58 protein-coding genes (1 of these 58 running past the window's edge) are annotated in these 55220 nt (G+C 62.8%); 34 read left to right on the plus strand and 24 right to left on the minus strand.

Features of this window, described 5'->3' with window-relative positions; all coding sequences use genetic code 11:
* The 6 genes from sctE to BI343_RS15470 form a co-directional block, all read right to left on the minus strand.
* The coding region (sctE, locus tag BI343_RS15445) for a type III secretion system translocon subunit SseC family protein (protein WP_083341008.1) at window positions 1-1315 on the minus strand (1315 nt) is incomplete at its 3' end.
* A complete protein-coding gene (locus BI343_RS15450; RefSeq protein ID WP_071110374.1) occupies window positions 1312-1779 on the minus strand; it encodes a SycD/LcrH family type III secretion system chaperone in 468 nt (155 codons plus the stop codon). The genes BI343_RS15450 and sctE, both read right to left, overlap by 4 nt.
* Window positions 1780-1798: 19 nt before the next feature.
* Window positions 1799-2596: a secretion protein EspA gene (locus tag BI343_RS15455; protein ID WP_071110375.1), complete on the minus strand. Its 798-nt coding sequence runs from the start codon at window positions 2594-2596 to the stop codon at window positions 1799-1801.
* A gap of 11 nt (window positions 2597-2607) precedes the next feature.
* Entirely contained in the window at window positions 2608-3216 is a 609-nt protein-coding gene (gene sseB / locus BI343_RS15460; protein ID WP_043628926.1) for a type III secretion system translocon protein SseB, read from the minus strand.
* A gap of 20 nt (window positions 3217-3236) precedes the next feature.
* Window positions 3237-3587, minus strand: a complete 351-nt coding sequence (locus BI343_RS15465) for a hypothetical protein (RefSeq protein ID WP_071110376.1) — start codon at window positions 3585-3587, stop codon at window positions 3237-3239.
* A 181-nt stretch (window positions 3588-3768) separates the two neighbouring features.
* Window positions 3769-4734: an IS5 family transposase gene (locus tag BI343_RS15470; RefSeq protein ID WP_083340712.1), complete on the minus strand. Its 966-nt coding sequence runs from the start codon at window positions 4732-4734 to the stop codon at window positions 3769-3771.
* A 634-nt stretch (window positions 4735-5368) separates the two neighbouring features.
* Here BI343_RS15470 and BI343_RS15475 point away from each other — a divergent pair.
* Entirely contained in the window at window positions 5369-6334 is a 966-nt protein-coding gene (locus BI343_RS15475; protein ID WP_083340712.1) for an IS5 family transposase, read from the plus strand.
* Between the two features lie 331 nt (window positions 6335-6665).
* Here the strand turns inward: BI343_RS15475 and BI343_RS15480 are convergent, their stop codons facing one another.
* From BI343_RS15480 to BI343_RS15530, 10 genes are all read right to left on the minus strand, one after another.
* The gene (locus BI343_RS15480) at window positions 6666-7577 is read right to left on the minus strand and encodes a hypothetical protein (protein WP_071110377.1); all 912 of its coding nucleotides are present in this window, start codon (window positions 7575-7577) and stop codon (window positions 6666-6668) included.
* Window positions 7567-8061 carry a hypothetical protein gene (locus BI343_RS15485; RefSeq protein WP_071110378.1) on the minus strand — a complete coding sequence of 165 codons (495 nt, stop codon included), beginning with the start codon at window positions 8059-8061 and terminating at the stop codon, window positions 7567-7569. The genes BI343_RS15480 and BI343_RS15485 overlap by 11 nt, the downstream gene beginning before the upstream one ends.
* 38 nt (window positions 8062-8099) lie before the next feature.
* Window positions 8100-8483, minus strand: coding sequence for a hypothetical protein (locus tag BI343_RS15490; RefSeq protein ID WP_043628920.1), 384 nt, complete (start codon window positions 8481-8483; stop codon window positions 8100-8102).
* The gene (locus tag BI343_RS15495) at window positions 8477-9793 is read right to left on the minus strand and encodes a FliI/YscN family ATPase (RefSeq protein WP_071110379.1); all 1317 of its coding nucleotides are present in this window, start codon (window positions 9791-9793) and stop codon (window positions 8477-8479) included. Before BI343_RS15495 ends, BI343_RS15490 begins: the two co-directional genes overlap by 7 nt.
* Entirely contained in the window at window positions 9780-11831 is a 2052-nt protein-coding gene (locus BI343_RS15500; protein WP_071110380.1) for an EscV/YscV/HrcV family type III secretion system export apparatus protein, read from the minus strand. The genes BI343_RS15495 and BI343_RS15500 overlap by 14 nt, the downstream gene beginning before the upstream one ends.
* Window positions 11815-12198, minus strand: coding sequence for a hypothetical protein (locus BI343_RS15505; protein WP_211269444.1), 384 nt, complete (start codon window positions 12196-12198; stop codon window positions 11815-11817). The genes BI343_RS15500 and BI343_RS15505 overlap by 17 nt, the downstream gene beginning before the upstream one ends.
* A 159-nt stretch (window positions 12199-12357) precedes the next feature.
* Window positions 12358-13320, minus strand: coding sequence for a hypothetical protein (locus BI343_RS15510; protein WP_071110382.1), 963 nt, complete (start codon window positions 13318-13320; stop codon window positions 12358-12360).
* Between the two features lie 196 nt (window positions 13321-13516).
* Complete coding sequence (locus BI343_RS15515) at window positions 13517-14482, minus strand: IS5 family transposase (protein ID WP_083340712.1); 966 nt, start codon at window positions 14480-14482, stop codon at window positions 13517-13519.
* 58 nt (window positions 14483-14540) lie between these two features.
* Window positions 14541-15134, minus strand: a complete 594-nt coding sequence (locus BI343_RS19820) for an Ig-like domain-containing domain (protein WP_139165762.1) — start codon at window positions 15132-15134, stop codon at window positions 14541-14543.
* 138 nt (window positions 15135-15272) lie between these two features.
* Window positions 15273-16100, minus strand: coding sequence for a hypothetical protein (locus BI343_RS15530; protein ID WP_071110385.1), 828 nt, complete (start codon window positions 16098-16100; stop codon window positions 15273-15275).
* 166 nt (window positions 16101-16266) lie between these two features.
* Here BI343_RS15530 and sctR point away from each other — a divergent pair, with 166 nt between their 5' ends.
* Genes sctR through BI343_RS15560 form a run of 6 tightly spaced genes read left to right on the plus strand, consistent with a single transcriptional unit; the run spans window position 16267 to window position 22526 of the window.
* Window positions 16267-16914 carry a type III secretion system export apparatus subunit SctR gene (gene sctR / locus BI343_RS15535; RefSeq protein WP_043627572.1) on the plus strand — a complete coding sequence of 216 codons (648 nt, stop codon included), beginning with the start codon at window positions 16267-16269 and terminating at the stop codon, window positions 16912-16914.
* Window positions 16915-16924: 10 nt separating this feature from the next.
* The gene (gene sctS, locus BI343_RS15540) at window positions 16925-17194 is read left to right on the plus strand and encodes a type III secretion system export apparatus subunit SctS (protein ID WP_043627570.1); all 270 of its coding nucleotides are present in this window, start codon (window positions 16925-16927) and stop codon (window positions 17192-17194) included.
* A 2-nt stretch (window positions 17195-17196) separates the two neighbouring features.
* Complete coding sequence (gene sctT / locus BI343_RS15545) at window positions 17197-17976, plus strand: type III secretion system export apparatus subunit SctT (RefSeq protein ID WP_071110386.1); 780 nt, start codon at window positions 17197-17199, stop codon at window positions 17974-17976.
* Window positions 17973-19025 (plus strand): EscU/YscU/HrcU family type III secretion system export apparatus switch protein, encoded by a 1053-nt coding sequence (locus tag BI343_RS15550; RefSeq protein ID WP_043627567.1) that lies wholly within the window; start codon window positions 17973-17975, stop codon window positions 19023-19025. The genes sctT and BI343_RS15550 overlap by 4 nt, the downstream gene beginning before the upstream one ends.
* Entirely contained in the window at window positions 19015-19764 is a 750-nt protein-coding gene (locus tag BI343_RS20635) for a lytic transglycosylase domain-containing protein (RefSeq protein ID WP_083341009.1), read from the plus strand. Before BI343_RS15550 ends, BI343_RS20635 begins: the two co-directional genes overlap by 11 nt.
* 11 nt (window positions 19765-19775) lie before the next feature.
* The gene (locus BI343_RS15560) at window positions 19776-22526 is read left to right on the plus strand and encodes a two component system sensor kinase (RefSeq protein WP_071110387.1); all 2751 of its coding nucleotides are present in this window, start codon (window positions 19776-19778) and stop codon (window positions 22524-22526) included.
* Between the two features lie 21 nt (window positions 22527-22547).
* On the opposite strand, the gene BI343_RS15565 is transcribed toward BI343_RS15560, so the two are convergent.
* Entirely contained in the window at window positions 22548-23201 is a 654-nt protein-coding gene (locus BI343_RS15565; protein ID WP_043627564.1) for a two component system response regulator, read from the minus strand.
* A 100-nt stretch (window positions 23202-23301) separates the two neighbouring features.
* On the opposite strand from BI343_RS15565, the gene BI343_RS15570 reads away from it, so the two are divergent.
* The 12 genes from BI343_RS15570 (at window position 23302) to BI343_RS15625 (ending at window position 31126) form a co-directional block, all read left to right on the plus strand.
* Window positions 23302-23703, plus strand: a complete 402-nt coding sequence (locus BI343_RS15570; protein WP_071110388.1) for a hypothetical protein — start codon at window positions 23302-23304, stop codon at window positions 23701-23703.
* The gene (locus BI343_RS15575) at window positions 23700-25175 is read left to right on the plus strand and encodes an EscC/YscC/HrcC family type III secretion system outer membrane ring protein (protein WP_071110389.1); all 1476 of its coding nucleotides are present in this window, start codon (window positions 23700-23702) and stop codon (window positions 25173-25175) included. Before BI343_RS15570 ends, BI343_RS15575 begins: the two co-directional genes overlap by 4 nt.
* Window positions 25176-25182: 7 nt before the next feature.
* Window positions 25183-26361 (plus strand): type III secretion system inner membrane ring subunit SctD, encoded by a 1179-nt coding sequence (sctD, locus tag BI343_RS15580; RefSeq protein WP_071110390.1) that lies wholly within the window; start codon window positions 25183-25185, stop codon window positions 26359-26361.
* Window positions 26362-26369: 8 nt separating this feature from the next.
* Window positions 26370-26591 (plus strand): EscE/YscE/SsaE family type III secretion system needle protein co-chaperone, encoded by a 222-nt coding sequence (locus BI343_RS15585; protein ID WP_071110391.1) that lies wholly within the window; start codon window positions 26370-26372, stop codon window positions 26589-26591.
* A 95-nt stretch (window positions 26592-26686) separates the two neighbouring features.
* On the plus strand, window positions 26687-27406 hold the full coding sequence (locus BI343_RS15590; RefSeq protein ID WP_071110392.1) for a helix-turn-helix domain-containing protein: 720 nt from the start codon (window positions 26687-26689) through the stop codon (window positions 27404-27406).
* 11 nt (window positions 27407-27417) lie between these two features.
* Window positions 27418-27636 carry a type III secretion system needle filament subunit SctF gene (gene sctF / locus BI343_RS15595; protein ID WP_043627551.1) on the plus strand — a complete coding sequence of 73 codons (219 nt, stop codon included), beginning with the start codon at window positions 27418-27420 and terminating at the stop codon, window positions 27634-27636.
* A gap of 28 nt (window positions 27637-27664) precedes the next feature.
* The gene (locus tag BI343_RS15600) at window positions 27665-27934 is read left to right on the plus strand and encodes an EscG/YscG/SsaH family type III secretion system needle protein co-chaperone (protein WP_071110393.1); all 270 of its coding nucleotides are present in this window, start codon (window positions 27665-27667) and stop codon (window positions 27932-27934) included.
* Window positions 27931-28182, plus strand: a complete 252-nt coding sequence (gene sctI / locus BI343_RS15605) for a type III secretion system inner rod subunit SctI (protein WP_071110394.1) — start codon at window positions 27931-27933, stop codon at window positions 28180-28182. The genes BI343_RS15600 and sctI overlap by 4 nt, the downstream gene beginning before the upstream one ends.
* Window positions 28179-28880, plus strand: coding sequence for a type III secretion system inner membrane ring lipoprotein SctJ (gene sctJ / locus BI343_RS15610; protein WP_043627545.1), 702 nt, complete (start codon window positions 28179-28181; stop codon window positions 28878-28880). Before sctI ends, sctJ begins: the two co-directional genes overlap by 4 nt.
* Entirely contained in the window at window positions 28877-29431 is a 555-nt protein-coding gene (locus BI343_RS15615) for a type III secretion system domain-containing protein (RefSeq protein WP_071110584.1), read from the plus strand. Before sctJ ends, BI343_RS15615 begins: the two co-directional genes overlap by 4 nt.
* Window positions 29428-30093, plus strand: a complete 666-nt coding sequence (locus tag BI343_RS15620; protein WP_071110395.1) for an ATP synthase subunit B family protein — start codon at window positions 29428-29430, stop codon at window positions 30091-30093. The genes BI343_RS15615 and BI343_RS15620 overlap by 4 nt, the downstream gene beginning before the upstream one ends.
* Window positions 30086-31126, plus strand: coding sequence for an HrpJ domain-containing protein (locus tag BI343_RS15625; protein ID WP_083341010.1), 1041 nt, complete (start codon window positions 30086-30088; stop codon window positions 31124-31126). Before BI343_RS15620 ends, BI343_RS15625 begins: the two co-directional genes overlap by 8 nt.
* A 200-nt stretch (window positions 31127-31326) precedes the next feature.
* Here the strand turns inward: BI343_RS15625 and BI343_RS15630 are convergent, their stop codons facing one another.
* Window positions 31327-31794, minus strand: coding sequence for a single-stranded DNA-binding protein (locus BI343_RS15630; protein WP_043628890.1), 468 nt, complete (start codon window positions 31792-31794; stop codon window positions 31327-31329).
* A gap of 142 nt (window positions 31795-31936) precedes the next feature.
* A complete protein-coding gene (locus tag BI343_RS20075; protein WP_161793044.1) occupies window positions 31937-32077 on the minus strand; it encodes a hypothetical protein in 141 nt (46 codons plus the stop codon).
* Window positions 32078-32209: 132 nt separating this feature from the next.
* Between BI343_RS20075 and BI343_RS15635 the strand changes: the two genes are divergently transcribed.
* Window positions 32210-32884, plus strand: coding sequence for a YiaD family glycine zipper/OmpA-like lipoprotein (locus BI343_RS15635; protein ID WP_071110396.1), 675 nt, complete (start codon window positions 32210-32212; stop codon window positions 32882-32884).
* 158 nt (window positions 32885-33042) lie between these two features.
* Here the strand turns inward: BI343_RS15635 and BI343_RS15640 are convergent, their stop codons facing one another.
* Both BI343_RS15640 and fliW read right to left on the minus strand, forming a co-directional pair.
* Window positions 33043-33615 (minus strand): DNA-3-methyladenine glycosylase I, encoded by a 573-nt coding sequence (locus tag BI343_RS15640; protein WP_071110397.1) that lies wholly within the window; start codon window positions 33613-33615, stop codon window positions 33043-33045.
* Entirely contained in the window at window positions 33612-34055 is a 444-nt protein-coding gene (gene fliW, locus BI343_RS15645; RefSeq protein WP_043628887.1) for a flagellar assembly protein FliW, read from the minus strand. The genes BI343_RS15640 and fliW overlap by 4 nt, the downstream gene beginning before the upstream one ends.
* A gap of 230 nt (window positions 34056-34285) precedes the next feature.
* Between fliW and BI343_RS15650 the strand changes: the two genes are divergently transcribed.
* The 7 genes from BI343_RS15650 to trhP all read left to right on the plus strand — a co-directional run bounded on the left by BI343_RS15650 (window position 34286) and on the right by trhP (window position 43205).
* Window positions 34286-35515, plus strand: a complete 1230-nt coding sequence (locus tag BI343_RS15650) for an EAL domain-containing response regulator (RefSeq protein WP_071110398.1) — start codon at window positions 34286-34288, stop codon at window positions 35513-35515.
* Window positions 35516-35524: 9 nt separating this feature from the next.
* Complete coding sequence (locus BI343_RS15655; RefSeq protein ID WP_189338964.1) at window positions 35525-36256, plus strand: response regulator; 732 nt, start codon at window positions 35525-35527, stop codon at window positions 36254-36256.
* A 2-nt stretch (window positions 36257-36258) separates the two neighbouring features.
* The gene (locus tag BI343_RS15660; RefSeq protein ID WP_071110399.1) at window positions 36259-40161 is read left to right on the plus strand and encodes an ATP-binding protein; all 3903 of its coding nucleotides are present in this window, start codon (window positions 36259-36261) and stop codon (window positions 40159-40161) included.
* A gap of 27 nt (window positions 40162-40188) precedes the next feature.
* Window positions 40189-41016: a ferritin-like domain-containing protein gene (locus tag BI343_RS15665; RefSeq protein WP_071110400.1), complete on the plus strand. Its 828-nt coding sequence runs from the start codon at window positions 40189-40191 to the stop codon at window positions 41014-41016.
* A 24-nt stretch (window positions 41017-41040) separates the two neighbouring features.
* Window positions 41041-41256, plus strand: coding sequence for a hypothetical protein (locus BI343_RS15670; RefSeq protein WP_043628883.1), 216 nt, complete (start codon window positions 41041-41043; stop codon window positions 41254-41256).
* 158 nt (window positions 41257-41414) lie between these two features.
* Entirely contained in the window at window positions 41415-41834 is a 420-nt protein-coding gene (locus BI343_RS15675) for a hypothetical protein (RefSeq protein WP_071110401.1), read from the plus strand.
* Between the two features lie 24 nt (window positions 41835-41858).
* Complete coding sequence (gene trhP / locus BI343_RS15680; protein WP_071110586.1) at window positions 41859-43205, plus strand: prephenate-dependent tRNA uridine(34) hydroxylase TrhP; 1347 nt, start codon at window positions 41859-41861, stop codon at window positions 43203-43205.
* Window positions 43206-43257: 52 nt separating this feature from the next.
* Here the strand turns inward: trhP and BI343_RS20080 are convergent, their stop codons facing one another.
* Entirely contained in the window at window positions 43258-43422 is a 165-nt protein-coding gene (locus BI343_RS20080) for a hypothetical protein (RefSeq protein WP_169829026.1), read from the minus strand.
* 612 nt (window positions 43423-44034) lie between these two features.
* On the opposite strand from BI343_RS20080, the gene BI343_RS15685 reads away from it, so the two are divergent.
* The 7 genes from BI343_RS15685 (at window position 44035) to BI343_RS15715 (ending at window position 53362) form a co-directional block, all read left to right on the plus strand.
* Window positions 44035-45135 carry a polyamine ABC transporter substrate-binding protein gene (locus BI343_RS15685; RefSeq protein WP_043628880.1) on the plus strand — a complete coding sequence of 367 codons (1101 nt, stop codon included), beginning with the start codon at window positions 44035-44037 and terminating at the stop codon, window positions 45133-45135.
* Between the two features lie 196 nt (window positions 45136-45331).
* Window positions 45332-46237 (plus strand): ABC transporter permease subunit, encoded by a 906-nt coding sequence (locus tag BI343_RS15690; RefSeq protein WP_139165763.1) that lies wholly within the window; start codon window positions 45332-45334, stop codon window positions 46235-46237.
* Window positions 46234-47073 (plus strand): ABC transporter permease subunit, encoded by an 840-nt coding sequence (locus BI343_RS15695; RefSeq protein WP_071110403.1) that lies wholly within the window; start codon window positions 46234-46236, stop codon window positions 47071-47073. The genes BI343_RS15690 and BI343_RS15695 overlap by 4 nt, the downstream gene beginning before the upstream one ends.
* 52 nt (window positions 47074-47125) lie before the next feature.
* A complete protein-coding gene (locus tag BI343_RS15700) occupies window positions 47126-48574 on the plus strand; it encodes a DUF3138 family protein (protein ID WP_071110587.1) in 1449 nt (482 codons plus the stop codon).
* Between the two features lie 104 nt (window positions 48575-48678).
* Entirely contained in the window at window positions 48679-49725 is a 1047-nt protein-coding gene (locus tag BI343_RS15705; RefSeq protein ID WP_071110404.1) for an MBL fold metallo-hydrolase, read from the plus strand.
* Between the two features lie 144 nt (window positions 49726-49869).
* Window positions 49870-51588, plus strand: coding sequence for an arginine--tRNA ligase (gene argS / locus BI343_RS15710; protein WP_071110405.1), 1719 nt, complete (start codon window positions 49870-49872; stop codon window positions 51586-51588).
* A 328-nt stretch (window positions 51589-51916) separates the two neighbouring features.
* On the plus strand, window positions 51917-53362 hold the full coding sequence (locus tag BI343_RS15715) for a PhoPQ-activated protein PqaA family protein (protein WP_169829027.1): 1446 nt from the start codon (window positions 51917-51919) through the stop codon (window positions 53360-53362).
* Between the two features lie 7 nt (window positions 53363-53369).
* Here BI343_RS15715 and BI343_RS15720 read toward each other — a convergent pair whose 3' ends face one another.
* Both BI343_RS15720 and BI343_RS15725 read right to left on the minus strand, forming a co-directional pair.
* On the minus strand, window positions 53370-54002 hold the full coding sequence (locus BI343_RS15720; protein ID WP_071110407.1) for a HugZ family pyridoxamine 5'-phosphate oxidase: 633 nt from the start codon (window positions 54000-54002) through the stop codon (window positions 53370-53372).
* Between the two features lie 100 nt (window positions 54003-54102).
* Window positions 54103-55220: the 3' portion of a S53 family peptidase gene (locus tag BI343_RS15725; RefSeq protein WP_083341012.1), read on the minus strand. 502 nt of this gene lie beyond the right edge of the window; only the last 1118 of its 1620 coding nucleotides appear in the window; its start codon lies off the right edge, out of view; its stop codon occupies window positions 54103-54105.

Below are 55220 nucleotides of genomic sequence, written 5' to 3' on the forward strand. Positions count from 1 at the left end.
GCATGAACTGCATGAAGTTGCTTTCCGCCATCAGTTGCTGCACGACTTTTTGCAGCTCGGCGCGCTCCTTGGCGATTTCGCCCTGGAAGACGCCGTTGGCGCCTTGCAGGCTGGCGCGCGTCACGGCCTTGGCGGTGTTGGCGGCGCTCATCAGGCTGGCGTGGACCGCGGCTTTCACCACTTCGCGCTGCACCTCCTTGACCACTGACTTCGTCAACTCCTTGGCCGTGGTTTCGGCGCCGGTCTTGAGGGCCTTTTCCGCCACGGTTTCCACGGCGCGGGCCACCATCTGTTCTATGGCCTGTTTGCTGAAGGCTTCCAGCAAGTGGCCCTGGCCCAGGAAGCGGGTAGTCTGCTCCGCGATGTTCTTGGCGATTTGCTCCGAGACTTCCGCCGCCACATCGGAGGCCACCTGTTTGGCGACATCCTTGATGACTTCCTGCGCCACTTCCTTGCCGGCCGCGCCGCTGGTCTGCTTGATGGTGTTTTCCAGCAGCTCGCCGGCGCCTTTCTCCATGGCGGTTTCGGTGGCTTTGGCCATGGACTTGGCGGCCATGACGCCGCGGCCCACGCTGATGATGTCCACCATCATCCCGGCGATTTCAAAGCCCAGCTGGATCTTGCCGGCGATGTCGGCCACTTCTTTCCACTTTGCTGCGGCGTCGCCGTCTGAAACCAGGGCCATGGTTTCGGCAAATGCCTTGACCAGGCCGGAGCAGCCGGCCGCCAAATCCATGGCACCGCCGGCCACGTCGCCGACGATGATCTTGGCGACGCCGCTGATCACCTCGGCCACCGAGACGATCCAGTCGACGATGGCGGAGAAGATGCCGGCTTTTTGCGCCTTGTTCTGGTCCTCTATCGCTTTGTCTATCTGTTTGCGCAGGTCCTCGTTCTGGCGCAGGCGCAGGTTTTCCGCGCCCTGGGTGCGGATTTCCAAAGCCAGCGACTTGAGGTCGGCGTTGTCGCCCAGCGATTTCACGCCCAGCAGGGCGGCGGCCAGGCTCATCGCCTCCATCGGCGTGCGTTCCAGCTGCGCCAGCGTGATGGGCTTGCCGTCCACGCGCGGGCCGAAGGCGTCCAGAATCCGGTTGAGCGCGCCTTCGGCCAGGCGCAGCGTTACCGACTCTCGCGGGCGCGGCGGCGATTGGAAAGCATGCTCCTGGCCGCGTTGTTGGTCGCGCGGGCCAGGGGCGGCGAGCGGGTCCAGCGCGCCCGCGCCTACCCGGCCGGCGTTGCCGGCTGGCGGGGCGTCTTCCGTGCGCCGGGCATCCCCCAGGCCGGCTGGGGAGAAGTTGTCGATGATGGTGTTCATGCGTGTTCCTCCTGAGGGAGAAGGGCGGCCTGGCGCAGGACCTCGGCCTTGATCGCGGCGTGTTCCGGTTTGCTGGCGCACCACTTGAGCGCGGCGGCGAAGGCTTTGCCCGCCTGCTCGGGGTGGCCGGCCAGCTGGTGGCTGAGTCCGGCCAGATAGGCCGGGCGCGGGTCATCCAGCCGCAACAGCCCGGCTTGCCCGAAACTGAACACGGCTTCCTCGTGTTCCGACAGGCGCTGGCAGGCGAGGCCCAAGGCCAGCCAGTAGTCGAATTGCCAGTGCGACAGTCGGGCCAGCATCAGGTAGAAACGCTTGGCCCCCGCATAGTCGCCTGCGTCGAACAACTGGCAGGCATAGGAATAGACGCTGTCCAGATCGGCCGGGTCCAGATTGACCAGCGCCTGCAGCGTGCCGCCTTGATTGAAGAAGTCGCGCACGGTATCGAGGTCGTCTTGCTCGGTCATGTCCTTCTCCTTGTTGGCATTAGCGGATGTTTTGCGAGATGGACTTGTTCATCTCGGCCAATAGCGACTGCATGCTGTTGATCAGGCTGACGCAGACGTTGTAGGACTGCATGGTTTTCTGGATTTGCAGCTGGGCCTGGGTGACGAAGTCGGAGCAGCGGCCGGAGTCCGTTTCCAGCGCGCCCTTGATTTCATTGAGCTGGCCCTTGTCCAAACCGCCGGAGGATTCGGCCAGCACGTCGGCGATATGCTGCATGTGCTCGCGGCTGATGTTCTGGTAGCTGCGCTGACCCACTTCCGGCAATCCCCAGATGTAGTCGGCGCATTTCTGGCCATCCACCTTGATGCCGTGCTCGTCCATATAGCTGACCACGTCTTGCCAGCTGTCCGAGCGCATGCCCTCCGGGCCGGCCTGGGCGATTTTCTCGCGCAGCTTGTCCAGAAACGGCAGCGCTGGGTTATTCGCCTTCAAGTAGTCGTCGATGGATTTGCCGCCCACCGCGATGTTGTGATCCTTCAGGTACTGGATCACTTCCGGCGGCAGCGGCGCCTTGTCGCCGGCATTGGCCAATTGGGAAAGAATGGCGTCCACCTGGTTGGCGGCTTGCTGAGAGTCGCGCGCGCGGTCGGCCTTGGCGCTCATCTGGTCGTATTTGCCTTGGGCAAGGTCGGAGAACAAGCTCATGAACTTGTACAGCACCGAAATGCCCTGCGACATGATGGAATCGCCCTGGCCGGCCTTGCGGTCGACATAGGCGCCGTAGTCGGGGTTGGCGGAAACCCCCCCGATTCCGGCGAAGCTGCTTGCTATGCTCATGGCGCGCGTCCTTAGCGGATGTTCTGGGCGATGGACTTGTTCATTTCGGCCAGCAGGGACTGCATGCTGTTGATCAGGCTGACGCAGACGTTGTAGGACTGCATGGTTTTCTGGATTTGCAGCTGGGCCTGGGTGACGAAGTCGGAGCAGCGGCCGGAGTCGGTTTCCAGCGCGCCCTTGATCACGTCCAGCTGGCCTTTGTTCAGGCCGGTGGCGTTGCCTTGGTCGTCGAATTTGCAACCTATGCTTTTGAGGTAGTCGTCGATGCTGCCGCTTGTGTTCTTGCCGTCGTTCTGCACCGTGACGCTGATGTTGTGGCTTCTCAGGTAGTCGATGACTTCCTTGGGCAGGCTGCCTGTGCTGCCCGCATCTTTCAGTTGGGCAATGATGGAGTCCACCTGGTTGGCGGCTTGTTGGGAATCGCGCGCGCGGTCGGCCTTGGCGCTCATCTGGTCATACTTGCCCTGGGCGAGGTCCGAGAACAAGGTCATGAACTTGTACAGCACCGAGATGCCCTGCGACATGATGGAGTCGCCTTGGCCGGCTTTGTTGTCGACGTAGTTGTTGTAGTCCTGGTTGACGATGGGCGAACTGCTGGCGAAGTTGGTGGCGAATGTCATGATGAATTTCTCCTGAATGGTCAGATGAAGTTGCGGCCCAGCATCGGGCCTGCCTTGCGGGCGGCGGCGGGCTTGTCTGTTCCGCCGCTTCCCGCTTGCTTGAGCGATGCCTCAAGCGATTTGAAATTGCCCTGCAGGCTCTCCACGCACTGGGACAGCCGTTGATTGAGTGGGGCCAGTTCGCCTTGCATGGCGCGCGACAGGCGCTCCAGCCGCTGGCGAGCCTGGGCATCCTGCGGCGCGCGTTGTTTGAGCGCGGCGATTTCCTGCTGCAGAAGCTGAAAAGCCTGTAATTGCTCGCCTAGTCCTTGCTGGCGTTTCTGCAGGTCTTGCATCAGGTGTTGCAGCGGCTGAATAGCGGTTTGGCTCATCGTTTATTTCTCCCTTTATTGGGTAGGTTTGCCGAATGCTAGGCCGGTCTTTAGGGAAGGTCTGAACAACCTGCCACGCAAACAGAAATGCAATTTCTCGCGGGGCTTCGGTTGCATTTCACCCACCAATTCCAGATCGCCCGCCATGAGGATGACCGGGTGCTTCCGGTCATCCGGCCTTTTAACTCGCCGCCAGCAAGGCCTTTCGCGCCAGCCAGATGTTGGCCAGCCCAAACAGCGTCATCAGTTGCGCGGTGTTCTTCTTCAAACCGCGGTAGCGTGTTTTCAGGTAGCCAAACTGCTGCTTGATGACCCGAAACGGATGCTCCACTTTGGCCCGAATCTTGGCTTTGACCATTTCGCCCAGCTGGATCTGCCGGTCGTCGGCTGAATCGGTCAGCGCTTTGCGCTGGCCGGGCCTCATCGCAATCCACCAACGCACCGCTCGCGATTGGTGTTCGGCTCGCTTGTGCACGCCAGCAAAGCCGGCGTCGCCAAACACATCGATTTCCTCGCCGTGCAACAACTGATCGACCATCGTGACATCCGCCACATTGGCGGGGGTGCCGGCCACGTGATGCACCAAGCCGGACTGGGCGTCGACGCCGATATGGGCCTTCATGCCGAAGTACCACTGATTGCCCTTCTTGGTTTGATGCATGTCCGGATCGCGCTCGCCCTGAGCGTTTTTGGTGGAGCTGGGCGCGTGGATCAGGGTGGCATCGACGATGGTGCCTTGCTTCAACATCAGCCCTTTGTCGCAGAGATGCTGGTGGATGGCGGTAAACAGAGCGTGGGTCAGCTGGTGCTTTTCCAGCAGATGGCGGAAGTTCAGCAGGGTGGTTTCGTCCGGGACGGCGTCCAGGGAGAGGCCGGCGAACTGGCGCATGGAGGCGATCTCGTACAGGCTTTCTTCCATGGCGGGATCGGACAGGCTGTACCAGTGCTGCAGGCAGTAGACGCGCAGCATGGCGGACAACGGGTAGGGGCGGCGACCGTTGCCAGGCTTGGGATACACTGGATCGATGACGGCTTCGAGCTGCGCCCAAGGCATGACCTGATCCATCTCTGTCAGAAAGATTTCGCGGCGGGTGCGCTTCTTCTTAGCGGCGAGTTCGAGATCGGTGAAGGTCATCTGCTGTCGCATGCTGGCGTCCTGGATCTGACTGAGGGGGAGTCAGTTTACGGGAAGATTGGAGACTTGTTCAGACCTTCCTTAGGGCTTAACTTTCGAAAAGCGGCGCTTTCTTTGGTGTTTTGTCGGCATGATTTTCATGCGTTTCGGTATTCATTTTTATCCGTCAAATACGGAGGCGGGATAAGGTGAATACCTGAAATGGCGACGCTGAAAAGGGAAGGGGCGCTATTTGAGGCAGGTTTTTATATTGCTTCGGCGATATGAAAAAGCCGCAAGAGGAGGTTGGGTAATTTCAACGCTTGGGAGCGCGATTGCGCTTCCATTTTCAGAAGGGAAATGTTTTTGCTTGTGTCATATATTCGACGAGGCTGGTCAAATTATGAAACATCAACATATTTTCGAAAGATGCGGCATGGCTCATGGGATAGGGAGTGGCTGTCATGCATATTTTCAATCGCCAGGCAGTCAGAGAAAATCATGCGGCAAGGCATGGATTTCAAAGCGACTTCTTCCGCAGCCCAGGCCAATGCAATTCGCGCTGGCATGAATGAATGGTCCCGAACTCTTTATCTTGGGAAGGTCTGAACAAGTCTCCAATCTTCCCGTAAACTGACTCCCCCTCAGTCAGATCCAGGACGCCAGCATGCGACAGCAGATGACCTTCACCGATCTCGAACTCGCCGCTAAGAAGAAGCGCACCCGCCGCGAAATCTTTCTGACAGAGATGGATCAGGTCATGCCTTGGGCGCAGCTCGAAGCCGTCATCGATCCAGTGTATCCCAAGCCTGGCAACGGTCGCCGCCCCTACCCGTTGTCCGCCATGCTGCGCGTCTACTGCCTGCAGCACTGGTACAGCCTGTCCGATCCCGCCATGGAAGAAAGCCTGTACGAGATCGCCTCCATGCGCCAGTTCGCCGGCCTCTCCCTGGACGCCGTCCCGGACGAAACCACCCTGCTGAACTTCCGCCATCTGCTGGAAAAGCACCAGCTGACCCACGCTCTGTTTACCGCCATCCACCAGCATCTCTGCGACAAAGGGCTGATGTTGAAGCAAGGCACCATCGTCGATGCCACCCTGATCCACGCGCCCAGCTCCACCAAAAACGCTCAGGGCGAGCGCGATCCGGACATGCATCAAACCAAGAAGGGCAATCAGTGGTACTTCGGCATGAAGGCCCATATCGGCGTCGACGCCCAGTCCGGCTTGGTGCATCACGTGGCCGGCACCCCCGCCAATGTGGCGGATGTCACGATGGTCGATCAGTTGTTGCACGGCGAGGAAATCGATGTGTTTGGCGACGCCGGCTTTGCTGGCGTGCACAAGCGAGCCGAACACCAATCGCGAGCGGTGCGTTGGTGGATTGCGATGAGGCCCGGCCAGCGCAAAGCGCTGACCGATTCAGCCGACGACCGGCAGATCCAGCTGGGCGAAATGGTCAAAGCCAAGATTCGGGCCAAAGTGGAGCATCCGTTTCGGGTCATCAAGCAGCAGTTTGGCTACCTGAAAACACGCTACCGCGGTTTGAAGAAGAACACCGCGCAACTGATGACGCTGTTTGGGCTGGCCAACATCTGGCTGGCGCGAAAGGCCTTGCTGGCGGCGAGTTAAAAGGCCGGATGACCGGAAGCACCCGGTCATCCTCATGGCGGGCGATCTGGAATTGGTGGGTGAAATGCAACCGAAGCCCCGCGAGAAATTGCATTTCTGTTTGCGTGGCAGGTTGTTCAGACCTTCCCTTGCAAAAGCGGTTTAAATCTTGAGGATGAGAAAAGCCGCATTCAGCCATTGCCGGTTGTGCCAGGCCGGCATCCGCATGATGGCGCAGCACGCTCCGGGCCTGGGCAGTTGCCGGCCCCGCTGACAGAGGGCAGGAGTCAACTGCCGCGGTCCGATCGCGGACAGTCGGTTTTTGTTGCGCGGCATGGCCGCTCGGCAAGCGTCAGCTGTTCTGTCCCAGCGCTTCACCTGCGCGCGAGGCGATGCGCACCGCCCAGCCGTCATCGAGCCGCAGCAGCTGTCCCAACGCCAAGGTTTTGCCGTGCCGAGTCAGGTGCAAGGCGGGGTAGGCCGCGGCGCGCGGGAATAGCTGCGCTTCCGGTCTCCAGGCCGCCAGGTCGAGGGCCGAGAAACGGGCGCGTCCCGCTTCCACCGCTAGACGCCATTCGCCCGCGGAGGGTTCTCCCAGCGGCAGCGCGGCGCCATCGGCGACGGCATCGCCAGACTCCCGCAATAGAATTCGCCCCGGGCAGGCCTGGGGGTGCAGCCAAAACGCATCAAGCGAGTCTCCCATGCCAATGATGGGGAGGGCGTCGCCGACCGCGACATCGGCCCAGTCAGGCTCAGTCAGCACGCACCAGCCCAGGGCCAGCGCCAGTTCATGCTCGCCTTGCGGCGATGGCTGCAGCGCCGTAAGCATTGCCTGCAGCCAGCCCGCCGGGGCTTGTTCCAGGTACAGCGGCAAGCGGCGTGATCCCATGCTCAGCGTCAATCTCCAGCCGGGTGGCGGCGCGTCGCCGTTATCGACCGCGGCGGCAACCAGGCCCGGCAGGCCCGTGGCCTGCAGCCATCCATCCAGCGGCGACAGGGTCCAAGCCGCCAGCAGAGGCAGCAGTTCCGCATCGATCGGTCCGCGGCGCGGCACGGCCAGCTGCGGCTGCAGCCAGTCGCGCCATTCCGTTTCCGGCACCCAGAAGGCCAAGTCTTCGCCATCGCTGCGGGCGGTCAGCCGCAAGCCGTCGCCGCTAGGCTGGGCGAAGTCGCTGTCGAATCGGCAACCCTCATGTTCCGCGCTGGCGCCGATGCGGCTAAGCTCAAAAAGACTGAGCGTGGCGGGCAGGCATTCATTGCTCATGATCGACCTCCAGCGTGACGTCCACGCCCAGCGCCGCCGACAGCGCCGCTTCCAGATTGCGCCTCTCCCTTTCCAGCCGCGCCGCCAGCGCGCCTGGCGGCGCGGACAGGCGCAGGCCCAGTCCGCCTCCCCGCCAGCATGCCTGCACAATCAGTCCAGCCAGCGGGCCGCTGCTGGCGCGCAAGGCGAGCGTCTGCTCGTCAAGGGATTGTGGCGGCGCATGAGGGAGGAGAGTTTCCGCCCTAGGGGGCAACTTGCCGGCCACGGGCGAGCCGGCCGGCGATTCCGTTTCGTCCAGCGCGAGGGGAGGCTGCGGCTGGGGCGGACGCTGCCAGGGCATGGCCATATCGGGATGCGCCTGAGCGTCATCCAGCAGGGCGCGGAAGCGCCTGGCGTCATCCTGATGCGGCGCATGGGCGTCATGCTCTCCTTGCCCGCGCGGCGAGGTGCGGCTATTGGCGCTATGGCTTATGGGTGCGTACATGGTGATGCCTCATCGTGTTGGCGATTGCCGTGGCGGCCTCAATGCTTGTGGTTGTGTTCGGACTCCAGCAGCAAGACGAGTTTTTCCTGTTCACGCAGGTTGCGGCGCAGCAGGCTGTCTTGTTCGGCGCGCGCTTGCGTGAGCAGCGCGCGCTCCGCGGCCAGGGTTTCCAGTTCCCGCGCCAGGGCTTGATCTTCGCCCTCGAGTTTTGCCAGCGAGGCGCGCAGCCGTTCTAGTCCATGGTGATCGAAGCAGCCGCTTTGCCTGGCCAGCGATCGCCATTCCTGATACAGCGTGTGGCGGCGCGCGTGCACCGCATCCTGGCGCGCGCACAGCGCCAGCTCTTCGTCGGCCAGCCGCGCGAGCGCGGCGCGCAGGCTGCGTTCGCGGCGGCGTTTGACGTCCAGCAACTGATTCAACATGGCAGCCCCACGGTTTCGGCAAGTTCGGCCAGCATGGCGTCCAGGCGGACTTGCTCATCCACGCGTTGTCGCAGCAACTGATTGATCCGCGGGCGCCGCGCCATGGCATCGTCGGCATCGGCATCCTGTCCCGGGCGGTACTCGCCCACCCGCACCAACAGCTCTATCTCCTGCCATGCCGACAGCAGCTGGCGCAGGCGGGCGGCGGCTTCGCGGTGTGCGGGCGCCGCCACTTGATGCATGACCCGGCTGACGCTGGCGAGCAGGTCTATCGCCGGGTAGTGATTGGCCTCGGCCAGTTTGCGGGACAGCACGATATGGCCGTCCAGCAGCGATCGGACCTCCTCCGCCAGCGCGTCCGCCTTGTCGTCCATCAGCACGGTGTAGAAGGCGGTGATGCTGCCGCGCGCGGCCGGGCCGGCGCGCTCCAGCAGGCGCGGCAGGCGCGCGTACAGGCTGGGGGGATAGCCGCCGGCGACGATGGGTTCGCCGGCCGCCAGCGCGATTTCGCGCACGGCGCGGGCGTAGCGGGTGAGGGAGTCCACCAGCAACAGCACGTTTTTGCCCTGATCGCGGAAGTGCTCGGCGATGGCGGTGGCGGTGGCGGCCGCCTTCAGCCGTTCCAGCGCCGGCCGGTCCGAGGTGGCGACCACCACCACGCTGCGTTGGCGCGCTTCGGCGCTGAGCACATGTTCGAGAAACTCCCGCACTTCGCGTCCCCGTTCACCGATCAAGGCCAGCACCACCACGTCGGCGTCGCTGCCGGCGGCCAGCATGCCCAGCAAGGTGCTTTTGCCGCAGCCGGCCGGAGCGAAGATGCCCAGGCGCTGCCCCACGCCCACGGTGAGCGCGGCGTCGATGGCGCGCACGCCCATGGGCAGCGCGGTATCGATCACGCTGCGCTGCATCGGGTCGGGCGGATCGCTGTCGATTTCCCTGCGGCAGCTGGCCGGCGGGGCCGGCAGGCCGTCTATCGGGCGGCCTAGCGCGTCGACGACCCGACCCAGCATGGCATCGCCGACGCCGATGTCGGCGCGGCGTCCGCTGGGCCGCACCAGCATGCCGCTGCACAAACCGACGGGCTCGCGATATGGCGACAGCAAGGCTTCCTCGCCGATGACGGCGACCACCTCCGCCGGCTCTCCGTCGGGCAGGGCGCATAATTCTCCCAGGCCCGCGCCGGGCAGGTGGGCGCGCAGCAGCGTGGCGCCGACTTCGGACAGCCTGCCCTCCAGCCGGCCTGCGCGGCCCGTCTCCAGTTGCGGCGGCTCGATGGCGTCCAGCACGGCGAAGTAATCAGGCAGTCGCATGGGCGTCTCCTATCAGTTCCACATGGCCCAGCACCTTGAGTTCCGCCTCGTCCCCCAATTCCTGGAATGACAGGACCGGCACCGAGAACAGGTCGCGCTCGATCAGCTTGCGCACGAAGCGGCGCACATCGATCGCGGTGACCAAGGCCATGCCCGCGATGCCGCTTTTTTCCAGCGAGGACCGTATCTCGCCGATGATGGCCTGGTTTTCCTCCGTGCTGAGCGCGGAGTAGGAGCCGGCGGAGGTCTGGCGGATGGATTCGCGTATGGTCTGCTCGATATGGCCGCCGATGACCCAGGCGCTGATCCAGGGCTGGCCGCGGCGCTGGCGGCCGACGATATGGCGGCGCAGCGCCAGCCTGGCGTACTCGGTCAGCATCACCGGGTCTTTTTCGCGCGGCGCCCATTCCACCAATGCCTCGAACACGGCGCGCAGATCGCGGATGGACACCCCTTCGGCAACCAAGCGCTGCAAGACATCGGCCACGCGGCCCACCGGTAGCTGCCGCTGCAGCTCCTTCACCAGCTCGCCGTAGCGCTGCTCCATCTGGTCCATCAGATAGCGGGCTTCCTGCACGCCTATCAGCTCGGCGGCGTAACGGTCCAGCGCCAGCGACACCAGATGCACCACGCGCTCGGCGTCGCGATACAGCGTGTGCCCCAGCGCGGCCAGGCTGGCTGCCTGATCCGGGGCTATCCATTGCAGCGTGATGCCGCCGAATGGCAGCGCGTCGCGCGCGGCGGCCTGCGGCAGCGCGGGGCTGGCGGCATCCAGCAGCAGCATGGGGCGCAGTTCCAGTTGCAGCACCGGCTCCTGATACAGCAGGAAAACCATCTGGCGCGGCGGCAGGCTGGCGTCGGCCTGCAGCAGGATTTCCGGCAAGGGCAGGCCAAGCTGCTCCAGCTTTTGTCCCCGCAATTCGCTCAAGCTGCCTGCCAGCGCGCCGCCCTGGGCCAGTTCCGGGTGGACGCGCAGCAGCAGCGGAATGGCGCCGATGGCCGGCGCGGCGTCTGCCGCATCGACGCCGTCCGCGCTGTCGCTTGCATGGCCGGATGAGGCGTCGCGCCCATCCCGCCGCGATACCCACCAGGCGGTGCCGGCCACGGCGGCGGCCAGCGCCAGGAACACCGCGACGGGAAAGCCGGGCAGGCAGGCGAACAGCGCCAGCACCGCCGCCACGATCCACAAGGCCTGGCGCTGTCGCAGGATCTGCGAGGACAGTTCGGCCGCCAGATTGCGCCGCGTCTCGCCCGGCACGCGGGTGACGATGATGCCGGCGGCGATGGAGATCAGCAGCGCGGGAATCTGCGCGATCAGCCCGTCGCCCACCGACAGGATGGCGTAGGTGGAGGCGGCCTCGCTCGCGCTCATCTCATGCATGAACACGCCTACGCAGATGCCGCCGAAGATGTTCACCAGGATGACGATGATGGAGGCGATGGCGTCGCCCTTGACGAACTTCATCGCGCCATCCATGGCGCCGTAGAGCTGGCTTTCCTTCTGGACCAGGGCGCGTTCGCGCTTGGCTTGCGCCGCGTCGATGATGCCGGCGCGCATGTCGCCGTCTATGCTCATCTGCTTGCCCGGCATGCCGTCCAGCGAAAAGCGCGCGCTGACTTCGGCCACCCGTTCCGAGCCCTTGGTGATGACGATGAACTGCACCACGGTGATGATGGCGAACACGATCAGGCCCACCGCCAGATTGCCGCCGACGGCGAAATTGCCGAAGGTGTAGACGATCTCGCCGGCGTCGTGCTGCAGTAGGATAAGGCGGCTGGTGCTGATGGTCAGGGCCAGCCGGTATAGCGTGGTGATCAGTAGCACGGCGGGGAAGGCGGAGAACTCCATCGGCTCGCGGATATACACCGCCATCATCAGCAGCGTGATGGACAGGGCCAGATTGATGGCGATCAGCACATCCACCAGCAGGGTGGGCAGCGGCACGATCATCATGAAGATGGCCATCAGCAGCATGGCCGCCAGCACCACATCCTGGCGCGACTGCAAGCCATGCAGCCAGTCATTGATCTTTTTCATGCGAGTCCTCCATGACGCGGTCCAACAATCGGCGCTGTTGGCGGGAAAGGCTGGCCCAATGCTCGGCTCCGCTGCCCTGCGGGGCGGTGGCGGCCAGCCACAGACAGCCGCCGGCGATCCAGGCGCGCAAAGGCACGCCGCCGCCGGCTTCGGGCTGCAGCAGGCCCAGCAGGCGCAGCAGCGTCGCCTGGCTTTGTTCGCGGCGCATGGGCCGCGATAGGGCCAGCCTGGCCCTGCCGGCATCCTGTTCCAGATAGAAGGTGTCCCGGCCTAGCCGTATAGCCAGATTCGACGACGCCGACGCGCCTTGCGCATCCATCAGGCGCAGCCAGAGTTCCGACTGTCGTTGCCATTGCAGGTCCATCATCGCTCTCCGATTCGATGAACTAAGCATGCCTTTGGTCTTGGCCGCGCGGGATAGGGTAAACACCTGATCTGCCGATGCGCGCAACACGGCGTGCGGGTTGGAGGTAGAACTGTGCGGGTTTTGGCTGGGGATTCAGCCGCCACGAGGCGGCTGATTGGCCTAGACGAGGGAGAGCAGAGTGTGAAGATGGGTTTGCTGGTTGACAACTGCTTGCGGAATGCCAAATAGCTTGCCCAAAGTCGTATGGCCCACAGGCTGTTGATGTAGGGCGCGCGCCACATCCGGGGCGTCCAGGGCGTAATCGTCCATCAATTGGCGCAGCGCCTCTTTTTGAGGCGTGGCGGCATAGCGCAGCATGGAGTCTTGTTCGGTAAGGTGCCCTTTGGCGCATAGATCGCGCAGATTTTGATAGTCGCCGTGCCAAAGCTCGCTTTTCAGCCGGTCGCCGCGGAATTCCATATTTGATGAAATCCGATTGGATAGCACCAGGTCTCCCGTTTTGAATCTGGCAATAAATTTGGATGGATCCGCATGCTCTGTGACAGCCAGCAGGTTCTCCCGGCCATATCGGGAATCATCCAGGCTTGACCGCAGCATTTGCTGAGTATCCGGGTCGTCGCTCATGCACTGGATATTCGACTCCATATAACTGTCCAGCGTAAAAGAATCGGGATGGTGAGCGACGAACTGGCGGAATTCCATCCCAATCTTGCCGACGCAGAAATCATTGAACGGCGTCTCCGGGGTATCGGCCAGCATGCCGGACTGGTAGACAGTGTGCTCGGCGATGCGAAGCGCGTATCCCCATTTTCCATCCTTGCCCGGCGCGTGGACATCTACCAAGAAATCATTTTGGTGCCTGGGGTGGGCAAGCTCGGTCAGGCGTTCAAACTTTTCCAGCATTCCCAACGGTTCCCGGTTTTGTTCGGAAGGTCGGTGTATGCTGTTGAACAGGGTTTCTATCGCCTGCCTTTTCACCCCGCCTTGGAAGTAGTCCTTGATCTTGTCCCATAATCCCATTTTGCTTGCTTCCGCAAGCGTGTTCGCGCTGATGATTCTGTCGATGCGACTCTCATTGAAATTGAAATTTTGCTGCTTGCCGACAATGATTTCAATGGCCATGATTGCACTCTCCTTGATTGTGGCTTGTCATTTCCTATAGCTTTTTTAATCTTTGGCGCCTGCGCTAGGGAAGGTCTGAACAACCTGCCACGCAAACAGAAATGCAATTTCTCGCGGGGGCTTCGGTTGCATTAGACCTACCAATTCTAGATCGCGCGCCATGAGGATGACCGGATGCTTCCGGCCATCCGCCCTTTCAACTCGCCGCCAGCAAGGCCTTTCGCGCCAGCCAGATGTTGGCCAGCCCAAACAGCGTCATCAGTTGCGCGGTATTCTTCTTCAAGCCGCGGTAGCGTGTTTTCAGGTAGCCAAACTGCTGCTTGATGACCCGAAACGGATGCTCCACTTTGGCCCGAATCTTGGCTTTGACCATTTCGCCCAGCTGGATCTGCCGGTCGTCGGCTGAATCGGTCAGCGCTTTGCGCTGGCCGGGCCTCATCGCAATCCACCAACGCACCGCTCGCGATTGGTGTTCGGCTCGCTTGTGCACGCCAGCAAAGCCGGCGTCGCCAAACACATCGATTTCCTCGCCGTGCAACAACTGATCGACCATCGTGACATCCGCCACATTGGCGGGGGTGCCGGCCACGTGATGCACCAAGCCGGACTGGGCGTCGACGCCGATATGGGCCTTCATGCCGAAGTACCACTGATTGCCCTTCTTGGTTTGATGCATGTCCGGATCGCGCTCGCCCTGAGCGTTTTTGGTGGAGCTGGGCGCGTGGATCAGGGTGGCATCGACGATGGTGCCTTGCTTCAACATCAGCCCTTTGTCGCAGAGATGCTGGTGGATGGCGGTAAACAGAGCGTGGGTCAGCTGGTGCTTTTCCAGCAGATGGCGGAAGTTCAGCAGGGTGGTTTCGTCCGGGACGGCGTCCAGGGAGAGGCCGGCGAACTGGCGCATGGAGGCGATCTCGTACAGGCTTTCTTCCATGGCGGGATCGGACAGGCTGTACCAGTGCTGCAGGCAGTAGACGCGCAGCATGGCGGACAACGGGTAGGGGCGGCGACCGTTGCCAGGCTTGGGATACACTGGATCGATGACGGCTTCGAGCTGCGCCCAAGGCATGACCTGATCCATCTCTGTCAGAAAGATTTCGCGGCGGGTGCGCTTCTTCTTAGCGGCGAGTTCGAGATCGGTGAAGGTCATCTGCTGTCGCATGCTGGCGTCCTGGATCTGACTGAGGGGGAGTCAGTTTACGGGAAGATTGGAGACTTGTTCAGACCTTCCCTAGACGAAGTGAGGGCTGATTGACGATTAATTGCAGCGCGGCATTGATGAAGCAGCTTGCGCCAAGATTGGCTAGCCCGATAGGCTGATCTTGGTCGGCGGCAAGGGTTTTGAACGCCAGCGACGCAGCTTGCGTCAGCCGCTGATTGTCTTGAGTCGCTACGCTTGTGCCAATCCTGATTTGGTATTGCTTGCCAGACAGGAGCGGCTTCATGGGCAGTACGATGATATTTCTGCCATCCGCTGTAGGCGTAATAATGTGTGCAGGCAATATGCCGCCATTGTCCGGATCGATCAATTGAATCGCATTGGCATTTTGCGTGGAAATTGCCATGTTTTTGTCGAAAGATAAGCGAATCATGCCATGGCTGGATATTCCGGAATCGATAATGTTGCTGTCGCCGAGCATGACTTTGAATTCATGCGGCGATGGGGTCGCTTGTGATGCTTCAGTCTGCTTGCTGGGGGCGAGGGATGGGTTTGATTCGCCGCCGCCGCCGCAGGCGCTGAGCATCATGGATAGCGTGAATGAGATCCAGTGTCTTGAATGGGGCAGGGTCTTAATATTTTCTATCTTGTTCATGATTCATATTTAAATGAGAGCGGCCATTTGATACGACTCATGATTTTGAGCATGAGTCATTCATCCCGCGCCGCCGTATAGCCTCCGCCAGGCCGCATCGGGTTGGGCTGTTTTTTAAATCGGATGGCCGCATTTTTATCAGCGGAAATGGTCCTCAATGATTTGCAGCGGGGCAAACTGCCTCACCGTCGGCGAGGCAGGCTCGGATTCGATGACCTCCCAGCCATCCAGCAGCCTGCTTTCATCAACTTGCGGCGGCAGGGGCGCGTTGCCGGTTCGATAGATCTGCACGATATTGGCCCCTTTGCCTAAGCCGTAATATTTGTCAAAGTCCTGCCTGCCCTTGGCTGAGTCGAGGTGGTAGGTCAGGCCGAACTGGCCATCGACGACAAAGGTATTCTCGCCGCTGCGCACTAGGTTCATGGCATGGGAAAACCCTTTGCCTTTGACTGGAACCATGATGATGTTGCGGCTGTCGGGATGGCTGCGGCTTAACAGTTGCTCAGATAAGGGAGTGGTCTGTTCCAGCGAAAACGAGCTGTAGTTTTCCGCCGCGACGTTTTGCGGCAATCCGCCTTGCCCGGTGCTTTCCGCCACCCAGAAATCATCGATCTGGCCGCTTTCCAGCGCGGCAAGATTCTTCTCCACCGCCTTGCTGCAGATGACGCAATTCTGGTTGAGGGCGCCGCTGGAGAAATAGCTCCAGGCGTTGCTGAGCATGCCTTTGATTTGATGGGGATTCGTGTGTTTGGCGATGAAGTCGAGCGAGGCGCCTATGCCTTGTTCGGATTTGCTGCGGAACTCCGCCGTCCGGTATGTCTCGCGCCCCAGGCCGTCTTCGAAGCCCGGCGCGTCCGTGATCTTGTCCAGCATCGGTTCCTGCTGCGATAGGGAGAGGTCGGCGATTTCGAAGTCGTCATCGCGGGTTTGATGCAGCGGTGTCGGAGAGGGATTGAAACCAAGCATGATGCGCGCTCGCAGTTGTGGAAACTCGGCCAGTATGCTGATGGGGCAAACGATACGCAGTCCGGTAAACACCTGAGTCGGAAGGAGAAGGGTTCAGGTGTAGACCCGATGGGGCATCGGTCAGGCGAAACGGACAATGGATTCCAGAAATATCTGGAGCATAACCATGTCCCTGACCGAACAACCCGTTGCGTTGATCACCTTGCTGGCGGCCCTGTCATTGCTGCCGCTGCTGGTGGTGATGGGCACATCTTTTCTGAAGCTGTCCGTGGTATTCGCCTTGCTGCGCAACGCGCTGGGCGTCCAGCAGATTCCGCCCAATATCGCCCTGTATGGGCTGGCGCTGATCCTGTCGCTGTTCATCATGACGCCGGTGGGCATGGCGGTGCAGGACAGGCTAGCCGCCTCGCCGGCGGAGCCGCAAGCCAGCCTGTTGTCCCGGCTGTCTGACAATACGCTAGACCCGTATCGCCAGTTTTTGAAAAAACACACCGCGCCGGCGCAGCTGCGCTTCTTCCGCGACGCGGCGCGCAAGAACTGGCCGGACGACATCCGCGCCCGCGTCAGCGACGACTCGCTGCTGTTGCTGATGCCGGCCTTCGCCGTCAGCCAGCTGATTGAAGCCTTCAAGATCGGCCTGCTGTTGTTCCTGCCGTTCATCGCCATCGACCTCATCGTCTCCAATGTGCTGCTGGCCATGGGGATGATGATGGTGTCGCCTATGACCATCTCAATGCCTTTCAAGCTGCTGGTTTTCGTGCTGGTAGGAGGCTGGGACCGTTTGCTGGGACAGCTCTTGCTGTCTTATCGCTGAGGAGCGCGCCATGGGACAGGCGGAAATCGTGCAATTGGCCAGCGAGCTGTTGTGGCTGGTGCTGATGCTGTCATTGCCGGTGGTGCTGGTGGCGTCGGTGGTCGGCGTGCTGGTGGGCCTGGTGCAGGCGTTGACCCAGATCCAGGACCAGACCGTGTCCTTTGTCATCAAGCTGGTGGCGGCTTGCGTCACGCTGGCGCTGACCTACCACTGGATGGGCGAGGCGCTGCTGGCTTACGCCATGCGCAGCTTTGATCTGATCTCGCGCATGGGGGGCTAGGCATGGACGAGCTGAATTGCTGGTGGCCGCTGCTGGGCGTGGCGATGATGCGTCCGCTGGGCGCCATGCTGCTGCTGCCCTTGTTTGGCTCGTCCATGTTGGGCGGCACGCTTACCCGCAACGCGCTGGCGTTGATGGCCACGCTGCCGATATTGCCGTTGTTGTCGCCGCTAGCGCTGCCCGATCCCATGCAGGCGCCGGCGGCCTATGCGCTCATCCTGGCCAGCGAGCTGGCGCTGGGGCTGATGCTGGGCTTTTCCGCCGCCATTCCGTTTTGGGCGCTGGACATGGCCGGCTTTGTATTGGACACCATGCGCGGCGCGTCTATGGCCGGCGTCTTCAATCCGTTGATGGGCGGGCAATCGTCGCCGCTGGGCGGGCTGTTTTCACAGATGGCGGCGGTGTTGTTCATGGCCTTAGGCGGCTTCCATGCTTTCCTCTCCACGCTTTACGCGTCCTACCATACGCTGCCGCCGGGCCTGGGCTGGCATTGGGCGGGCCAGTTCATCCCCATGCTGCGGCGCGAATGGCACACGCTGTACACGCTGACGCTGGGTTTCGCCATGCCGGCGATGGTGATGATGGTGCTGATAGACTTGGCGCTGGGTTTGATCAATCGCTCCGTGCAGCAGCTGAATGTGTTTACGCTGTCCATGCCGATCAAGAGCGCCGCCACCCTGCTGATGCTGATCATCGGCCTGCAGTTTGGCTTGTCCGATGTCTTGGCGCGTTTCGAGCACTTTGATGGCGGATTGATCCGCATGCTGGAATCGGCGCCATGAGCGAGAAGACGGAAAAGCCCACGGCCAAACGCCTGCGCGACGCCCGAGACGAAGGGCAGGTGGCCAAGAGCCAGGAGGTGAACGCGGTGGTGCAACTGGGGCTGATCCTCCTATGGCTGGGTGCGGAAGGGCATGCGCTGTACGCGGGGCTGGCCGGCTTCATCCATGGCTGCATCGATGCGGTCAATCTGCCGCTGGAAAGCGCCATGGCTCAGTTGACGGGCCAATTTGCCGAACTGTGCCTGCGCTTTGTATTCGGCTTGGCGGGATTGCTGGCATTGGCGCTGACGCTGACCGGCTTGATCCAGTCCGGCTTCCTGTTTGCCCCCAAGGCCATCCAGCCGTCGGCGCAGCGGATCAATCCGCTGTCCAACGCCAAGCAGATGGTGTCGCTGATGAAGCTGTTCGAACTCTGCAAGATGCTGCTGAAGGTGGGCGTGCTGGGCGTGACTTTCGCCTATTTGATAGAGCGTTACGCCGCCTCGTTCGCGCACCTGCCGCAGGCGGGCCTGGCGGCCGGGCTGGCGGTGTGCGCGCAGATGGCGCAGTGGATGTGGGCCATCCTGCTGGCGGTGACGGCGGTATTCGCCGTGGCCGATTACGCCATGCAGCATTATCAGTTGCGCAAGCAGCTGATGATGTCGCACGAAGACATCAAACAGGAGTTCAAGAATTCCGAGGGTAGCCCTGAGGTCAAGCAGCGCCGGCGCGAGATGCATCGCGAGGTGCAAAGCGGCAGCCTGGCCGGCAAGGTGGCCAAGTCGTCGGTGGTGGTGCGCAATCCGACCCATATCGCCGTCTGCCTGCGCTACGAAGAGGGCGAGACCCCCTTGCCGCAAGTGCTGGAGTACGGCCGCGACGCGCTGGCGCTGCACATCGTCAGCCTGGCCGAGAAACACGGCATCCCCGTAGTGGAGAACGTGCCGCTGGCGCGCGCGCTGTTGGCTTCCACCCGGCCTGGCGATTACATACCGGAGCCTTTGTTCGCCGCAGTGGCCCAGGTGCTGAGCCTGGTGATGGATGCGATGGAGGATGGCGATGAAGCTTAGTCGAATCCCGCGGCTCAGACTGGCGCTGCTGTGCTTGGCCTTATGCGGCGTGAGCCGGGCGGCTGCCGCTGAGGGCTTGCAGTGGTACGTCGTCCCGCCTGGCGGCGATGGGCCTTCCGCCATGGCGCCGCCGCCAGCGTCCCCGAAAGCGATGCCCGCGCCCGCTTCCCCCGCTGGAGCGGAGGGGAAGTCCTTGCGCTATGGCGAGCTGATCGACGACGTGGCGCAGCGCCACGCCCTGGATCCGCTGTTGGTGCACGCGGTGGTGGAAACGGAGTCGGCCTATAGGCCGGAGGCGGTGTCGGACAAGGGCGCCATCGGACTGATGCAAGTGATGCCGGCAACCGGCATGCGCTTCGGCCAGCGCGCGCTGGCCGAGCCGCGCGCCAATCTGGAAGCCGGCGCCGCCTACCTCAGCTGGCTGCTGCGCCGTTTCGATGGCCGCCTGGAGTTGGCGCTGGCCGGTTATAACGCAGGTGAGGGCGCCGTGGCGCGCTACGGCAACGCGGTGCCGCCGTATGAGGAAACCCAGGCCTATGTGCGAAAAGTGATGGCGCGCTATGCCCGCTTGCGCGGCGGCGCCAGCCCTGGCATCCCGGCGTCGGCCGTGCCAGCCGCCGTGGCGGCTGCCCGGCGTGTCGGCAAACCGAAGGACGCTATGGGCGGCGTGGGCGATATGGGACAATTGTGGCGCATCTTCACCGGCGGCTCGAATGCCGGCGGAGCGAACGGAACCTGATGAGAGACCCTATGCCGAATCTGCCCTGGCGCTCGTCGCTGCCATTCCGCCTGGCCTTGGTGCTGGGCGGGGCCATCGCGCTGTTCTGGCTGCTCAGCGCCAGCGCGGTGCTGTTTCTCGATTTCAAGGAAACCCGCGAGGCCTTGGCGCACAAGGTGGTGGCCATGACCCGCAGCGTGGGCGAGCAGCAGAGCGCGGAGCTCAGGGCGGCCGCACGCGATGTCTCCACCTTGTTCCACTCCTGGCGAAGCCTGAGCGACAGCCCGCGGCAAAGCCTGGGCCATTACTTGGTGTCCCACTATGTGGCGCTGGATGAGCGGCGCGCCGATGCGCCTGGCCGCGTGCGGCGCGCCATGGATTTCGTGGAGTCCTACGGCAGCGGCGGCGTGGGCAAGTTCGTCGATACTTTTATCGTGCTGGATGGCGGCATCGTGATTTCCAGCGCAAACAGCTCGCGCCGCGAAACCGCCCGCCACCTGGAGGATTTGTACAAGCTGCGGGATTTGCCGCCGCGCGCCGGCTTGGTGTGGGGGCGGCCTTATCAGGCTCTTGACGGCGGATGGCAGATGGCCGTCGCCGCGCGCGATCCTGCGACCGGCGCCATGGTGGGGGTGACGGTGCATCTGTCGCTGCGCTTCGCCCTGGATTGGCTGAGCAAGACCGACGACGGCGCCCTGATCTGGCTGGGAGAGGATGGCTGGCCGTTCGCTCCGCTGCCGGCCATCGCGCCGGCCGGCTTGATAGAGCAGCTGCCGGCTTGCAAGAAGCCGTTCATCCAGAGCATGCAGGGCGTCAGCATCATCTGCGTCAACGTCGAGCCTACCGGCTGGCGTCTGATCGAGGTCTATCCAACGGAGCGCATCACCCAGCGGGCGCTGGCGGAGCTGCCCAGGCATCTGCCGGTGGCCTTGCTGTCTTTGCTGGGACTGGTGGTTTTGCTGTATGTCGTGCTGCAGCGCAGCCTGGGGCGAACGCTGTCCAATATCGTGCACATCATCAGCCCGCAAGAGGCGGTGAGCAAACAGCAGCGTCTACCTGAGGAGAGGGAGGATGAGCTGGGACAGATCGCCCACGCCTACAACCGGCTGCTGGACGCGGTGCAAGCGCAATATGCCGAGCTGGAGGCCAAGGTGGAGGAGCGCACCGCGGAGTTGAACGAAGCGCGTTGCCGCGCCGAGCGGGCCAATGCCCACAAGAGCGAGCAGCTCACCAATATCAACCATGAGATCCGCACGCCGCTGAACGGCATCGTCGGCGCGCTGAGGCTGCTGGGGCGTACCGAATGCGACGCCAATCAGCACGATCTGGTCGATACCGCGCTCAAGTGTTCCGGCCATTTGCTGGAAATCATCAACAATCTGTTGGATTTTTCGCGTATCGAGTCCGGGCAGATGGTGGTCACGTCTTCGGTGCAAGACCCGCTGGTGTTGATCGACCAGGCCATGTTGACGGTGCAGTTGCCTGCGCAGGATAAGGGCCTGGCGCTGCGCTGTCAGGTGGACTCGAGCTTTCCGTCCCAGTTTCTGACCGATGGCCTGCGCCTGCGGCAAATCCTGATCAATCTGCTCGGCAACGCCGTTAAATTCACCCGCGAAGGCGGCGTCACCTTGTCGGCCTGGAGCGCCGATGGCCGGGTCTGTTTCAGCGTGCGCGACAGCGGACCGGGCATTCCGCCGGAAAAATACGCGGAGGTCTTCATCGCCTTCCGCCAGTTGGAAGGCTTCGTGGCGGGCAGCGGGCTGGGGCTGCCCATCGCGCGCAGCCTGGCTCAGCTGTTGGGCGGCGATTTGCGGCTGATCCCGGTTGAAAGCGGCGCCTGCTTTCAACTGGAGCTGCCGCTGGGCGAAGCGAGTCCGGGACGGGCGGCGGACTGCGGCCCCATCGCGGCGCCGGAGCGTTTGCATCCGCAGCTGCGCGCCTGGGGCTATGCGCCGCACGCCGGCGAAAACCCAGCCTTGGACGCGCCGGAGCTGGCTTTCCTGCCTGCCCGGCTACGCCAGCATCTTGAGCCGGACCGCACCCCCGACATCAGTCTGAGGGAGGAGGCATTGCCGGTGTCGCCATGGTCGCTGAACGTGCTGCTCGTCGACGATGTCGACACCAACCGCGACATCGTCGGCCGCATGGTGCGCCAGCAGGGGCATAGAGTGTGGGAGGCGGCGTCCGGCGAGGACGCCCTGGCCCTGGGGCGCGCTCATGTGTTCGATCTGGTGCTGATGGATATGCGGATGCCGGGCCTGTCCGGCGGCGAAACGGTTGCGCTATGGCGGGATGAGGCCAGCGGCATGCTGGACCCGGATTGCCCCATCGTCGCCCTTACCGCCAATGCCCAGCCCGGCGAGCGCGAGCGGCTGCTGGGGGCCGGCTTCGACGAATACCTGACCAAGCCGGTATCGCCGGAAATGTTGGCGCGGGCCCTGGATTTCGCCGCCGATCAGCAACTGGCCCGCGGCATGGAGCTGGAGCCTAATTCCGGCAGCGAACAGCCGCTGTTGGGCAAGGATCCGGCGCTGTTGTCGCGCCTGGCGGCCGATCTGCGCGAATATTATCGACGTCTGGGCCTGGCGATGGAGGCGCGGGACGAGGCCGAGTGCCGGATGCTGCTGCACACGCTCAAGGGCCTGGCCGGCCAGGCGGGGCTCGATCTGCTGCGTGAGGCGGCGGAGCACTGGGAGGCCTTGTTGAACCAGGGCGACGCCGTATCGCCTGGCGCATGGGAAGTGCTCGGCCGCCTGATCGAGAGCGAGCTCGGCGCCGATTGAGCGCGCGCCGCGCCGGCCGCATCAGTATTCCAGCACCCCCAGCCGGCGCGCCCAATTGCTCAACTCCGCGGCATTGTGCGCATCCAGCTTGCGCATCAGGTTCAGCCGGTGCGTCTCCACGGTTTTCAGGCTGATGGACAGCAGCTCGGCGATATCGCGGTTGCGGCGGCCTTCGGCCACCAGCTTCAGCACCTGGCGCTCGCGCAGAGTCAGCGGCGTGTCGCCGGGAATGGGCGCGCGCTCCGCCGCGTCCAGCGTTTCCAGCTTCAGCGCCGGGTCGATATAGCTCTTGCCCAGCGCCGCGTGCTGCAGCGCGGCCAGCAACACCTGCTGCGGGCTTTGCTTCAGCACATAGGCCAGGGCGCCGGCCGACAGCGCGGCTCTGCCGCGATGTTCTTCCGCGGAAGCCGTGACCACCACGATGCGCAACGCTTCCCAGCGGCGGCGCAACTGGTGGATCACGTCGATGCCGTCCATGCCGGGCAGGCCCAGGTCCAGCAGCACCATGTCAGGGGCCAGGCGCTGGCAGGCCTCATACACCGCCAGTCCATCGGAAACGGTGCCGACCACCTCGTAACGCGGCTGGCTGGCCAGCAGGTTGCGGATGCCGTCTATCAGCAAGGCGTGGTCTTCGACGATCAGAACGCGAAGCGCCGAGGCGGAAGCTAGAGTCATCACCGTCAATCCTTTTATTGTTCATTGTCGAATGATTATAAGCGCATTTCAGGTGTGCACCTGATGCGCGGATGCGCCGCCCCCCGGCAGCATAGGCGACATGAACAGAACACTTGATCCCGCCGCCGCCCTGCATTGGCTGGCCTCGCGCCTGGACCGTCCGCAGTGGTCGCTTGCCGATACCGTCGTAAGCGGACAATTGGGCGAGCGCGCCGCCCGCGCGCGCCGCTTCGACACCGGATTGACGGTGGCGCTGACGCTGGACCGCCCGCCGCAGCAGGCGGCAGGCGCTTGCCTGTTGTTGGCCGCCACGCCGGAAGCCCGCGATGACGCGCTGTATCTGTCTGGCGACAGGCTGTGGTTGCTGCGGCGGTATCCGGTGGCATTGACCGAAGTGGAACTGGACCTGCTGTTCAAGCAGCAGCAGGCGATGGCCGCGCTGTTGGCCACGCGGGAACGCGCCGCTCCGGTCCCGCTGCCTATTGCCGGGAGGTACGCATGAAAGCCCTGATTCTGATTGCCGTTGCGCTGGCTTCCGCCGGCGCGGCCGCCCAACCCATTCCCTGGCGCGGCCAGCCCTTCTTCGTTTCCAGCCGCAATACGCCGCTGGCCTCGGTGCTGAAGGACCTGGGCGCCAATTACGGTTTGCCGGTGGTGGTCAGCCCCAAGATCACCGAGGCCTACGCCGGAGCTTTGCGCGACCAACCCAAGGGAAAGGCGCTGGCCGAGCTGTCCAGGCTGTATCAGCTGCTGCCTTATTACGATGGCAATTCGCTGTATGTCTACAAGGCTCAGGAGGTGGACCAGGCATTGCTGGCGCCGGCCTATGTCGGCGCGGACCAGTTGTCGCGGTTGATCGCGCAAAGCGGGCTGCTGGATGGCCCGGCCTGCCGGCTGCATCCGGTGGGCGCGTCCAATTCGCTGCAAGTCAGCGGCGTGCCGGTGTGCCTGACCCGGGTGAGCGCGTTGGCCAAGCAGCTGGACGAGCAGAATCTCAATCAGGAGCAGAACAAGGAAACGGTGGCCATCTACCCCCTCAAGTATGCCAGCGCCGCGGATACCAGTTATTCCTACCGCAGCCAGACGGTGACGGTGCCTGGCGTGGTGTCGGTGCTGCGGGAAATGGCGCAGGGCAGGGCGCTGCCGCTGCCGGACAACAAAACGCCGGCGCCGGCCGATGCCAGCGGCTTGCCGACTTTCTCCGCCGATACGCGGCAGAACGCGGTGCTGATCCGCGACCGCCGCAAAAACATGAATCTGTATGCCGACCTGATTCCCAAGCTGGACCAGCGTCCGACGCTGGTGGAAATCTCGGTGGCCATCATCGATGTGGACGCGGCCGACATCAACGAGCTGGGCATAGACTGGTCGGCGTCGGCCCGCATCGGCGGCGGCACGGTCAACTTCAATACCGATGGCGGCCTGGCTTCGGACAGCTTCTCCTCGCTGGTGTCCAACTCCGGCAACTTCATGTTGCGGTTGTCCGCGCTGGAGCAGAGGTCCAAGGCCAAGATCGTGTCCCGTCCGTCGGTGGTGACGCTGGATAACGTGCAGGCGGTGCTGGACCGCAGCATCACGTTCTACACCAAGCTGGTCAGCGAGAAGAACGCCAAGCTGGAGTCGGTGACCGCCGGGGCGCTGATGCGCGTCACGCCGCGCCTGATCCATGAGACCGATGGCGACAAGGTGCTGCTGACGCTGAACATCCAGGACGGCCGGCAGGACAAGCCGATCAGCCGCGCCGAACCGCTGCCGCAGGTGCAAAACGCCGAAATCGCCACCCAGGCCACGCTGAATCTGGGCCAGGCCTTGCTGCTGGGCGGCTTTGTCCAGGACGAGAACATCGAAGGCGTGCGCAAGATTCCGCTGCTGGGCGATCTGCCGCTGATTGGCGGGCTGTTCCGCAGCACCACCAAGAGCGAGCGCAATGTGGTGCGCCTGTTCCTGATCAAGGCCGAGCCGCGGAAGTTGTGAGGTTGTCATGGAAGCTGCATTCAAACTCAAATTGCTGAACGGCCCTTTGGCGGGACGAGAGCTTTTCCTGCCCGAAGGCGCGTTCACCGTAGGCGATGGCGACAGCGATCTGTCGCTGCCGCTGGAAGGCGGGGGAACGGCGACGCTGGAGGTTTCGGCCGACGCGGTCATGCTGTCCAGTCCGGCCGCGTGCTGGGTGGACGGCCGGCGCTGCGCGCCCGGCCCCTTGCCGCAGCGGCGGGCCGTCGATCTGGCCGGCGTGCATCTGGTGCTGGGCCCGGCCGACGGCGAACTGGGCAGCCCGCCGGTGCCGCCGCGAGGCGGCGCGCATCGTCGCGCGGCCGCGGTGCTGCTGGCTGCGTTGGCTTTGGCCGCCGCGCTGGGGTGGACGCTGACGCCGGCCGCGCCTGCGCCGCCCCCGGCACCGCGCGCTTGGCTGCCGCAGGCGCTGCGCGCCGAACCCGGATTGACGGCGCGATGGCTCGGCAACGATGTGCTTGAGCTGACCGGCCGCTGCCGCGACAGCGGCCAGTTGCTGACGCTGACCACGAGGTTGCGCGCAGCCGGCGTTCGTTTGCGGCAGGAAACCGTGTGCGACGACGAGCTGCGGCTTTCGGTGCGCGCGCTGATGGCGAGCTATGGCTACCCCGATGCGACGGTGACGCTGGATGCGGCGGGCCATGCCGACATCGACGGCCCGGTGGCGGGCGATACCGCCGCGCTGGCGGCCGCGCTGGATAAGCTGCCGGGGCTGGCCGGCTGGCGCCTGTCCGACCGAGGCGCCGATGAGCTAGCCGCCTTGTTGCCAAGGCTGAAGGCCGCCGGCTTGCTCTCCGGCCTCAGCGCCGCGCGCGGCGAGCAGGGCTGGTTGCTGTCCGGCCAATTGGACGAGGCGCGCCAGGCGCGGCTGGCGGCGTTTCTGCAAACCGCCAATGCCGAGCCGGGCCGGGCGCTGCCGCTGCGTTTCGTCGGCGCGGCCAGCCGCGCCAAGGCGGCCGACTATCTGCCCGCCGCCATGGCAGGCGTCGGCGGCAACGCCGAGGCGCCATACCTGCAGCTGGCCAACGGCATGCGCCTGCTGCCGGGCAGCCCGGTGCGGCAGGGATTGCGCGTGGCGGCGATAGACGCCGACGGCGTATCGCTGGCCGGCGCGCGTGAACTGATATTCCTTCCTTTGCACAGTTGAGGCTAGACATGCATACCCTGACCGAACTGGAAGACCGCCTGGCCGCCGATGCGTCAGGCCATCAGCGCCGGGCCTTGCTCGACGCCTTGAGCGAGACGGTGATGGCGTTGGGACGGGCGCAGCGCGAGCCGCAGAGCGCGGAGCGCTACGCCAGCCTGGAACGGCAGCGCCTGGCCGCTCTGGCGGCGATGCGGGTGGTGGATACGGTATGGAGCCGCTCGCACTCGTAGCGAGTTTCATTTTCCCCAATTCAGGTGATGACCTGATGGGGTCATGGCTGGCCCCGCGTGATGATGGTCCCACCAAGTCAACCAAGGAGTGCGCGATGTTCAGTCTGCACATCATCCTCGCCCCGCAAGCCGGCGCGTTGCGCTTGGACGGGAACGACACCGCCGTAGAGCGGCCTGGCTTGTGGCTGATGGCGGGCGGCGCGGCGTTCGAGCTGCCGGCCTCCGCCCGTTGCTACAGTTTTCCCGCTTCTTGTCTGCAGCCGGTTTATCGGGAAATGCAGCCTCTGCTTGCCGACCATGGCGGTTGTGCGGCGCCGAACACGCCGTACGCGGTGCCGGCGGATGAGGGCCTGCTGCATGCGGTGGCGCAACTGGCCGATGTCGACGACGAGACCATGCTGCGTTTCGTCCTGGCGTATTGCCTGGCCATCGATGGCGAACGCTGCGCCGCGCTGCTGCGCTATCTGGTGGCGGCCGACATCGACCTTTTCGATTTCATCCACCGCCACCGCCTGGAGCCCTGGCCCATCGCGCGTTACGCCGACGCGCTGGGCCTGCCGCCGCGCAAGTTCAACCAATTGTTCAAGGAAAAGTTTGGCATGTCCGCCAAGCACTGGCTGCTCGCGCAGCGCCTGGAGCATGCGCGCGGCTTGCTGGAGACCACCACCAAAAAGGTGATCGATGTGGCGCTTGAGTCCGGCTTTTGCAATGCCGCGCACTTTTCCGACAGCTTCCGCCGCCATTTTCAGATGTCGCCCAGCGATGTCCGCCGCGAATCCCTGCCGCTTACGCTGGCGCCGTCGCTGCTGTTCTGAAGGAGATTCACATGAACATCGACTCGCTTGTCGCCCAGATGGGCAGCCAGGTCACCCGCTCCGCCAACGACGCGGAAGCGGCGATGAACGCCAATGTGCAGAACGATCCGCAAGCCATGCTGAAGTCGCAATACGCGCTGCAGCAGTACTCGGTGATGATCGGCTACGAGAGCTCGGTCATGAAGGCGGTCAAGGACATGATGATGGGCATCATTTCCAAAATCGGCTAAGCGCGCCCGCTGAATCAGGAGAAGACCCATGAATGCCTCACACCCCATCGCGCGCACCATCGTCGAGGCCGGCTTTGCCGCCGTCAATCACGGCTTGCGCGCCGAAATGCACGACATCCTGGCCGCGCTGCCGGACTGGCTGGACGATGCCGACCAACTGGCGCGTTGCGAAGCCCTGCTGCTGTTTGGCCTGGGCCGCCATAGCGCCGCCGCGGCCAAGCTCGCTGGCCTGCCGGATGACGATTGCGCCCCGCTGCGCGCTTTGCTGAAGTCTTCCTCAAAGGAGTCCGAATCATGACTATCGAAGCCATCACCCATGCCCTGGCCGCCATCGCTCCCCTGGGCGAGGCCGAGCCGGCTCAGCCGAGCCAGTCGGCGCAGCAACGCTTCGCGGAGCTCTTGAACAACCCCAAGGCCGCCGACGAGCCCGGCGCCTTGTTCGCCGCGCAAAGCGCGTTCAATGAACTGGCGGTCGGCACCGAACTGACGGCCAAGGTGGCCGGGTCGCTGACCCAGTCGATCAACAAGCTGGTGAACATGCAATGAAAACCTCGCCATGGGTCCTGCTGTTGCTCGCCTTGCCGCTGTTGGCCGGTTGCAAGAGCGAGCTGTACAGCAAGCTGGACGAAACCGAGGCCAATCAGATGCTGGCCCTGCTCATCTACAACAAGATCCCGGCGGATAAACAGGTGGGCAAGGACGGCGTCTCGCTGCGGGTGGAAGAGGACCGCTTCGTCGACGCCGTCGAGGTGCTGCGCCAGAACGGCCTGCCCAAGCGCAAGACGGTGACCATGCAGAACCTGTTCCCCAGCGGCCAGCTGGTGTCCTCGCCCGCCCAGGAAGAGGCCAAGCTCAACTATCTCAAGAGCCAGCAGCTGGAGAAGATGCTGGGCAGCATGGACGGCGTGATCACGGCCGAGGTGTCGGTGGCCGAGCCGCGCGCCGTCGATGGCGAGGCGCCGGCGCCCTCATCCGCCGCGGTGTTCATCAAGTACAGCCCGGAGATCAACCTGCCGGCGCGCGAGGCCGAAATCCGCGCCTTGGTGCGCGACGGCATCCCGGGGCTGGCGCCGGATCGCATCACGCTGACGCTGCAGCGCGCCGAATACCGCTACCTGCCGCCGGCGCCCGTCGCGCGGCAGACGCCATGGCCGGCCATCGCCGCGGCAGGCGGGACGGCCCTGCTGGGCGTATGCGCCGCCGTGGCGATATGGCGGCGCCGTCGGCCGGGAGCCGCCGCATGAACCCGGCGCGGCGGCGCTTGCATGCGCTATGGCATCAGCCTGGACAAGAGATGGATGCCGCCTGGTGGGCGGCGCTGGATCTTGCGTCCTGGCGCGAGCCTTACGCGCAGCAGCCCTTGCTGCGCCCGCCGCTGGACGATTTGATCGCCAGCCGGCTGGGCCAGGCTGGCGCGGCGCCGCCGCTGTCCGCGCTCGCCGAGCCACTGCTGGCCGATGACGCGCGGCGCGAGGCCTTGTCCATGGCCTTGGGTCTTTGGGCATTGCGCTGCCCAGACTATGTCTTGCTCAAGCCGTATCGCGAGGCGCTATCCAACAGGCTGGACGGCAGGGCGCTAGCGCAGTTGCAGGCACTGCTGCCATTGGAGAGCGCGCGCGCCGATCTGACGCCGGCCACGCTGCCGGGCCGGGCCGGCGAGATCGGCGCCGCCTGGCTGGCGGATGCTGCGGCCCCGGCGCTGCGTCTATGCCGGCTGCTGTGGCCGCCATCTGCCTTATTGGCGCCGCCGCAGCCCGTGGAGCCGGTGCTGCAGAAGCTGTTGAGGTGGTTATGAACAACCCGATGAATCTGGCCGTGGCCACGTTGCCCGGCCCGCTGCCGACAGGCTGCGTGATCCGCGCCGCGGAGTTGGAGACGCGGCGGGATCTGGCCGGCGCATTGGAGCGGCTGCATGCCGCCGCGCGCGAGGAAGCCGAGGCGCTCCGCCTCCAGGCTCAGGCAGAGCTGGAGCAGGCGCGACGCGAAGCCGAAGCCTTGCGCGAGGCCGCCAGTCAGGATGCCGCCGCCATCCGCCGCCAGGCGCGCGACGAGGCCGTGGACGAAGCCGTGCAATGGCTGTGCTGCGAACAGGAAATGGAGCAATTGATCGCCCGCGAGCTGGCGCAGCGCTGGCGGACGCTCACCGCCCGCGTACTGGAAGAGTTGCTGGGGCAAAGCGACCAGAACCAGCTGTTGCTGCGCCGAGTGGAGCGCAAGGTGGCCGAATTACTGCCGCGCGGCCGCGTCACGCTGTGCGTGGCGCCCTCCGCGCTGGCCGCGGCCGCCCGCGCCTGGGCAAGCGCGCCGGAAGTCAAGGTGATGGCCGATTCCGGCCTGGCGTCCGGTCAGGCCAGGCTGGACAACGGGCTGGTGCGCATCCATCTGGACGAGCCCGCGCACCAGGCCAGGGTATTGCAACAACTGGCGGGAGAGCCGGAGAGGGTAGCGCATGCTTAGACTGGATCAGATCAACCCCGGCGGCGCGCTGGGCAATGTCGAAGACAATCTGGCGACCGCGCGTCATGACCGCGCCGCCCCAACCGAATCGGTGCTGGCGCAGGCGCAGGCGGAATTGCTCGAATTTGAAAGCGACGCGCTGGCGGAAACCCAGGAGGACCTGGGCTTCGCCTTGGGCGGCAGGCTGCGCGACACCAAGCGCGGGTCGGCCGGGCAGGACAATGTGCGGGGCCGGGTATTGATGCAAAAACTGGTGGCGGAATTGGCCGCGGTAGAGGCGGCGGACTTGGACAGCCTGCTGTCCGGCCCGCAAGACTGGCTGCGCGCGCCGCAACTGCTGGTAGCCTTGCAGTCGCAAACCCCGGACCCCGGCCGCGCCGCCTTGCAGCTTGCGGCATGGCTGGCGCGGGGCAAACCGGACCCGAGGCTGCGCCGTCGATTGGAGGAGGCGCTGGCCAGCCTGGCAGAAGACGATACGTTGGCGCTTTCGCTGTTCGGCGCGTTGGAGTACGGTGCGCCCACGCCGGCGCTGCGCCAGGAATTGACCCGCCTTTACCATCGCGCCAGCGCGCCCAAGCAGAAACTGTCGCAATGGCTGGAAGCGCTGGGCGAGCGCGAAGGGCGGCAGCGCAAGCTCCGCGTCATGCTGCGCGTGTTGTCCTATGAACTATCGGCTAGCGGGCAGCCTATCGTCGGCAGCCATCTCGCCGCCGTCATCGGCGATCTCAAGCAACTGCTGCGCATTCTCGGGCTGGAAGCGCACTGCGACCAGGCCGCCGCAGCCCTGGCCCTGCCGGAACTGCGCGGCGAAGCCCTGTTGGCCAGTGTGGTGACGCTGGTGGAGCAGGTTTGGGTCAATGCCGACAGCGTGGCGGAAGCGCTGCCGCCGCTGCCGGATGGCCAGCGCTACCGAGTGGCCCACGCCTTGGGGCGTTTGGTGCAGCTGCTGGCGGACGATTGCTTTGGCGACGCCGAGCAGAAAACGCAACTGGAGGACGCGATTGCCGAGCTGCGGGATCGCAGCCTGGACTGAGGGTGTGAACAGTTGACCAAGGCCGTTTGAGCTGCCGTTGCTGAGCCAAGGCGGTGCTTGGTCAACCCTTTCCCGAGCAAAAGGCTGAAGCGCCAAGGTTTTGCCTGCCCCAATTGGAAGAGACCGAAAAAACAAAGCGCAATCTACTGATTGCACTGAGTTTTTTCGGTCTAATTTAACAGCCTAACCTATGGTTCTGGTTAAAACGGAATATCGTCGTCCATGTCGTCCATGCGCGGAGCCGGCTTCGGCTCTTGGCGGCGCGGCGCGGCCGGGGCTTCCTGGCGCGGGGCCGGGGCGTTGTAGCCGTAGCTTTCTTCCATGCCGCCGCCCATGCCGCCGGAGGACGCGCCCATTTCGCTGCGGCCGCCCTGCAGGCTCAGTTCGTTGACGCGCACGTCCGGGGACAGACGCTTGTTGCCGTCCTTGTCTTGCCACTCACGCAGCGTCAGCTGGCCGTAGACGGTGACTTGCTGGCCTTTGGCCAGGTAGTTCTTCAGCGACTCACCGCGCTTGCCCCATACCTGGCAGCTGAACCAGTTGGTGCTCTTGCGCTCGCCGAAGCCGATGTCGCTGGCCACGCGGAACGACAGAACGGGCTCGCCGCTCGGGGTGTAGCGCAGTTCGGCGTCGGCGGCCAGGCGGCCGTCAAAGGTGATGCTGTTCATTCAATTCTCCGGATAAGTTCATACTGCTTGGCCTGCGCCGCCTGAGAGCGGCCCTGTCTTGCGCGGGGAGGGCGAGGTGGCCGCTCGCCAGCGGGTTCGACCATGCTATCCAAACCGGCGCGCCGTTTCATGATTGCGCAGGTCAAAAGGCCAGATCGACCGTCATGCGGTAGACCGGGCGCGGGCCGAACGATTGGGCGGTATTATACACGGCAATCGCGCCTGCTTTGGTATCGATCAGAACGATGGCTTTCGCGCCGCCATCGATGCCCTTGCGTGGCACGGCGCGACATGCCGATGCTGGGATGGCAAACTACGATATTACCGCAAGCCGCGCGGCGCGTGATGGCGCGGTGTCGGGAACCTGCCGCGCCAAAGGCGGTCTCTTCGCAATCAGCATGAAAAGGATGAAAGCATGATCAAGAACGCGATGGTGTCTACTTTGGTAGCCGCTAGCCTGGCGGGCCTGGGCGGTTGCGCCAATATGAGCGATACCCAAAAGGGCGTGGGCGGCGGCGCGGCGATTGGCGCCGGCGTGGGCGCGGCTATCGGCGCCCTGACCGCCGGCGGGCATACCGGCCGCAGCGCGGCCACCGGCGCGGCCATCGGCGGCTTGATAGGCGCGGGCAGCGGCTACTTGTGGTCGCAGCATATGCAGAAGCAGAAAGAGGCGATGGAGCAGGCGACCAAGGGCACCGGCATCGATGTCAGCCAGACCGCCGACAATCGCTTGAAGATCAACATCCCCAGCGATGCTTCGTTTGATTCCGGCAAATACGCGTTGAAGCCCAGCCTGAAGCCGGTATTGGACAAGCTGGCCGCCACCCTCAAGCAGAACCCGGTGACCACGGTGAGCATCATCGGCCATACCGACAGCACCGGCAGCGATGCGATCAACGGCCCCTTGTCGATCAACCGCGCCAAGGCTACGCAGGACTATCTGGTGTCGCGCGGCGTGGCCAGCGGCCGTATCGCCATCGACGGCCGCGGTTCGCGGGAGCCGGTGGCGGACAATGGCACCGTGTCCGGCCGCGCGATGAACCGTCGCGTGGAGATCTTTGTGGCTGAGCCGGCCCCGCAACAGAAGTAAGCCGTCTGTCTGGCGGGAGGCGTCAGCTTATTCAAGCAAGACTCGCCGCGGCAGCCGTTTTCAAACCGTCAGTGACGTTTGTCGCCGGCGGTTTTTTTCATTCATGAATGCCGCCGATGCGATGCACTAAGACGCCATGCCACGGTCAGTTTTCGAATTCAGCCCGCTTGGTCCGGGTGCCAATGGCAGTCCAGCAGATGGTCGTTGACCACGCCGCAGGCCTGCAGGTAGGCATAGATCACCGTGCTGCCGACGAAGTTCATGCCGGCCTGTTTCAACGCCTTGCTGATGCGGTCGGATAGCTCGGTCGAGGCGGGGCATTCGGCGTGGCTTCTCCAGCGGTTGACGATGGGCTGCCCATCGACGTGGGCCCACAGCCAGTTTGCGAAGCTGCCGTGCTCCTGCCGCATCCGCAGAAACACTTTGGCGTTGCGGATGGCGCTGCGGATTTTCAGCCGGTTGCGCACGATGGCGGGATTCTGCATCAACCGTTCTACGTCATCGTCGGTCATCGCCGCCACGAGTGCCGGGTCGAAACCATGGAAGGCGGCGCGGTAGCCTTCGCGCTTGCGCAAGATGGTGATCCAGGACAGTCCGGCCTGGGCACCTTCCAGCACCAGCATTTCATACAGCTTGCGGTCGTTCCGTTCGGGACGCCCCCATTCTTCATCGTGGTAGGCGGTATATAAAGCATCGTCGCCGCACCATGGGCATCGTTTGGAAGTGTTCATGGTGTATGGAGCAGCACATCCATCATTAGGCCGTTTTTCTGGATGCCGTGGCGCGAGGATAGGCCGATTAGCAGCGGATTGCGCAGATTGGCCTGCAGCGGGCCCAGTGCGGGATGGGCGTCGCGCTCCAGATCCAGCGGCCGGTAAAGCATCAGCAGGATGGCTACGTCCTGCGGCCCTTGCAGTTGCAGCTGGGCCACCTCGTCGTCCGATAGCTCAATCTGGAAGCGAACGCCTAAACGTTCCGGCTGCGTCAGGCAGAAAGTGATGCCGGGATCGTCCAGCGATTGCAGCCAGTAAACTTGCGGCAGCGCTTGGGTAATGTCGTGGAACAGTTTGAAGCGGGTGCAGTTTTCCAGAGCGGGTATGCCTTGGGGGAAGGTGATGACGGTGCTTTCGTCTACCTCAACGGTGCCGAGCTGCTTGGAGTCGAAGCGCATGGGTTCTCCTGGCGGAAGGGGGGAAGGTGCCGACAGCGTCATGATAGCGCAGGTGGATGCCCGCTTGTGCTGTCTGGCATGTCAGCCTATACATGGTATTGCGCGGCGAAAAGTTACCCGGATGTCGTAGCGCGGGCGAAGGCGGTGTTGCTGCGCAGAGAAGCCTCTTAATAAGCTGGCTGAGGCCGAGTGCATGGCGTTGAGGCGGCTGCGGTGTTGCCTGGAAGGGGATGATCAGCATGGAGCTCAAGCCAAAGCGGTTCTTGATACTCGATGACCAATTGGTATTGCGCAAGCTGATCTCGCGCCAAGCCAGCTTCTTCAGCCGTTTCGCGGTGGAGATAGATGAGTTCAGCGATCCGGCCGAGGCGCTGCGGAGCCTGGTGGAAGGCGGCTATGACCTGGTGATCACCGATATCGGCATGCCCGGCATGAACGGCATCGATTTTATCAAAAACGTGGCGCAGCTCGGTTACCAGTCCGCATTGCTGATCATTTCCGGCTACGACGGCAAAATGTTGCAAACCATCGCCGACATGTCCAGCGCGCTGGGCATGTCTTGCACCCGATTTCTGACCAAACCCTATTCGGCGGAAGCCTTCGTCGCCACGCTCGACGATATCTTCAACGAAATGGAAAGGCGGCTTCCACTGCATCCCTTGGATATCGAGCAGTTATTGTCGATGATAGGCGAGGACGACTATCGGCTGGAGTTTGCGCCGGTGCTTACGCTGGCGGAGCGCAAGCTCACTGGTTTTCACCTGGCTGGATTGGTCCAGAATGGCAGGCGTTATCCGATGGACTATCTGTTTTCGCGGCTGGCCGGCCGGAGGATGGCGTCGGCTGTCTTGCTGGAAACGGCGGTGGAGCGGATAGCCAAGCTGCTGGCGGACATCGCTAGGCAGACGTCTTTCGCCGAGTGCCCAATCAGCGTGCAGATCGATGAAGCCTGCCTGCGCGCGGAAAACGTATTCGACCATTGCTATATGGCGTTGCAGCAATATGGCGTCGCGGCCCGGCGCATCGGCTTTGAATTGACCGATGGCTTGGGCAGGCGCGCGGACGCGGTATGCTTCGAGAATATCGCCAAAGTTCGCTATCTGGGATTTCGCTTGCTTGCGGGAGAGTTCGGGCAGGGCGCGCTCGCGGTGAGCAATTTGTTCAAGTTTCCATTCGACCAGCTGAATGTGCCGGTGGAAACCTTGCGTTGGATGCGGACATTGCTGGGAGAAGATGCGGGCGCTTTTCGCCTTTTGCGTTATTTCGGCTTGTCGCAAGCCGCAGTTTGCGCGACGCGCATCGATAATGAAGAGAGCCTGGCGTTGGCGCAATCGCTTGGTTGCGCTAGCGGAATGGGGCAGTTTCTGGGCGTGGCCATACCGGAAGACGAGTTGGTCGCGGCAACCAGAAGCATCTGGGGAAGCAGTTCTGCAGCGGATGGCGCGGTATCCGTTATTTGAGGAGACGCGATGATTTCGGTCGATTTGGTCCGTTTGCGCATTTTGATCGTCGATGACCAGACCTTGGTGCGCACGCTGATTTCGCAGGCCTTGCAGAGCATGGGTATCCGGCAGGACCATATTTATCAGGCCGCAGATGGCACCGCCGCGATGCGGATGTTGGATATCCGCATGGTCGACATCATTTTGTGCGATGTGCAAATGCAGCCTATGAATGGCATGGATTTGCTCAAGGAGCTGCGTTGCGGCCATACCGCCAATGTTTCCAATCTCCCTTTTGTCTTTTTATCCGGCCATGCGGACCGCAGCAATGTGGTGATGGCCAGCCAGCTGCACGCCGATGGCTTCGTCGTCAAGCCGCCCAAGCCTGCGGATGTGGAAAAGGCGATCCAGACGGCATTGCAGCGGGCGCGGCCGGAAATCGATCCATTCAGCTACTATCACATCTCCACGGGCACGGATTATGACAAGAAAGTGTTTGGCCGGCTGTTCGAGACGAGGGCGCCCATCGCCCATGATGAGCCGGAAGAGAGCTGCCTAACTCTGGATAAGGTCAAGCCAGGCGCGTTACTGACGCGCGACCTGCGCAGCCGGTCCGGACATTTGCTGTTGCCGCGCGGCGCCACCATCTCCGCCAATCAGTTGTCGGTATTGAAGGATTACTCCGAGCGTTATGGCGTCGCACAGATTTTCGTATTGGACAATCCGGAGTCAGTGGCCCAGCCGGTTGTGAGAAGCTAGCCATGACCCGGATTCGGCCGCAGCATAGTCAAGCAAGCGCGATCGGTCGCAGCGTGTTGGTCATCGTCCTGTTGCTGGGCATGCTGCAAATTGGCGTCATGTCGCAACTGCAGATCACGTCTTGGGGGCAATATCAGCAAGCCAGCCAGTTGAGCGAATGGAGCGGCGATGCCGATCTGCTTTACCGCTTTGCCGAAGCGCAGCTGAGCGAAAGCGGACAACTGCGCGCCTTGCTGCTGGGCAAGCCGCCTACCGTGGACCAGCAAAACCGGCTGGACCAGCTGAGCCGGCGGGTGGACGAGGGTTATCTAGCCCTGGCGGCGTCTCTGCGCAAGAGGCAGAACGGCCGGATCGAGGAAAAATTGATCTATCTGCAGCAGACCCTCCGTCAGTTCCAGCAGTTGCGCGCTTTGGCTGGCGAAACCTGGCGCGCCCGCACAGGCCCCAACGAAGCGTTGACAACCCGGTTGTATGAAGAAACGCGCGATATTCAGGAGCAGGTGCAGCATTTGCTGAGCGACGCGGTGGTTGCCATGGCGGCGAGCGGCGATCCGCGCATCAATAATCTGGTGTGGTTGCGGCAGGATTTGTGGATGTCCGCGTATTGGCTGCGGGCCAATGCCCAGGCGCTGGTATTGCGCACGATGTTGGGGCACAGGCTGGACCGGCATGTGGAGGAGGACTTGGCGCGCCGTTTGGCTGCCGGGATGCTGACCTTGGACAAGCTCAGGCCCCGAGTGGACAGCGTGCAGGATCAGCGTTTGTCGGCTCAATTCACCTCGTTGGCGATGGTGGCCCAGCGGCAGCAATTGTTGGCCCAATTGCAGCTGGATCAATTGGATGGCCGTTTGCAATTCGCTCAGGCCACCAACTTTACCCGCAATCTGGATCAGTTGACGGAGGCGTTTTCGCAGATATTGCAGGATGTCTCCGGCCATACCGCCGCCGCCGCCCAGTCTAGTCTGTCCGATGCCAAGCGGGAATTGCTGCGGGCCGGTTTGTTCGCCTTGGCGGAAATCGTGTTGCTGGGCTTCCTCCTCTACGTGATGGTGCGCAAGGTGCTCAAGCCGCTGGATTTTCTGCAGCGCATGCTCGACGTATCCGGCGATGCGATGCTGGTGATCAATCAGAACGGCGCCATCGAAATGGCCAACGAGGGCGCGAGAAGAATGTTCGGCTACTCGATGAGCATGTTGGCTGGCATGCCCGCCAAGCAACTATTCGTGATGAACGATGAGTTGCATTCCGTGTTGTCCGCCCTGGAAATCCAGGAGGGGCGGTCGCTCCAGGTGGAGGGAATGGGCAGCGGAGGCGAGCATTTTCACGCCTTGCTGACGATAGATCGCTATCAGGACGGGGAGAACCGTCCTTTGCACATCTTGATCGTGCGGGACGAGCACAAGCGCAGGCTGGCCGAGGCATCGCTGGAGCGCAGCGTCGCCTTGCTGTCGGTCATTTCGGAAATCGAGGCTTTGCTGCTTTCCCGCTCATCGCGCGAGGCGGTGTTGGCGCGTTTGCACGATACTTTCCTGGATTTCACGCATTCCGAACAGTGTGTCTTGGTGGCCTGGTCCGCCTTGGACAACAGCGACGAGTCCCTGCGTTTGCAGGCCGGTGAATGGCCAGATTTCCTGCCGCCGATACAGCAATTGTCGATGGCCGAAGCGCCGTTGCCGGCCCTGTTCCGCAGCTTGTCGGCGCAACCGTCCTGGGTGTCCTTGCCGGTGATGCTGGCCGGCGAGGTGGCCGCGGGGGTGTGCCTGATGCGGCCAACGCTGTCGCAGCTGGGCATCAGCATCCTGCCCTTGCTGGGCGCCTACGCCAATATCCTCGGCTTTTACGCCGAGGAGGATCGCCGCAAGCTGTCTGAGGCCCAATTGCGCGCGGTGTTGCAAGAGGAGGAGGCGGTGTACTCGGCATCGCCGGTGGGGCTGCTGCGCTTGAACGAACACTTCCAGATCACCCGCGCCAACCTCACCGCGGAAAGCATTTTCGATGTCGGCGACGGATATGGCTTGTCCGGCATGCACCTGATGGAATTGCTGGCTTCCGAGCATGGCTGGTACGAGCTGGCCGAGCAGATGTCCAAGATGCAGCAGGAAAACGCGCGCATCCACTGCGAGCTGGAGTGTCTGACCGGCACCGGCCGGCCGATCTGGGTCCTGTTCGAGGGGCAGCTGTTGTTCCCGGACGCCGCCGAGTCGGTGATCATCCTGGCCTGTTTGGACATCACCGAACGCAAGATGGCGGAGTTCGAGCTGCGCATGGCGCGCGACCAGGCCAATGCCGCCAACCGCGCCAAGAGCGCCTTCCTCGCCACGATGAGCCACGAGATCCGCACGCCTATGAACGGCGTGCTCGGCATGCTGGAGTTGCTGGCGATGACGCCGCTGGACGCGGAGCAGCGCGATACCGTGTCCACCATACAAGACTCTGCCAATACCTTGCTCAGGCTGATCGACGATATCCTTGATTTTTCCAAGATTGAGGCGGATCGGATGGAGATCGTTCCGGCCCGGACCGCGGTACGCCCGTTCATGGACAGCCTGCGCAGCTTGTATCAGGAGAATGCCAACAAGAAAGGCTTGGCGCTGACGCTGACGCTGGACGACAAGCTGGCGCCGACGCTGGTGATGGACCCGTTGCGGGTGCGGCAGGTCTTGCAGAACTTCATCAGCAACGCCATCAAGTTCACCTCCGGCGGAAAAGTGGACATCCGGGTGAAGGTGATGGATACCGTCGCCAATTATCAGGTGCTGGCATTTGAAGTCGAAGACACCGGCATCGGCATGTCGCAGGAGCAGTTGAGCAAGCTGTTCCAGCCATTCACCCAGGCGGACTCCGAAACAACCAGGCGTTTTGGCGGCACCGGCTTGGGGCTGGCCATCTGCCGGCGGCTTGCCGGCTTGATGGGCGGGCATGTGGAAATGGAAAGCGAGCTAGGCAAGGGCAGTTGCGCCCGCCTGCTGCTGGAGCTGGAATGGCTGGCCGAGCAGGTAGATCCGGTGGTGCTGCCGGAGCAGCGGGTGCCTTTGGAGCCGGTTTCCGCCCCCCTTGCCAGCGGCGGTGGGTCTGCCGGTGTCGAGCAGGGTTATCCCATTCTGTTTGCCGAGGACAATCCGACCAACCGCAAACTGACGCTGAAACAGCTGGAGAAGCTCGGTTATCCAGCCGATTGGGCCGAGGATGGCGATCGCGCCTTCAGCAAGTGGCTGGCAGGGAGATATTCCCTGATTCTGACGGATTGCCACATGCCTGGCATAGACGGCTATCAACTGGCCAGGCTGGTGCGCGCCTATGAGGCGTCGCATCCCGAGTGCGGCCGTATCCCCATTGTCGCCTGCACTGCCAACGCCGCGAAAGAGGAGGTGGACAAGACGCGCGAGGCCGGCATGGACGACTTCCTCACCAAGCCCTTGTCCATTCACGCCCTGCAATCGACCTTGAGCAAATGGATGCGGTCTGGCGGCGACTCTGGGGTGCCGCCGGAGGCCGATATGGAGCCCTTGCCCCAGCCAGCACGGCCGGCAGACGCGCATGCTGAGGCGGATAGCCTCTCTGCGCCGATCGACCGCAGCGTGCTGCAGGTCTACAGCAACGGCGATTTGAGCATGGAGCTGGAAATCTTGCGTGAATTCCAGACGGGCAACCAGGATGACGTGACGGCCTTGCGCGAGGCGCTGCAAAGCCGGGATCCGGACAAGATCGGGTTTGCCGCCCACCGGATCAAGGGCGCCAGCCGCATGGTCGGCGCCAATGACCTGGGCGCGGCGGCGGAGGCCGTGGAAAAAGCCGGCAAGGACCGCAATGTCGAATTGGCGCATCAGGCGATGCTGAAGTTCGACGAGGAACTGGCGCGTTTCGGTGATTGGCTGACCGCCCAAGCCGAGGCAGACTTGGCCTGAGGACGCGCGGCGCTTAAAATCCGCGGCATGACGCACTCAACCGTATCGCTTTATCCCTTGCTGGAGCAGGCGCTGTTGTGCCGCCACGTCGAGGAAAAGCTGTTGCTTGCCGAACGGCTTTTCCAGGATTGGCGCGCCGGCTCGCTGGCCCGCCTGGCGGCAGATCCGCCCTATGCCTTGCCGGAGGCGGGGCGGCCGGAACGGCCCGAGCTGGTCCATCCCGCCAAGGTGCCGCGGCGCGGACTTTCAACCCGTCAGGGGCATGGCGCTTTGCTGCACGCCATCGCCCACATCGAATTCAATGCCGTCAATCTGGCGCTGGACGCGGCTTGGCGTTTTCGCGACATGCCGGACGGCTTCGTCGACGACTGGCTGCGGGTGGCGGCGGAGGAGGCCGGCCATTTCCGGCTGCTGCAGGGCCGGTTGCGGGAGCTGGGTTTCGCCTATGGCGATTTTCCGGCGCATGACGGCCTGTGGACGATGACGCGCAAGACCGATCACGACGCGATGATCCGCATGGCCCTGGTGCCCAGAGTGCTGGAGGCGCGTGGGCTGGACGTGACGCCGGGCATTCAGCGGCGGCTGGCCGCCATCGGCGATGCGGCCAGCGTTGCCGTGCTGGACATCATCCTGCGCGACGAAATCGGCCATGTGCAGATCGGCAACCGCTGGTTCTGCGAACTATGCCGGCAGCGCGGACTGGAACCGCAGGCGGCTTTTCGCCGTCTACTTGATGAGTACGCGATGCAACTGCATCCCGGCGACTACAATCTGCCCGCGCGCGAAGCCGCGGGTTTCTTCGCCGATGAATTGGCGGCGCTGGCCCGGCTGGGCGAGCAGCCGGCCGATGCCTGACTTTTTTATCCGGATATCTTTAAGATGAAAAACCTGTTCATTCGCCTGCGCAGCAATCGCAAGTTCGGCATTGCCATGTTGCTGGCTTCCACTTTGTTATTCATGGCGATGTCCGTGCTATGGCGCGGCGGCGAGACGGAAAGCCTGCTGCTGCGACTGCTGTGTCCAATGCTGCTATTGCTTGCCATGGCGGGGCAGTTGCTGGCTTTGGCGGCGTTGTTGCAAAAACCACGAAAATAAAACGGCTTTAAAAAACAGCGGCTTAAAGTTGCGGCGATGCGTCAGGCGGGCTTGACGCTGAATGCCCACCCGCGCATAATCGCGGCCGAATAAGCCTCAAACAGGCTCCGCTATGGTGCGGGGCCTGTCGTTTTTTGCACTTGCGGAGCGTCTGCACCATGGAGCACCAGGTATTCCTGCGTAAGCTGGAAGCCAATGCGCTGGCAGCATCGGATTTCAATCATCAAGCCCACCTGTACGCAGCCTGGGGCTATCGCCGGGAGTATCCGGCGCCTGAGGCGGCTGCGCGTTGCGCGCATGCGCTGTCGCGTTTCGCCATGGCCAATGGCGCGGCGACCAAGTACAACCACACGCTGACGATGGCGCTGCTGGCCATCGCCTATAGCCGGGTGGAGTCCGATCCGGCGCTGATGGAAGACTGGCAGGCTTTTCTGGACAGCTGTCGAGACTTGGCTCAGGACGCCAAGGCCGTGCTGGAGCAGCATTACTCGTCCGAACGCCTGGCCGCAGACTCGGCCCGCAAGGCTTTCGTCAAGCCGGACCGCAAGCCGTTGCCGGTTTCCTGCCTGCTCAACTGAATACCAAGAAGTCATCACCCAATGATCAAAGCCCCCGAATTGCTGCTGCCGGCCGGCACGCTGGACAAGATGCGCGCCGCCTATGATTTCGGCGCCGACGCCGTGTACGCCGGCCAACCGCGCTACAGCCTGCGCGCGCGCAACAACGATTTCAAGCTGGAAGAACTGAAGCAGGGCATAGACGAGGCCCACGCCCGCGGCAAGCTGTTCTTCGTCGCCAGCAACATCCTGCCGCACAACAGCAAGATCAAGACCTATATGGCCGACATGGAGCCCGTGATCGCCATGAAGCCGGACGCGCTGATCATGGCCGACCCGGGCCTGATCATGATGGTGCGCGAGAAGTGGCCGGAAGTGCCCATCCACCTGTCGGTGCAGGCCAATACCGTCAACTACATGGGCGTCAAGTTCTGGCAGAAGCTGGGCGTGTCGCGCATCATCCTGTCGCGCGAGCTGTCCCTGGACGAGATTGCGGAAATCCGCCAGGAATGCCCCGACATGGAGCTGGAAGTGTTCGTTCATGGTGCATTGTGCATCGCGTACTCCGGCCGTTGCCTGCTGTCTGGTTATTTCAACCACCGCGATCCGAATCAAGGCACCTGCACCAATGCTTGCCGCTGGGACTACAAAGTGCATGACACGCAGGGCGACGACGCCGGCGACGTGCAGGTGATCCAGTTCGACTTCAACAAGGCGCTGGAAGAAGCCAACCAGAATTTCTCGTCCTGCGGCAGCCAGCAGCGCCACCCCTTGGCGGACAAGACTTATCTGATCGAAGAGGGCAGCCGCCCCGGCGAGCTGATGCCCATCATCGAGGACGAGCACGGCACCTACATCATGAACTCCAAGGACCTGCGCGCCGTGGAGCAGGTGGAGAAGCTGGTCAAGATCGGCGTGGATTCGCTGAAGATCGAAGGCCGCACCAAGAGTTTGTACTATGTGGCGCGCGCCGCCCAGGTTTACCGCAAGGCGATCGACGACGCCGTCGCCGGCCGTCCGTTCGACCTGAGCCTGCTGTCCGATCTGGATGGCCTGGCCAACCGCGGCTATACCCCGGGTTTTCTTGAGCGGCACCAGAGCCAGGATTACCAGAACTACCTGACCGGGCACTCCAAGGCCAAACAGAGCCAGTATGTCGGCGATGTGATCGAAGTGGATGCCGAAGGCTGGGCGCTGGTGGAGGTGAAGAATAAGTTCGCCGTCGGCGACAAGCTGGAGGTGATCCATCCGTCCGGCAACCGCATCATCGAACTGGCGCGGATGATGCGCAATGGCGAGTCGGTGCAAGTGGCTGCCGGCAACGGCATGCAGGTGCGGATTCCCGGTTTTGCCGGCTATGACCACAAGGCCCTGATCACCCGCCTGTTGTGATTGCCGCTGTTTTTCGCATTTAAAGGCTGCCGCTGGCAGCCTTTTTGCTTTATCAACCGGCAGCAGGTGTTGCGTCGGTGTTGCGGGATGGTTGGTTGCGGCGCCGCCGGGAAAGCCAGCGATTTCCTGATCGAGTTTCGTTGATGATAATGTCTTGAATCAAAGGCCGGCCAAGCTCGCGCTTAGGCCGATAGATCATCGCGGCGTTGATGATCATAAACGCTAGTTGGCAACAAATAGACAGTGTGTTGATTTTTTTGTGAAGCCACTGGCTTTTCTATTGCAACTCTGCGTAAACCTGATTAAAAAGTAGTTACATAAAAAATATGGCGTCAAATTTATTAAACGCTACCATCGCATATTGGAGCGAGAGAGAGGAAACCATGAAGCAAGCAGCCCGCCCTTGGCCTGACTGTTCCCCATCCTGCAGCGCCGGTTCCCCCGCGTTGGCGCTTCACTCGCCGCCTCGTTTCCTGCATAGCCCGCCCGCTTCTTTCTGAACCGTTCCGTTCATCCATTTATTCCGAAGTCAAACCGCTGACAACGCCTCGCAGCGCGCCTGAAGCAAGGCCGATGCTGACTGCGCGCGGGCAAGCCAAGGCCTGCCAGCGCGGGATGCAGTGGTTTTGTGAGCGCGGTGAATTCGGGTTACATGCCGTAACGCTTGAGCATATTACCTTCGCCTGCCTTGGGTGTATGTTGGCTTAATGCCGCCGTCTGCGCGGCCACGCCAGCGCAATGGGCAGACGACGCAATGAAGAATGCAGTTCCTCGGGATCTCCCGTCATCGGCGGGAGCATTTATGGTTGTGCTACTTAGGAAGCCTGTCATGAAGAAGAAACTGGTTCACAAAGTTCTGTATTCCTTGCTGATGCTGCTGCCGGCAACCGGCGTCTTGGCTGACGATAAGTCGCTTAACGTCTACAACTGGTCCGATTACATCGCCAAGTCCACCATCCCCGGCTTTGAAAAGCAGACCGGCATCAAGGTGAAATACGATGTCTACGACAGCGATGACACCTTGCAAGCCAAGATGTTGACCGGCCGCGCCGGCTACGACATCGTGGTGCCCACTTCCAATTTCATGGCCAGGCAGATCGAAGCCGGCATCTACCAGAAGCTGGACAAGTCCAAGCTGCCCAATCTGGCCAATCTGGACAAGTCGCTGATGGCCAAGATCGTCGACGCCGATCCGGGCAACGCGCATGGCGTGCCGTGGGCCTATGGCACCGACGGCCTGGGTTACAATTTCACCAAGGTCAAGGCCATCCTGGGCAACAACGCCCCGCTGGACAGCTGGGACATCCTGTTCGATCCCAAATACGTGTCCAAGCTGAAAGACTGCGGCGTGTCGGTGCTGGATCAGGCCAACGATGTGTTCGCCGTGACCTTGCACCATTTGGGCAAGGACCCGAACAGCAAGAACCCGGCCGATTACCAGGCGGCGTTCGAGGCGCTGAAGAAGATCCGCCCCTACATCACCCAGTTCAACTCGTCCGGCTACATCAACGACCTGGCCAATGGCGACATCTGTCTGGCGCTGGGCTGGTCCGGCGACGTCAACATCGCCAAGCACCGCGCGGCCGAGGCCAAGCGTTCCTATCAGCTGGGTTACGTGATCCCCAAGTCCGGCGCGCCGATCTGGTTCGACGTGATGGTGATCCCGAAGGATGCGCCGCACCCGGAGGCCGCGCTCAAGTGGATCAACTACATCGAGACGCCTGAGGTCAACGCGGCGATTACCGACGAGGTGTTCTACCCGACGGTCAACGCGGCGGCGCGCAAGTTCGTCAAGCCGGAAATCGCCAATGATCCGACCATCTACCCGCCGGAATCGGTGATGAAAACCTTGTTCCTGCTCAAGCCGTTGCCGGCGGACATCACCCGCCTGCAGAACCGGCTGTGGACGCAGCTGAAGACAGGGCGCTAAGCCTGTCATGAGCCGGGTGCCGCCATCCGGCTCGTGTCTGGATCACACAACAATAGTCCGCTGCCCGGCCTGGCCGGGACGGCCGGACAGCCGTGGGACATTGTCCGCCCGGTGTCGGGTGGTCTGATGGTGTCGGCGAAGGCCCTTCGCCGATGGGGACGCAATGTTCAAACGCCTCGGGCGTTGTGGTGCTGCCATGAAACTACCGGATCTGAAATGGTTGCCATCGGGCAGGACAACGGCGATCGCCGTGCCTTTCCTGTTCCTGTTCGTGTTTTTCCTGTTGCCCTTCCTGCTGGTGGTGGGCATCAGTTTCTCCCAGCAGCAGCTGGGCATCCCGCCTTACACGCCGCTGACCAAGCTGGAAAACGACGTCTACACGGTTGCGCTCAACCTGAGCCATTACCGTTTCATGTTCACCGACGACCTGTATTTCGCCACCTATGTCAGCTCGGTGAAGATGGCGTTCTTCTCCACCGTGCTGTGTCTGCTGATCGGCTATCCGATGGCCTATTACATCGCGCGGGCAGAGGGCGCGACGCGCAACACGCTGATGATGATGGTGATGCTGCCGTTCTGGACCTCGTATCTGATTCGGGTTTACGCCTGGATCGGCATTCTGAAGAACGACGGTTTTCTCAACCAGTTCCTGCTATGGCTGGGGGTGATCGATAGCCCGCTGCATCTGTATCACACCAACTGGGGAGTCTACATCGGCATGGTGTTCTCCTACCTGCCGTTCATGATCATGCCGCTGTACGCCCACTTGGTGAAGATGGATCTGACGCTGCTGGAAGCCGCCTACGACCTGGGCGCCAAGCCTTGGCGCGCGTTTTGGCAGGTGACGCTGCCTTTGTCGAAGAACGGCATCGTCGCCGGCAGTCTCCTGGTGTTCATCCCGGCGGTGGGCGAGTACGTGATTCCGGAGCTGTTGGGCGGCTCGGACACGCTGATGATAGGCCGCGTGATGTGGGAAGAGTTCTTCAGCAACAATGACTGGCCGATGGCCGCCACGGTGACCTGCTGCATGGTGCTGCTGTTGTTGGTGCCGATGGCGCTGTTCCAGCATTACCAGGTCAAGACGATGGAGGAGGCGAAATGATCAAGCCAAGCAAACCCTTGTCCTTTCTGGTGCTGGGACTCGGCTACACCTTTCTGTACTTGCCCATCGCGCTGCTGGTGATCTACTCGTTCAACGAGTCCAAACTGGTGACGCTGTGGTCGGGGTTTTCTTTCAAGTGGTACGCCGCCTTGCTGGAGGACGATGAGCTGATCAATGCCGCCTGGCTCAGCCTGAAGATCGCGCTGATGACGGCGACGGCATCGGTGGTGATGGGTACCTGGGCCGGCTTCGTGCTGGGGCGTTTCGGCCGATTCCGGCTGTTTGCGCTATTCACCGGCATGATCAACGCGCCGCTGGTGATTCCGGAAGTGATCCAGGGTATATCGCTGCTGCTGCTGTTCGTGGCGATGGAGCAAAGCCTGGGGTGGCCGGAGGGCAGGGGAGTATTCACCATCTGGATCGGCCACGTGATGCTGTGCGTGTCTTACGTCACCATCGTGGTGCAGTCGCGGGTGCGGGAACTGAATCTGTCGTTGGAAGAGGCGGCGATGGACCTGGGCGCGCGGCCGTTGAAAGTGTTTTTCGTCATCACGCTGCCGCTGATCTCGCAGGCGCTGGTATCCGGCTGGCTGTTGTCGTTCACGCTATCGCTGGACGATCTGGTGCTGACCGCCTTCCTGTCCGGCCCAGGTTCCACCACCTTGCCCATGGTGATCTTCTCCCGCGTGCGGCTGGGTCTGAATCCGGAAATGAACGCGCTGGCCACTTTATTCATTGCGCTGGTGTCGGTGGGTGTGGTCGCCGCCAATATCTATATGGGCGCGATGACGCGCAAGCGCGAGAAAGAGATGCGATTGGCCTTTGCCAACGGCTGAGCAGGGTTGCGATGTAAACAACAACAGCAGTGCAGCACAAGGAGAAATGATGATGAAGAAGGTTCTGATCAGCGCATTGATCGCCGCGCTGCCCGGCGTGGCGATGGCCGATGCCAAGACGGACGAGATCGTCCGGCTGAAGGCGCAGATGCAAAAACTGCAGCAGCAGATGGCCGAGCTGCAAAAGGCGGTGGAGGCGGCTTCTGCTTCAGCCGCTAAGCCGGCGGGGGAGGCTGCCGCGGCCGACGAGGACGCCAAAGCGGAACTGAAGGAGCGCGTGGCCAATATGGAGCTGAAGGTGGACAAGCTCAATACGGCGGCAACCGATGGGCCGTTGGCCGGCTTGAGCATCACAGGCTATCTGGATCCCACCTATATCTACAACCGCGCGCCTAACAGCGCCGGTTTCCAGTTTCTGAACCACCAGAATACTTACGCTTACAGCAACAGCACCTTCGGCGACGTCTATCTGGACATCAAGAAGACCTTCGGCGTCGGTCCCACCGCGCCCAGCGCCGAAATCACCATCATGCCCAACCGCGGCTCCGGCAACACCTTGCTGGATGGCGGCAGCGGCAACAACATCATCAATACCGCCGTGATCAACTTCCCGTTGACCGACACCTGGACTTTCAATGCCGGCCTGATGAACAGCTTCGGCGGCTACGAGGTGCAGCAGTCCAACCAGATGGTGACCCTGACCCACGGCCTGCTGTACGACTTCAGCGATCCTGGCAGCTATGTCGGCGCGGGCTTCGCCTGGAGCCACGACGTTTGGGCGTGGAAGTTCCTGCTGGCCAATGAGCAGTACCGCACGCATGCCAACAACCAGGCGTTCAACGGCACGCGCAGCAACAATACGCCTACCGCCACCGCCCGCGTCGATTACACCTGGAGCAGTGCGCTGGATCTTGGCATGTCAATGAATGGGGGCAGGCAAACGCTCCCATCGACCACTACCGGCAGCGGCTACGGTTATCAAGGCACTGCGCCGGGGCCTTACAGCAACTATTTCTTCACCGAGGCCGATGCCAGCTACACCTTGGGGGATATCCAGTACAACGCCGAACTGGATTACGGCCAGCAGCAGCGCGCCGCTTGGAATGGCGGCAATGCCGTGTGGTACGGCGCCTCCCTGCTGGGCCACCGCAAATGGATGACCGAGACCGTCGGTAAGATGGGCGCCACTTTGCGTTACGACTATCTGAACAACAGCAAGAACGGCGGCGGCGGCGGCGGGATTGCTTTAGGTAGTAATGGAGTCGATGGTGTGAATGGCTTCGGTGTATCCGCCGCTTGCCTCGCTAGCGGATCGTCCGATTGCAAGGGCGCCAACCGTCAGGCTTTGACGGCGGACTTGCTGTTCTTCCCCACCGATCAGCTGACGCTGAAGCTGGAATACCGTCACGATTGGGCCAGCGAAAGCGTCTTCCTGCGCAACGACGGCAGCTATCGCAAGAGCAATGACCTGATCGGCGCCCAGGCGGTCTACACCTTCTGAGCGCGGCATCGGTTTTCCAGCGGCGGCGGGCCAGTCCCGCCGCTTTTTAATTTGCCAAGCTTGCGGCAGAATGCCTGCATCATTCCGGAAAACTGCCTTTATTCATGCTGCTTGATCTGCTGCGCTGGCCGCTGCCGCGCTATCGTCCCGACGCTTTCCGCGGCCATCACGGCCCGGATGGCTACCGCAACCTCTATCCTTTCCAGCAACCGCGTTTTGTTGATCTGGCGCGCTGGAACTGGCAGCGCCGGCGGCTGCAGGTGGAACATCGCCTGCAGGACATTCACCGCGTCGCGCCGGATGTCGCTGCGTTGGCGGCCAATCGCGAACGGCCGTCCTATACCTGGATAGGCCACGCCAGCGGGCTGATTCAGCTGGCTGGAATGAATATGTTGCTGGACCCGGTCTGGTCGCCGCGCGCCTCGCCGGTGCAATGGATGGGGCCGAAGCGTCTGCTGCCGCCCGCCATGGCTTTGCCGGATTTGCCGCGCATCGACCTGGTGATGGTCACGCACAATCATTATGACCACCTTGATTTTCCTACCCTGAGCCGTTTGGCGGCTCAGCCGGGCGGCGCTCCGTTGTTTGTGGTGCCTTTGGGCGTGGGGCCGACCCTGCTGCGCGCGGGCGCCCAGGCGGAGCGCATCGTTGAGATGGACTGGTGGCAGCGTCATCGACATGGCGAGGTTGAGTTGACGTTGACGCCAGCGCAGCACTGGAGCAAACGCTGGGCCTGGGGTGACCGCAACCGCGCCCTGTGGGGCGGCTTCGCGGTAAAGGGCGGCGGCGTCCAGCTTTGGTATCCGGGCGATACCGGGTATCATCCCGAGCTTTTCGCGCGCGTTGCCGAGTATCTGGGCGAGGTCGATTTGGCGCTGCTGCCCATCGGCGCCTACCAGCCGCGCTGGTTTCTGGCGCCGCAGCACATCAATCCGGACGAGGCGGTGGAGATTTTCCGCATTCTGCGCCCGAAGCGGGCGCTGGCGGTGCATTGGGGCACCTTTGTCCTGACCGATGAGCCGCTGCATCAGCCGCCGCTGGATCTGGCCCAAGCCTTGCGCCGGCATGGCGTCGCGCCGGCTGATTTCAGCGTGCCGGCCTTGGGCGAGACCGTCTGGCTGGACCAGCCGATAGGCAGCGAAAAGCCGTAAAGGATCAAAAGAAGGGCAATTGCCGGCGCCTCAAGGTGGATCAAGCATTGCCCGCACCGGCCTGGGCGAATACAATCAAAATCCAGTTATTTTTCAAAAGCGAAGGCAGATTTTCGTTTTCGCGGCAATTCGTGGGGCTATCTAATGACTATTCATCAACTGATCAACGAACGGGTACAGGCGGCGCTGGCAGCGGCTGGCGCCCCTGATGCGCCTGCCGTGGTCCAGCCGGCTTCCAAGCCGGAATTCGGCGACTACCAGGCCAACGGCGTCATGGGCGCAGCCAAAGCGCTGAAGACCAACCCGCGCGCCCTGGCCGAAAAGGTCGTGGCCGCGCTGGATCTTGCCGGCATCGCCGACAAGGTGGAAATCGCCGGTCCGGGTTTCATCAATATTCATCTAGCCCCTGAATATCTGTCCCGACGAAGCGAAGCCGCCCTGAAAGACGACAAGCTGGGCATCGCGCCGGTGAAGCCGCTGCGCGTGATGGTGGAATATTCCTCGCCTAACCTGGCCAAGGAAATGCACGTCGGCCATTTGCGCTCGTCCATCATCGGCGACGCGCTGGCGCGCGTGATGGAATACGTGGGCCATGATGTGGTCCGCGCCAACCACGTGGGCGACTGGGGCACCCAGTTCGGCATGCTGGTGGCCTACCTGGTGGAAACCAGCCACGCCGGCGACGCCGATCTGCAGCTGTCCGACCTGGAAACCTTCTACCGCAACGCCAAGATCCGCTTCGACGAGAGCGAGGACTTCGCCAACACCGCCCGCGATTACGTGGTGAAGCTGCAAGGCGGCGATGAAGAAGTGCTGAAGCTGTGGCGCCAATTTGTCGACGTGTCGCTGAAGCATTGCGAAGAGGTATACGAGAAGCTGAACGTCGGCCTGAAGCGCGAGCACGTGCGCGGCGAATCGTCGTATAACGACGACCTGCCTATCATCGTGCAGGAACTGCGCGAGAAGGGCCTGCTGACCGAGGACGATGGCGCGCAGGTGGTGTTCCTGGAGGAATTCCGCACCCAGGAAGACAAGCCGATGGGCGTGATCGTGCAGAAGAAGGACGGCGGCTTCATCTACACCACCACCGACATCGGCGCGGTGCGTTACCGCCATCGCGAGCTGAAGCTGGACCGCGTGATCTACGTGGTGGACGCGCGCCAGAGCCAGCACTTCGCCCAGATGTTCACCATCTGCCGCAAGGCCGGTTTCGCGCCGGAAGGCATGAAGCTGGAGCACGTGGGTTTCGGCGTGATGATGGGCGACGACGGCAAGCCGTTCAAGACCCGTTCCGGCGGCACTGTCAAGCTGATCGAGCTGCTGCATGAAGCCGAGGAGCGCGCTTACGCGCTGGTGTCTGAGAAAAACCCTGACCTGTCCGACGAGCAGAAGCGCGAAATCGCCAACGCGGTGGGCATCGGCGCGGTGAAGTATGCCGATCTATCCAAGAACCGCATGAGCGATTACATCTTCAACTGGGACACCATGCTGGCGTTCGAGGGCAACACCGCTCCGTATCTGCAATACGCCTACACCCGCGTGCAGAGCGTGTTCCGCAAGGCGGAGGACTACGACGCCAACGCCAAGATCGTGATCACCGAACCGGCCGAAAAGCAATTGGCCGCCGCGCTGGCACAGTTCGAGGACACGCTGAACGCGGTGGTGGAAGGCTGCTATCCGCATTATCTGTCGCAGTATCTGTACCACATCGCCACGCTGTTCTCGCGCTTCTACGAAGCCTGCCCGATCCTGAAGAGCGAGGGCGAGGTTCGCGCCAGCCGCCTGCAACTGGCCGCGCTCACCGCCAAGACCTTGCGCACCGGTTTGGACCTCTTGGGCATCAAGGTGCTGGAGTCGATGTAAGCGCCGAGGCCATGGCCATCGCGAGAAACCCTGCCGCATCCGGTTAATGCCGTTCACTTAAGGATTTTCGGGCGACTTTTCTGGCCTTGAGAGCACAGGAATCCACAAAAAAGCACCGTTTCCCATGCATGGAGACGGTGCTTTTCTCTTAAGTGAACGGCATTAGTCGCATCCGGTGGGGTTTTTTTATCGCTGGGCGGCAAGAGCGGGGAGCGAGCGTATAGCCTGAACGGATCGCGCCGGAGGCTGTCCATCGTGGGCGGGAGTGCATTTGCTCTACCCGCGGCCAATGAAAATCCATCCTTCAAATTATATGACTGCCATCCTGATGAATGCTTCTTTATCCATCGCCGCGCGCGGCGCCGGCATCGCGCTGTGCCTGTGGCTTCCCGTTTCCTCTCAAGCGGGGCAGGCCCCGGCTGCCGCCGATCCGCAAACGGTAGCGCAGTATCTGAAACAGGCCAAAGCCAGCCAGCAACCCGCCAGGCTACTTGGCGAAAGCGAGCAAGACGGCGTCACCGTGCGCAGCTACAGTTTTGTCTCGCAGCGTTGGCCGGGCCTGGGCAGCACGCTGGCCAGCGACGCGCCGCAGTGGGAGCATGAATTGAAGCTGGCGTTGCCGCCGGAACGCAAGCCCGGCTCGCCGGTGCTGCTGTATATCAGCGGCGGCAGCAACCATGCAGAGAAGGGCCCGCAAGCGCCGCAGGATCCGTTGCCGATCGCCGAACTGGCGCGCGGGTTGGGCATCGCGGTGGCCGAGCTGTATTACGCTCCCAACCAGAGCCTGAAGCTGGACGGACAGCCGGCTGGCCGCGAGGACGCGCTGGTCGCCTACAGCTGGCGCAAGAGCATGGACCAGCCGGAGGCCGACCGTTTCAGCTCCTTGCATCTGCCGATGACACAGGCCGCCGTCGCGGCGATGGATGCGATCCAGGCCAGCTTGCCGGATGCGCGCGCCTTCGTGCTTTCGGGCAGCTCCAAGCGCGGCTGGACCAGTTGGCTGGCCGGATTGAACGACGAGCGGGTCCAGGCCATCGTGCCGGTGGTCGCCGATTTCTGGAACATTCGCGTAAATTTCACCCACGTATACAACAGCTACGGCAAGCAATGGCCGGTGGCGCTGCGGGATTATGACAGAAACGGCATCACCGGCGAGGTGCTGAACGGCAGCCCCGGCTTCGACGCCTTGCTGCGGTTCGAAGACGTGGTCAACTACCCGGAAAGCATGGCGCGGCTGGCGAAATACATGATTTCCGCGTCCGGGGACGACTTCGCGGTGCCGGACTCCGCCTGGAGCTATCTGCCGATGTTGAAGGGGCCGATGCAGCTGCGCTATCTGCCCAATCAGTCCCATTACGTGGGCAGCCAGCAGGTGGCCGAGGCGCTGCGACAGTTCATGGGCCGCTGGCTGGCTGGCAAGCCTTTGCCGGAGGCCAGCGTGGACGGGGACGAGCGCAATGGCCGGATCAGCGTGAGCACCCGGGAGCCGGCGGTCCACGCCAGATTATGGCTGGCGCGCAATCCGGACCGCCGCGATTTCCGCCTCCGTTCCGGCATCCGCTATCAGGAGCAGCCGATCGAGGGCAAGTGCCGGCTGGGCGAGTGCCGCTTCGAATTCACGCCTGACGCCGCACAGCCGGGCTGGCAGGCTTATTTCATCGAGTTCGAGGGCAAGGATTTCACCTGGACCACGCCGCCGCTGATCTGGCCCAAGCGCTATCCCGATGGCTCGAACGTGCCTGTCGCCGCGCCGCGGCTGCAACTGGGCGGCTGAGGCCGCTTCACGCAAGCTGTAATAGGCGGTCGCGGATCTGGGCCGGGGCCTTAGACGCCGCCTCCCAGTCCGCGCGCCGGTAGCGGCCATCCTCCAGCAGATCGGCGCCAAAATAATCGCAGCCCAGCAAGCGGATGGACGCGGGCAGCGCCGTCTGCGCCTCTTCTAGCAGCGCCGACTCCACATCCGGCACCAGCGCCGGCAGCGCCCTCCAGGCGCTCTGGTCTATCCAGCCCATGCGCCCCAGGCCGGCGATCAATCGCAGGCGCTTTGGCCGCAGCCGGAAGAACATGAAATCCAGCGCCAGCCACTCTTCGGCTTCCGGGATATAGCGCAAGAGGCGCTGACGCAAAGCGTCCGGCGCCTCGAAGCATTCCGCATCGCCCAATATCGTCATCCGCGAGGCCGATTGCGCGGCATCGTCGCCAGGGGCCAGCAAGGACAGGCTGATGCGCGGATCGGCCTGCAGATTTTTGCTGTGCTCGGCCAGGGCGCTGGCCACGAATACCGGATGATGATGCTCGTCGCAGCAATACTGGATGGCGCTGGCGTAGGGGTAGCCCGGATCATGCTGCGACTGGGTGGCTAGCGTGGCGTGCCGGCATTGATGCAGCAGGCTGATGGCGAGATCCGGTTTCATATCGGGCTTCCGGCAGGGAAAGATGCCGACATTCTAGGACGAGGGCGAGTAAAACAAAACGCCCCGCGGGGCGGGGCGTCCATCTAAAGGCGAAATGCGTTCAGAACCCTGCGGTCTTGGCGACGAAGGCGTTCAGATTCGCCACGTTCAAACTCCCCCAGCCGGTGGCATAGTCCCAGCCCGCCTTGGCCGAGAATGCGCCATTGCTGCCGCTGGCCACGTCATGGTACAGCGTGGGATTGGCCTTGAAGTACTTGTAGATGGCTGGGTTGGGCGAAACCAGCTTATTGCCGTTGAGCGACTGGATACGGTTCCAAAAACCGCTGAACAAGGGCGCGGCCAGGCTGGTGCCGCCTACTTGATAGGTGCTGCCGGCAACCAGCACCAGCTCGCCGCTGTTCGGATCGGCGTCAAAAGCGATATCAGGCACCCCGCGGCGTGTCTTGGAGGTGGTCAACACGCCGGCTGCGGTTTGCCATGACGGCGCGGCTTCGGTGTAGCTCGGTCCGCCGCCGCCGCCGCTCCAGGTTTTTTCGCTGCTGTAAGCGTTGGCGCCGCTGGTGGTCAGCGTGGTGCCGCCCACCGCAATCACGTAAGGCGATACCGCCGGATAGCTTTGGTACGGCGTGCCGCCGCCGCACTCGTAAGAGCCGGAATCGCCGCTGGAAACGGAGAAGGTTTGGCCGTGCGCCACGGCGGCTTGCAGCATTTGGTCCACGCTGGCGGTCATGCCGGAGTATTGCGCGCTCAGCTCGCATTCGCCCAGCGATACATTGACCACCTTGGCGCTGTTGGCGCTGACCGCGGCATTGATGGCGGCGGCGATGTCGCTATTGCTCATCGACGGCGCCACATAAAACTGCAGTTGCTTCAGCGCGCCGCCGCTGGCGGCGAGTATGGTCTGGCTATCCAGATTCCACTCCACGATGCCGGAAGTGTCGGACGAAGGACTGCCTGCATTGACGATGGCCACGCTGGGCGCGGCAAAGCCGGCGCTTCTGGCGTAGCTGTTCAGGTCGGCAACCGTCTGGCTCAGGTTTCCTTCCGCAATAATGCCGGCCACACCGCTCTTGGCAGCCGGCAGGCTGGCCGCGTTATAGATAGCGGCGAAGTCGGTCGGTTTGTGCGCGACGATGCCGGTGCTGGCCTTGGCCACGCTCTGGGCATGGAAGGCGGTATGGAATTGATGGACGTTTTGCAAGCCGTGCACCGCCAGCA

It is taken from the genome of Chromobacterium amazonense (genome assembly GCF_001855565.1).
Taxonomy (GTDB): domain Bacteria; phylum Pseudomonadota; class Gammaproteobacteria; order Burkholderiales; family Chromobacteriaceae; genus Chromobacterium; species Chromobacterium amazonense.

What these genes read in the sequence shown, in the direction of transcription:
- BI343_RS15450 (WP_071110374.1), bottom strand. Translation starts at nt 1,779, where the DNA reads ATGACCGAGCAAGACGACCTCGATACCGTGCGCGACTTCTTCAATCAA.
- BI343_RS15455 (WP_071110375.1), bottom strand. Translation starts at nt 2,596, where the DNA reads ATGAGCATAGCAAGCAGCTTCGCCGGAATCGGGGGGGTTTCCGCCAAC.
- sseB (WP_043628926.1), bottom strand. Translation starts at nt 3,216, where the DNA reads ATGACATTCGCCACCAACTTCGCCAGCAGTTCGCCCATCGTCAACCAG.
- BI343_RS15465 (WP_071110376.1), bottom strand. Translation starts at nt 3,587, where the DNA reads ATGAGCCAAACCGCTATTCAGCCGCTGCAACACCTGATGCAAGACCTG.
- BI343_RS15470 (WP_083340712.1), bottom strand. Translation starts at nt 4,734, where the DNA reads ATGCGACAGCAGATGACCTTCACCGATCTCGAACTCGCCGCTAAGAAG.
- BI343_RS15475 (WP_083340712.1), top strand. Translation starts at nt 5,369, where the DNA reads ATGCGACAGCAGATGACCTTCACCGATCTCGAACTCGCCGCTAAGAAG.
- BI343_RS15480 (WP_071110377.1), bottom strand. Translation starts at nt 7,577, where the DNA reads ATGAGCAATGAATGCCTGCCCGCCACGCTCAGTCTTTTTGAGCTTAGC.
- BI343_RS15485 (WP_071110378.1), bottom strand. Translation starts at nt 8,061, where the DNA reads ATGTACGCACCCATAAGCCATAGCGCCAATAGCCGCACCTCGCCGCGC.
- BI343_RS15490 (WP_043628920.1), bottom strand. Translation starts at nt 8,483, where the DNA reads ATGTTGAATCAGTTGCTGGACGTCAAACGCCGCCGCGAACGCAGCCTG.
- BI343_RS15495 (WP_071110379.1), bottom strand. Translation starts at nt 9,793, where the DNA reads ATGCGACTGCCTGATTACTTCGCCGTGCTGGACGCCATCGAGCCGCCG.
- BI343_RS15500 (WP_071110380.1), bottom strand. Translation starts at nt 11,831, where the DNA reads ATGAAAAAGATCAATGACTGGCTGCATGGCTTGCAGTCGCGCCAGGAT.
- BI343_RS15505 (WP_211269444.1), bottom strand. Translation starts at nt 12,198, where the DNA reads ATGATGGACCTGCAATGGCAACGACAGTCGGAACTCTGGCTGCGCCTG.
- BI343_RS15510 (WP_071110382.1), bottom strand. Translation starts at nt 13,320, where the DNA reads ATGGCCATTGAAATCATTGTCGGCAAGCAGCAAAATTTCAATTTCAAT.
- BI343_RS15515 (WP_083340712.1), bottom strand. Translation starts at nt 14,482, where the DNA reads ATGCGACAGCAGATGACCTTCACCGATCTCGAACTCGCCGCTAAGAAG.
- BI343_RS19820 (WP_139165762.1), bottom strand. Translation starts at nt 15,134, where the DNA reads ATGAACAAGATAGAAAATATTAAGACCCTGCCCCATTCAAGACACTGG.
- BI343_RS15530 (WP_071110385.1), bottom strand. Translation starts at nt 16,100, where the DNA reads ATGCTTGGTTTCAATCCCTCTCCGACACCGCTGCATCAAACCCGCGAT.
- sctR (WP_043627572.1), top strand. Translation starts at nt 16,267, where the DNA reads ATGTCCCTGACCGAACAACCCGTTGCGTTGATCACCTTGCTGGCGGCC.
- sctS (WP_043627570.1), top strand. Translation starts at nt 16,925, where the DNA reads ATGGGACAGGCGGAAATCGTGCAATTGGCCAGCGAGCTGTTGTGGCTG.
- sctT (WP_071110386.1), top strand. Translation starts at nt 17,197, where the DNA reads ATGGACGAGCTGAATTGCTGGTGGCCGCTGCTGGGCGTGGCGATGATG.
- BI343_RS15550 (WP_043627567.1), top strand. Translation starts at nt 17,973, where the DNA reads ATGAGCGAGAAGACGGAAAAGCCCACGGCCAAACGCCTGCGCGACGCC.
- BI343_RS20635 (WP_083341009.1), top strand. Translation starts at nt 19,015, where the DNA reads ATGAAGCTTAGTCGAATCCCGCGGCTCAGACTGGCGCTGCTGTGCTTG.
- BI343_RS15560 (WP_071110387.1), top strand. Translation starts at nt 19,776, where the DNA reads ATGCCGAATCTGCCCTGGCGCTCGTCGCTGCCATTCCGCCTGGCCTTG.
- BI343_RS15565 (WP_043627564.1), bottom strand. Translation starts at nt 23,201, where the DNA reads ATGACTCTAGCTTCCGCCTCGGCGCTTCGCGTTCTGATCGTCGAAGAC.
- BI343_RS15570 (WP_071110388.1), top strand. Translation starts at nt 23,302, where the DNA reads ATGAACAGAACACTTGATCCCGCCGCCGCCCTGCATTGGCTGGCCTCG.
- BI343_RS15575 (WP_071110389.1), top strand. Translation starts at nt 23,700, where the DNA reads ATGAAAGCCCTGATTCTGATTGCCGTTGCGCTGGCTTCCGCCGGCGCG.
- sctD (WP_071110390.1), top strand. Translation starts at nt 25,183, where the DNA reads ATGGAAGCTGCATTCAAACTCAAATTGCTGAACGGCCCTTTGGCGGGA.
- BI343_RS15585 (WP_071110391.1), top strand. Translation starts at nt 26,370, where the DNA reads ATGCATACCCTGACCGAACTGGAAGACCGCCTGGCCGCCGATGCGTCA.
- BI343_RS15590 (WP_071110392.1), top strand. Translation starts at nt 26,687, where the DNA reads ATGTTCAGTCTGCACATCATCCTCGCCCCGCAAGCCGGCGCGTTGCGC.
- sctF (WP_043627551.1), top strand. Translation starts at nt 27,418, where the DNA reads ATGAACATCGACTCGCTTGTCGCCCAGATGGGCAGCCAGGTCACCCGC.
- BI343_RS15600 (WP_071110393.1), top strand. Translation starts at nt 27,665, where the DNA reads ATGAATGCCTCACACCCCATCGCGCGCACCATCGTCGAGGCCGGCTTT.
- sctI (WP_071110394.1), top strand. Translation starts at nt 27,931, where the DNA reads ATGACTATCGAAGCCATCACCCATGCCCTGGCCGCCATCGCTCCCCTG.
- sctJ (WP_043627545.1), top strand. Translation starts at nt 28,179, where the DNA reads ATGAAAACCTCGCCATGGGTCCTGCTGTTGCTCGCCTTGCCGCTGTTG.
- BI343_RS15615 (WP_071110584.1), top strand. Translation starts at nt 28,877, where the DNA reads ATGAACCCGGCGCGGCGGCGCTTGCATGCGCTATGGCATCAGCCTGGA.
- BI343_RS15620 (WP_071110395.1), top strand. Translation starts at nt 29,428, where the DNA reads ATGAACAACCCGATGAATCTGGCCGTGGCCACGTTGCCCGGCCCGCTG.
- BI343_RS15625 (WP_083341010.1), top strand. Translation starts at nt 30,086, where the DNA reads ATGCTTAGACTGGATCAGATCAACCCCGGCGGCGCGCTGGGCAATGTC.
- BI343_RS15630 (WP_043628890.1), bottom strand. Translation starts at nt 31,794, where the DNA reads ATGAACAGCATCACCTTTGACGGCCGCCTGGCCGCCGACGCCGAACTG.
- BI343_RS15635 (WP_071110396.1), top strand. Translation starts at nt 32,210, where the DNA reads ATGATCAAGAACGCGATGGTGTCTACTTTGGTAGCCGCTAGCCTGGCG.
- BI343_RS15640 (WP_071110397.1), bottom strand. Translation starts at nt 33,615, where the DNA reads ATGAACACTTCCAAACGATGCCCATGGTGCGGCGACGATGCTTTATAT.
- fliW (WP_043628887.1), bottom strand. Translation starts at nt 34,055, where the DNA reads ATGCGCTTCGACTCCAAGCAGCTCGGCACCGTTGAGGTAGACGAAAGC.
- BI343_RS15650 (WP_071110398.1), top strand. Translation starts at nt 34,286, where the DNA reads ATGATCAGCATGGAGCTCAAGCCAAAGCGGTTCTTGATACTCGATGAC.
- BI343_RS15655 (WP_189338964.1), top strand. Translation starts at nt 35,525, where the DNA reads ATGATTTCGGTCGATTTGGTCCGTTTGCGCATTTTGATCGTCGATGAC.
- BI343_RS15660 (WP_071110399.1), top strand. Translation starts at nt 36,259, where the DNA reads ATGACCCGGATTCGGCCGCAGCATAGTCAAGCAAGCGCGATCGGTCGC.
- BI343_RS15665 (WP_071110400.1), top strand. Translation starts at nt 40,189, where the DNA reads ATGACGCACTCAACCGTATCGCTTTATCCCTTGCTGGAGCAGGCGCTG.
- BI343_RS15670 (WP_043628883.1), top strand. Translation starts at nt 41,041, where the DNA reads ATGAAAAACCTGTTCATTCGCCTGCGCAGCAATCGCAAGTTCGGCATT.
- BI343_RS15675 (WP_071110401.1), top strand. Translation starts at nt 41,415, where the DNA reads ATGGAGCACCAGGTATTCCTGCGTAAGCTGGAAGCCAATGCGCTGGCA.
- BI343_RS20080 (WP_169829026.1), bottom strand. Translation starts at nt 43,422, where the DNA reads ATGATCATCAACGCCGCGATGATCTATCGGCCTAAGCGCGAGCTTGGC.
- BI343_RS15685 (WP_043628880.1), top strand. Translation starts at nt 44,035, where the DNA reads ATGAAGAAGAAACTGGTTCACAAAGTTCTGTATTCCTTGCTGATGCTG.
- BI343_RS15690 (WP_139165763.1), top strand. Translation starts at nt 45,332, where the DNA reads ATGAAACTACCGGATCTGAAATGGTTGCCATCGGGCAGGACAACGGCG.
- BI343_RS15695 (WP_071110403.1), top strand. Translation starts at nt 46,234, where the DNA reads ATGATCAAGCCAAGCAAACCCTTGTCCTTTCTGGTGCTGGGACTCGGC.
- BI343_RS15700 (WP_071110587.1), top strand. Translation starts at nt 47,126, where the DNA reads ATGAAGAAGGTTCTGATCAGCGCATTGATCGCCGCGCTGCCCGGCGTG.
- BI343_RS15705 (WP_071110404.1), top strand. Translation starts at nt 48,679, where the DNA reads ATGCTGCTTGATCTGCTGCGCTGGCCGCTGCCGCGCTATCGTCCCGAC.
- argS (WP_071110405.1), top strand. Translation starts at nt 49,870, where the DNA reads ATGACTATTCATCAACTGATCAACGAACGGGTACAGGCGGCGCTGGCA.
- BI343_RS15715 (WP_169829027.1), top strand. Translation starts at nt 51,917, where the DNA reads ATGAATGCTTCTTTATCCATCGCCGCGCGCGGCGCCGGCATCGCGCTG.
- BI343_RS15720 (WP_071110407.1), bottom strand. Translation starts at nt 54,002, where the DNA reads ATGAAACCGGATCTCGCCATCAGCCTGCTGCATCAATGCCGGCACGCC.